This window comes from Paenibacillus suaedae, from assembly GCF_032337355.1.
Lineage (GTDB): Bacteria > Bacillota > Bacilli > Paenibacillales > Paenibacillaceae > Paenibacillus_B > Paenibacillus_B suaedae.
The window spans coordinates 1-55,360 of the sequence record NZ_JAVYAA010000012.1 but is presented as its reverse complement, the minus strand read 5'-3'; the positions used below and the strand labels follow the sequence as shown (position 1 = coordinate 55,360).

General features: G+C 46.6%; 70 protein-coding genes, 1 rRNA gene and 1 other annotated feature (1 of these 72 cut by a window edge). Of the genes, 69 read left to right on the top strand and 2 right to left on the bottom strand.

Annotated elements, in window-relative coordinates; all coding sequences use genetic code 11:
- The 65 genes from RQP50_RS28550 to RQP50_RS28230 form a co-directional block, all read left to right on the top strand.
- On the top strand, positions 1-695 hold the 3' portion of the coding sequence (locus tag RQP50_RS28550; RefSeq protein WP_315747440.1) for a PIN/TRAM domain-containing protein. 391 nt of this gene lie to the left of the window's left edge; only the last 695 of its 1,086 coding nucleotides appear in the window; the start codon falls outside the window, past its left edge; it ends in the stop codon at positions 693-695.
- Positions 696-737: 42 nt separating this feature from the next.
- Positions 738-1,445 carry a 2-C-methyl-D-erythritol 4-phosphate cytidylyltransferase gene (gene ispD, locus RQP50_RS28545; protein ID WP_315747439.1) on the top strand — a complete coding sequence of 236 codons (708 nt, stop codon included), beginning with the start codon at positions 738-740 and terminating at the stop codon, positions 1,443-1,445.
- 32 nt (positions 1,446-1,477) lie between these two features.
- Positions 1,478-1,960 (top strand): 2-C-methyl-D-erythritol 2,4-cyclodiphosphate synthase, encoded by a 483-nt coding sequence (gene ispF / locus RQP50_RS28540; RefSeq protein WP_028532528.1) that lies wholly within the window; start codon positions 1,478-1,480, stop codon positions 1,958-1,960.
- A gap of 43 nt (positions 1,961-2,003) precedes the next feature.
- Complete coding sequence (gene gltX, locus RQP50_RS28535; protein WP_028532527.1) at positions 2,004-3,452, top strand: glutamate--tRNA ligase; 1,449 nt, start codon at positions 2,004-2,006, stop codon at positions 3,450-3,452.
- 624 nt (positions 3,453-4,076) lie between these two features.
- On the top strand, positions 4,077-4,823 hold the full coding sequence (gene cysE / locus RQP50_RS28530; RefSeq protein WP_315747438.1) for a serine O-acetyltransferase: 747 nt from the start codon (positions 4,077-4,079) through the stop codon (positions 4,821-4,823).
- 30 nt (positions 4,824-4,853) lie between these two features.
- Positions 4,854-6,269 (top strand): cysteine--tRNA ligase, encoded by a 1,416-nt coding sequence (gene cysS / locus RQP50_RS28525; RefSeq protein WP_315747437.1) that lies wholly within the window; start codon positions 4,854-4,856, stop codon positions 6,267-6,269.
- Positions 6,270-6,312: 43 nt separating this feature from the next.
- Positions 6,313-6,792 carry a Mini-ribonuclease 3 gene (locus tag RQP50_RS28520; protein WP_028532525.1) on the top strand — a complete coding sequence of 160 codons (480 nt, stop codon included), beginning with the start codon at positions 6,313-6,315 and terminating at the stop codon, positions 6,790-6,792.
- 34 nt (positions 6,793-6,826) lie between these two features.
- Entirely contained in the window at positions 6,827-7,570 is a 744-nt protein-coding gene (rlmB, locus tag RQP50_RS28515; RefSeq protein WP_028532524.1) for a 23S rRNA (guanosine(2251)-2'-O)-methyltransferase RlmB, read from the top strand.
- Positions 7,571-7,581: 11 nt separating this feature from the next.
- Complete coding sequence (locus RQP50_RS28510; protein WP_021252475.1) at positions 7,582-8,121, top strand: NYN domain-containing protein; 540 nt, start codon at positions 7,582-7,584, stop codon at positions 8,119-8,121.
- Positions 8,122-8,327: 206 nt separating this feature from the next.
- Positions 8,328-8,987: an RNA polymerase sporulation sigma factor SigH gene (sigH, locus tag RQP50_RS28505; RefSeq protein ID WP_021252474.1), complete on the top strand. Its 660-nt coding sequence runs from the start codon at positions 8,328-8,330 to the stop codon at positions 8,985-8,987.
- 466 nt (positions 8,988-9,453) lie between these two features.
- A complete protein-coding gene (rpmG, locus tag RQP50_RS28500) occupies positions 9,454-9,603 on the top strand; it encodes a 50S ribosomal protein L33 (protein ID WP_019420680.1) in 150 nt (49 codons plus the stop codon).
- A 38-nt stretch (positions 9,604-9,641) separates the two neighbouring features.
- The gene (secE, locus tag RQP50_RS28495) at positions 9,642-9,833 is read left to right on the top strand and encodes a preprotein translocase subunit SecE (protein ID WP_028532522.1); all 192 of its coding nucleotides are present in this window, start codon (positions 9,642-9,644) and stop codon (positions 9,831-9,833) included.
- 23 nt (positions 9,834-9,856) lie between these two features.
- The gene (gene nusG, locus RQP50_RS28490) at positions 9,857-10,390 is read left to right on the top strand and encodes a transcription termination/antitermination protein NusG (RefSeq protein WP_021252472.1); all 534 of its coding nucleotides are present in this window, start codon (positions 9,857-9,859) and stop codon (positions 10,388-10,390) included.
- A gap of 76 nt (positions 10,391-10,466) precedes the next feature.
- A complete protein-coding gene (rplK, locus tag RQP50_RS28485) occupies positions 10,467-10,892 on the top strand; it encodes a 50S ribosomal protein L11 (protein WP_021252471.1) in 426 nt (141 codons plus the stop codon).
- 62 nt (positions 10,893-10,954) lie between these two features.
- Positions 10,955-11,647, top strand: coding sequence for a 50S ribosomal protein L1 (gene rplA / locus RQP50_RS28480; RefSeq protein WP_021252470.1), 693 nt, complete (start codon positions 10,955-10,957; stop codon positions 11,645-11,647).
- 104 nt (positions 11,648-11,751) lie between these two features.
- Positions 11,752-11,917: a sequence feature (ribosomal protein L10 leader region), on the top strand.
- A gap of 61 nt (positions 11,918-11,978) precedes the next feature.
- Entirely contained in the window at positions 11,979-12,482 is a 504-nt protein-coding gene (rplJ, locus tag RQP50_RS28475; RefSeq protein WP_021252469.1) for a 50S ribosomal protein L10, read from the top strand.
- Positions 12,483-12,528: 46 nt separating this feature from the next.
- On the top strand, positions 12,529-12,894 hold the full coding sequence (gene rplL / locus RQP50_RS28470; protein ID WP_021252468.1) for a 50S ribosomal protein L7/L12: 366 nt from the start codon (positions 12,529-12,531) through the stop codon (positions 12,892-12,894).
- 181 nt (positions 12,895-13,075) lie between these two features.
- Positions 13,076-13,690 carry a class I SAM-dependent methyltransferase gene (locus RQP50_RS28465; protein ID WP_065291720.1) on the top strand — a complete coding sequence of 205 codons (615 nt, stop codon included), beginning with the start codon at positions 13,076-13,078 and terminating at the stop codon, positions 13,688-13,690.
- Between the two features lie 366 nt (positions 13,691-14,056).
- Entirely contained in the window at positions 14,057-17,599 is a 3,543-nt protein-coding gene (gene rpoB, locus RQP50_RS28460) for a DNA-directed RNA polymerase subunit beta (protein ID WP_021252466.1), read from the top strand.
- Between the two features lie 152 nt (positions 17,600-17,751).
- On the top strand, positions 17,752-21,375 hold the full coding sequence (gene rpoC / locus RQP50_RS28455) for a DNA-directed RNA polymerase subunit beta' (RefSeq protein ID WP_021252465.1): 3,624 nt from the start codon (positions 17,752-17,754) through the stop codon (positions 21,373-21,375).
- A gap of 185 nt (positions 21,376-21,560) precedes the next feature.
- A complete protein-coding gene (locus RQP50_RS28450; protein WP_072732031.1) occupies positions 21,561-21,815 on the top strand; it encodes a ribosomal L7Ae/L30e/S12e/Gadd45 family protein in 255 nt (84 codons plus the stop codon).
- A gap of 136 nt (positions 21,816-21,951) precedes the next feature.
- Positions 21,952-22,371 carry a 30S ribosomal protein S12 gene (gene rpsL / locus RQP50_RS28445; RefSeq protein WP_005544563.1) on the top strand — a complete coding sequence of 140 codons (420 nt, stop codon included), beginning with the start codon at positions 21,952-21,954 and terminating at the stop codon, positions 22,369-22,371.
- A 32-nt stretch (positions 22,372-22,403) separates the two neighbouring features.
- Complete coding sequence (gene rpsG / locus RQP50_RS28440; protein WP_021252463.1) at positions 22,404-22,874, top strand: 30S ribosomal protein S7; 471 nt, start codon at positions 22,404-22,406, stop codon at positions 22,872-22,874.
- A gap of 62 nt (positions 22,875-22,936) precedes the next feature.
- The gene (fusA, locus tag RQP50_RS28435; protein WP_072732030.1) at positions 22,937-25,012 is read left to right on the top strand and encodes an elongation factor G; all 2,076 of its coding nucleotides are present in this window, start codon (positions 22,937-22,939) and stop codon (positions 25,010-25,012) included.
- Between the two features lie 105 nt (positions 25,013-25,117).
- On the top strand, positions 25,118-26,311 hold the full coding sequence (gene tuf / locus RQP50_RS28430) for an elongation factor Tu (RefSeq protein WP_021252461.1): 1,194 nt from the start codon (positions 25,118-25,120) through the stop codon (positions 26,309-26,311).
- A 243-nt stretch (positions 26,312-26,554) separates the two neighbouring features.
- Positions 26,555-27,889, top strand: coding sequence for a globin-coupled sensor protein (locus RQP50_RS28425; RefSeq protein WP_315747434.1), 1,335 nt, complete (start codon positions 26,555-26,557; stop codon positions 27,887-27,889).
- Positions 27,890-28,032: 143 nt separating this feature from the next.
- Entirely contained in the window at positions 28,033-29,280 is a 1,248-nt protein-coding gene (locus RQP50_RS28420; protein ID WP_072732029.1) for a hypothetical protein, read from the top strand.
- 322 nt (positions 29,281-29,602) lie between these two features.
- Positions 29,603-29,911 carry a 30S ribosomal protein S10 gene (gene rpsJ, locus RQP50_RS28415; protein WP_005544556.1) on the top strand — a complete coding sequence of 103 codons (309 nt, stop codon included), beginning with the start codon at positions 29,603-29,605 and terminating at the stop codon, positions 29,909-29,911.
- A gap of 87 nt (positions 29,912-29,998) precedes the next feature.
- Positions 29,999-30,622: a 50S ribosomal protein L3 gene (gene rplC, locus RQP50_RS28410; protein ID WP_021252458.1), complete on the top strand. Its 624-nt coding sequence runs from the start codon at positions 29,999-30,001 to the stop codon at positions 30,620-30,622.
- A 25-nt stretch (positions 30,623-30,647) separates the two neighbouring features.
- On the top strand, positions 30,648-31,271 hold the full coding sequence (gene rplD, locus RQP50_RS28405; protein WP_021252457.1) for a 50S ribosomal protein L4: 624 nt from the start codon (positions 30,648-30,650) through the stop codon (positions 31,269-31,271).
- Positions 31,271-31,561 (top strand): 50S ribosomal protein L23, encoded by a 291-nt coding sequence (gene rplW, locus RQP50_RS28400; protein ID WP_005544549.1) that lies wholly within the window; start codon positions 31,271-31,273, stop codon positions 31,559-31,561. The genes rplD and rplW overlap by 1 nt, the downstream gene beginning before the upstream one ends.
- A 31-nt stretch (positions 31,562-31,592) precedes the next feature.
- The gene (gene rplB, locus RQP50_RS28395; RefSeq protein WP_021252456.1) at positions 31,593-32,423 is read left to right on the top strand and encodes a 50S ribosomal protein L2; all 831 of its coding nucleotides are present in this window, start codon (positions 31,593-31,595) and stop codon (positions 32,421-32,423) included.
- A gap of 70 nt (positions 32,424-32,493) precedes the next feature.
- Positions 32,494-32,772, top strand: a complete 279-nt coding sequence (rpsS, locus tag RQP50_RS28390; RefSeq protein ID WP_021252455.1) for a 30S ribosomal protein S19 — start codon at positions 32,494-32,496, stop codon at positions 32,770-32,772.
- A 33-nt stretch (positions 32,773-32,805) separates the two neighbouring features.
- The gene (rplV, locus tag RQP50_RS28385) at positions 32,806-33,138 is read left to right on the top strand and encodes a 50S ribosomal protein L22 (protein ID WP_021252454.1); all 333 of its coding nucleotides are present in this window, start codon (positions 32,806-32,808) and stop codon (positions 33,136-33,138) included.
- Positions 33,139-33,151: 13 nt separating this feature from the next.
- Positions 33,152-33,817, top strand: a complete 666-nt coding sequence (rpsC, locus tag RQP50_RS28380) for a 30S ribosomal protein S3 (protein ID WP_021252453.1) — start codon at positions 33,152-33,154, stop codon at positions 33,815-33,817.
- A 2-nt stretch (positions 33,818-33,819) separates the two neighbouring features.
- A complete protein-coding gene (gene rplP / locus RQP50_RS28375) occupies positions 33,820-34,254 on the top strand; it encodes a 50S ribosomal protein L16 (protein ID WP_021252452.1) in 435 nt (144 codons plus the stop codon).
- Positions 34,244-34,444 carry a 50S ribosomal protein L29 gene (gene rpmC, locus RQP50_RS28370; RefSeq protein WP_005544540.1) on the top strand — a complete coding sequence of 67 codons (201 nt, stop codon included), beginning with the start codon at positions 34,244-34,246 and terminating at the stop codon, positions 34,442-34,444. Before rplP ends, rpmC begins: the two co-directional genes overlap by 11 nt.
- A gap of 63 nt (positions 34,445-34,507) precedes the next feature.
- Positions 34,508-34,774, top strand: coding sequence for a 30S ribosomal protein S17 (rpsQ, locus tag RQP50_RS28365; protein ID WP_005544539.1), 267 nt, complete (start codon positions 34,508-34,510; stop codon positions 34,772-34,774).
- A gap of 35 nt (positions 34,775-34,809) precedes the next feature.
- Positions 34,810-35,178 (top strand): 50S ribosomal protein L14, encoded by a 369-nt coding sequence (rplN, locus tag RQP50_RS28360; protein WP_021252451.1) that lies wholly within the window; start codon positions 34,810-34,812, stop codon positions 35,176-35,178.
- Positions 35,179-35,217: 39 nt separating this feature from the next.
- Positions 35,218-35,568, top strand: a complete 351-nt coding sequence (gene rplX / locus RQP50_RS28355; protein ID WP_005544537.1) for a 50S ribosomal protein L24 — start codon at positions 35,218-35,220, stop codon at positions 35,566-35,568.
- Between the two features lie 27 nt (positions 35,569-35,595).
- On the top strand, positions 35,596-36,138 hold the full coding sequence (gene rplE, locus RQP50_RS28350; protein ID WP_072732027.1) for a 50S ribosomal protein L5: 543 nt from the start codon (positions 35,596-35,598) through the stop codon (positions 36,136-36,138).
- A gap of 90 nt (positions 36,139-36,228) precedes the next feature.
- Complete coding sequence (locus tag RQP50_RS28345; RefSeq protein WP_005544535.1) at positions 36,229-36,414, top strand: type Z 30S ribosomal protein S14; 186 nt, start codon at positions 36,229-36,231, stop codon at positions 36,412-36,414.
- A 32-nt stretch (positions 36,415-36,446) separates the two neighbouring features.
- On the top strand, positions 36,447-36,845 hold the full coding sequence (gene rpsH, locus RQP50_RS28340) for a 30S ribosomal protein S8 (RefSeq protein ID WP_005544534.1): 399 nt from the start codon (positions 36,447-36,449) through the stop codon (positions 36,843-36,845).
- A 31-nt stretch (positions 36,846-36,876) separates the two neighbouring features.
- Positions 36,877-37,419, top strand: a complete 543-nt coding sequence (gene rplF, locus RQP50_RS28335; protein ID WP_021252448.1) for a 50S ribosomal protein L6 — start codon at positions 36,877-36,879, stop codon at positions 37,417-37,419.
- Positions 37,420-37,483: 64 nt separating this feature from the next.
- Positions 37,484-37,852 (top strand): 50S ribosomal protein L18, encoded by a 369-nt coding sequence (gene rplR / locus RQP50_RS28330; protein ID WP_021252447.1) that lies wholly within the window; start codon positions 37,484-37,486, stop codon positions 37,850-37,852.
- A gap of 25 nt (positions 37,853-37,877) precedes the next feature.
- Positions 37,878-38,375, top strand: a complete 498-nt coding sequence (gene rpsE / locus RQP50_RS28325; protein ID WP_021252446.1) for a 30S ribosomal protein S5 — start codon at positions 37,878-37,880, stop codon at positions 38,373-38,375.
- A gap of 13 nt (positions 38,376-38,388) precedes the next feature.
- Positions 38,389-38,574: a 50S ribosomal protein L30 gene (gene rpmD / locus RQP50_RS28320; RefSeq protein ID WP_005544529.1), complete on the top strand. Its 186-nt coding sequence runs from the start codon at positions 38,389-38,391 to the stop codon at positions 38,572-38,574.
- 94 nt (positions 38,575-38,668) lie between these two features.
- Positions 38,669-39,109 carry a 50S ribosomal protein L15 gene (gene rplO / locus RQP50_RS28315; RefSeq protein WP_021252445.1) on the top strand — a complete coding sequence of 147 codons (441 nt, stop codon included), beginning with the start codon at positions 38,669-38,671 and terminating at the stop codon, positions 39,107-39,109.
- Positions 39,109-40,407 (top strand): preprotein translocase subunit SecY, encoded by a 1,299-nt coding sequence (gene secY, locus RQP50_RS28310; RefSeq protein ID WP_065291715.1) that lies wholly within the window; start codon positions 39,109-39,111, stop codon positions 40,405-40,407. The genes rplO and secY overlap by 1 nt, the downstream gene beginning before the upstream one ends.
- 142 nt (positions 40,408-40,549) lie before the next feature.
- The gene (locus tag RQP50_RS28305) at positions 40,550-41,194 is read left to right on the top strand and encodes an adenylate kinase (RefSeq protein WP_021252443.1); all 645 of its coding nucleotides are present in this window, start codon (positions 40,550-40,552) and stop codon (positions 41,192-41,194) included.
- Between the two features lie 3 nt (positions 41,195-41,197).
- The gene (gene map, locus RQP50_RS28300; protein ID WP_021252442.1) at positions 41,198-41,950 is read left to right on the top strand and encodes a type I methionyl aminopeptidase; all 753 of its coding nucleotides are present in this window, start codon (positions 41,198-41,200) and stop codon (positions 41,948-41,950) included.
- A 9-nt stretch (positions 41,951-41,959) separates the two neighbouring features.
- Positions 41,960-42,271 (top strand): KOW domain-containing RNA-binding protein, encoded by a 312-nt coding sequence (locus RQP50_RS28295; RefSeq protein WP_021252441.1) that lies wholly within the window; start codon positions 41,960-41,962, stop codon positions 42,269-42,271.
- Positions 42,272-42,273: 2 nt separating this feature from the next.
- Complete coding sequence (gene infA, locus RQP50_RS28290; RefSeq protein ID WP_005544522.1) at positions 42,274-42,489, top strand: translation initiation factor IF-1; 216 nt, start codon at positions 42,274-42,276, stop codon at positions 42,487-42,489.
- Positions 42,490-42,590: 101 nt separating this feature from the next.
- Entirely contained in the window at positions 42,591-42,704 is a 114-nt protein-coding gene (gene rpmJ / locus RQP50_RS28285) for a 50S ribosomal protein L36 (protein ID WP_003333770.1), read from the top strand.
- Positions 42,705-42,724: 20 nt separating this feature from the next.
- Positions 42,725-43,093, top strand: coding sequence for a 30S ribosomal protein S13 (rpsM, locus tag RQP50_RS28280; protein WP_005544507.1), 369 nt, complete (start codon positions 42,725-42,727; stop codon positions 43,091-43,093).
- A 19-nt stretch (positions 43,094-43,112) separates the two neighbouring features.
- A complete protein-coding gene (rpsK, locus tag RQP50_RS28275) occupies positions 43,113-43,508 on the top strand; it encodes a 30S ribosomal protein S11 (protein ID WP_021252440.1) in 396 nt (131 codons plus the stop codon).
- A 138-nt stretch (positions 43,509-43,646) separates the two neighbouring features.
- A complete protein-coding gene (locus tag RQP50_RS28270) occupies positions 43,647-44,591 on the top strand; it encodes a DNA-directed RNA polymerase subunit alpha (protein ID WP_021252439.1) in 945 nt (314 codons plus the stop codon).
- Between the two features lie 33 nt (positions 44,592-44,624).
- Positions 44,625-44,990, top strand: coding sequence for a 50S ribosomal protein L17 (rplQ, locus tag RQP50_RS28265; protein ID WP_021252438.1), 366 nt, complete (start codon positions 44,625-44,627; stop codon positions 44,988-44,990).
- A 272-nt stretch (positions 44,991-45,262) separates the two neighbouring features.
- Positions 45,263-46,063, top strand: a complete 801-nt coding sequence (gene truA / locus RQP50_RS28260; protein ID WP_065291713.1) for a tRNA pseudouridine(38-40) synthase TruA — start codon at positions 45,263-45,265, stop codon at positions 46,061-46,063.
- A 181-nt stretch (positions 46,064-46,244) separates the two neighbouring features.
- Positions 46,245-46,682 carry a 50S ribosomal protein L13 gene (gene rplM / locus RQP50_RS28255; RefSeq protein WP_005544500.1) on the top strand — a complete coding sequence of 146 codons (438 nt, stop codon included), beginning with the start codon at positions 46,245-46,247 and terminating at the stop codon, positions 46,680-46,682.
- A gap of 22 nt (positions 46,683-46,704) precedes the next feature.
- Positions 46,705-47,097 carry a 30S ribosomal protein S9 gene (gene rpsI, locus RQP50_RS28250; protein ID WP_005544499.1) on the top strand — a complete coding sequence of 131 codons (393 nt, stop codon included), beginning with the start codon at positions 46,705-46,707 and terminating at the stop codon, positions 47,095-47,097.
- A gap of 258 nt (positions 47,098-47,355) precedes the next feature.
- The gene (locus RQP50_RS28245) at positions 47,356-48,048 is read left to right on the top strand and encodes a phosphoadenylyl-sulfate reductase (protein ID WP_072732026.1); all 693 of its coding nucleotides are present in this window, start codon (positions 47,356-47,358) and stop codon (positions 48,046-48,048) included.
- 76 nt (positions 48,049-48,124) lie between these two features.
- A complete protein-coding gene (gene sat, locus RQP50_RS28240) occupies positions 48,125-49,300 on the top strand; it encodes a sulfate adenylyltransferase (protein ID WP_315747433.1) in 1,176 nt (391 codons plus the stop codon).
- Positions 49,301-49,399: 99 nt separating this feature from the next.
- Positions 49,400-50,182 (top strand): N-acetylmuramoyl-L-alanine amidase CwlD, encoded by a 783-nt coding sequence (cwlD, locus tag RQP50_RS28235; RefSeq protein WP_315747432.1) that lies wholly within the window; start codon positions 49,400-49,402, stop codon positions 50,180-50,182.
- Positions 50,183-50,252: 70 nt separating this feature from the next.
- On the top strand, positions 50,253-51,404 hold the full coding sequence (locus RQP50_RS28230) for an Mrp/NBP35 family ATP-binding protein (protein WP_072732024.1): 1,152 nt from the start codon (positions 50,253-50,255) through the stop codon (positions 51,402-51,404).
- 69 nt (positions 51,405-51,473) lie between these two features.
- Here the strand turns inward: RQP50_RS28230 and gerD are convergent, their stop codons facing one another.
- A complete protein-coding gene (gerD, locus tag RQP50_RS28225; protein WP_021256083.1) occupies positions 51,474-52,154 on the bottom strand; it encodes a spore germination lipoprotein GerD in 681 nt (226 codons plus the stop codon).
- A gap of 130 nt (positions 52,155-52,284) precedes the next feature.
- Between gerD and RQP50_RS28220 the strand changes: the two genes are divergently transcribed.
- Entirely contained in the window at positions 52,285-52,887 is a 603-nt protein-coding gene (locus RQP50_RS28220; RefSeq protein ID WP_072732022.1) for a KinB-signaling pathway activation protein, read from the top strand.
- A gap of 47 nt (positions 52,888-52,934) precedes the next feature.
- Here the strand turns inward: RQP50_RS28220 and pdaB are convergent, their stop codons facing one another.
- Positions 52,935-53,744 (bottom strand): polysaccharide deacetylase family sporulation protein PdaB, encoded by an 810-nt coding sequence (gene pdaB, locus RQP50_RS28215; protein WP_021256085.1) that lies wholly within the window; start codon positions 53,742-53,744, stop codon positions 52,935-52,937.
- 172 nt (positions 53,745-53,916) lie between these two features.
- On the opposite strand from pdaB, the gene RQP50_RS28210 reads away from it, so the two are divergent.
- The 3 genes from RQP50_RS28210 to RQP50_RS28200 form a co-directional block, all read left to right on the top strand.
- Positions 53,917-54,522 (top strand): stage II sporulation protein M, encoded by a 606-nt coding sequence (locus tag RQP50_RS28210; protein WP_315747430.1) that lies wholly within the window; start codon positions 53,917-53,919, stop codon positions 54,520-54,522.
- A gap of 206 nt (positions 54,523-54,728) precedes the next feature.
- Positions 54,729-54,953 (top strand): hypothetical protein, encoded by a 225-nt coding sequence (locus RQP50_RS28205; RefSeq protein WP_021256087.1) that lies wholly within the window; start codon positions 54,729-54,731, stop codon positions 54,951-54,953.
- 323 nt (positions 54,954-55,276) lie between these two features.
- Positions 55,277-55,360: ribosomal RNA gene (locus RQP50_RS28200) — 16S ribosomal RNA — on the top strand; the annotation flags it as partial.

Here is a 55,360-nt window from a genome sequence, read left to right as displayed (position 1 = left end):
CAGCACTTATGAAGCAGGATGAGATTGTAAAGTGGGTCTCCGCCTTCCGCATGCCTGAACGAGGTGAAGAGAAGAGCAGAGGAATGGAAGAACATAAGATCTTGGATACAAGCGTCATCATTGATGGTCGCATCGCAGATATATGCAAGACCGGATTCATTGAAGGGACAATCGTCATTCCTGAGTTCGTCTTAGAGGAGTTGCAGCATATCGCGGATTCGTCGGACTTGCTCAAGCGGAACCGTGGACGCAGAGGGTTGGACATTCTGAATAAAATTCAAAAAGAACTGGAAGTAAAAGTACTCATTTATGAAGGGGACTTTGACGAAATCTCGGAGGTAGACAGCAAGCTGGTTAAGCTCGCGAAGCTGCTAAAGGGGAAAGTCGTCACGAATGATTTCAACTTGAACAAGGTATGTGAGCTGCAGGGAGTATCAGTGCTCAATATTAACGATCTAGCGAACGCTGTGAAGCCAGTGGTTCTCCCAGGAGAAGAGATTGTTGTTCAAGTCATCAAGGATGGTAAGGAACATGGTCAAGGTGTAGCCTACTTGGATGATGGTACGATGATCGTCGTTGAGGGCGGCAGAGATTATATCGGCATGACGATGGAGGTTCTGGTGACCAGTGTACTTCAGACGTCAGCAGGACGAATGATATTTGCTAAGCCAAAACTGTTGGAAAAAGCCCAATAAACAGGTATGATGGGGATACTACCATCATGGGGGTTAGTAAGGATGGACAGAGGGTTTGGCGTGGTCATAGTCGCTGCTGGCAGAGGCACGCGCATGGGCACGGAAGAGAGTAAGCAGTATTTGCATTTACAGGATAAGCCAGTAATCATCCATACCGTAGAGCGGTTTCAGTCCATGGAGGAGTGCGAATCGATCGCATGGGTAACCACGGAACAGGATTATGCGCGCTGCGAAGCATGGGTGAAACAATACGGATTGCATAAGGTTCAAGACATCGTTACAGGAGGCAAGGAACGTCAGCATTCAGTATATGCTGGCTTGCAGGCTCTGAAAGCGCGTGGACTCGAATATGTGTGCATCCATGATGGTGTACGGCCCTTTGTAGAGCCGGGCAGAGTAAGCGCATGTTACGATGCGGCCCGGCAGCACAGAGCGGCCGTATTGGCCGTTCCGGTCAAGGATACCATTAAGCAGGTGGACAAGTCCGGTATTATTACGGCAACACCTGATCGCAGCAGCTTATGGGCGATTCAGACACCACAGGCTTTCCGGCTTGCTGATGTAATGGCTGCTCATAAGCTCGCGGAGCAGGAGCAATTCGTGGGAACGGATGATGCGATGCTTGTTGAGCGGATGGGAATTGCTGTTCACGTAGTGGAGGGGAGCTACACGAACATTAAGCTAACGACGCCGGATGATCTGGATTGGGCTGCATGGTGGCTGTCTCGTCATGAAGCTAAGCGAAATTGAATGTTGAGGCAGAAGGAGAGGGAGGCTTACGTATGATTAGAGTGGGACAGGGATTCGACGTGCACCAGTTAGTAGAGGGACGGCCGTGCATTATTGGTGGCGTTCATATTCCTTACGAGAAGGGATTGCTTGGGCATTCAGATGCTGATGTGCTTCTGCATACGGTAAGTGATGCAATTCTGGGCGCACTAGGATTAGGGGATATCGGCAAGCATTTTCCAGATACGGATCCTGCATTCAAGGATGCGGACAGCATGAAGCTGTTAGAGCATGTATGGCAGCTAGCTGTTGAGCGCGGTTATCGACTTGGCAACATCGATTGCACGATTATTGCACAGAAACCGAAGATGCTGCCGCATATTCCAGCGATGGTAGCGAATATCGCTCGCGCTCTCGGCGCAGAGGATTCGCAGGTGAATGTGAAGGCTACGACAACGGAACAATTAGGATTTGCTGGACGCGGTGAGGGAATTGCCGCACAGGCTGTTGTCTGCTTATTTCACAATATGGTATGATGAAATGATTAATGGAAAGACAAAGTACGGGAGTGAAGCAATCATGAATAACGATATTCGAGTTCGTTACGCACCAAGCCCTACAGGACACTTACATATTGGTAATACGCGTACGGCATTGTTTAACTATTTGTTCGCACGTCACCATGGGGGTAAGTTCATCGTTCGCATCGAGGATACGGACGTGAAGCGCAATGTGGAAGGCGGAGAAGAGAACCAATTTACGTACATGAAGTGGCTCGGCATGGATTGGGATGAGAGCATTGATGTAGGCGGGGATTTCGGCCCGTACCGTCAGACGGAGCGCTTGGATATCTATAATAAATATGTGGACGAGCTTCTAGAGCGCGGGCTTGCCTATCGCTGCTATTGTACGGAAGAAGAGCTTGCAGCGGAGCGGGAAGCACAAGTTGAACGCGGCGAAACGCCGAAGTATTCCGGCAAGTGCTGCAGCTTGTCCGCTGAGGATCATGCACACCTGGAGGCAGAAGGCCGCAAGCCTAGCATCCGCTTTCGCGTGCCGCAAGGACGCTCGTATACCTTTAATGATATGGTTAAAGGTGAAATTACGTTTGAATCCGATACAACAGGCGACTGGGTTATCGTGAAGAAGGACGGTATACCGACTTATAACTTCGCGGTTGTCATCGATGACCATTTGATGCGGATGTCTCACATTCTGCGTGGAGAAGATCATGTGACGAATACGCTTCGCCAATTGATGATCTTTGAAGCGTTTGGATGGGAAGCGCCTGTATTTGGACATATGACGCTTATCGTAAATGAGAATCACAAGAAGCTCAGCAAACGGGATGAGTCGATCATTCAATTTATTGAACAATATGAGCAGCTCGGCTACTTGCCAGAGGCAATGGTTAACTTCATCGCATTGCTTGGCTGGTCACCAAAAGGGGAAGAAGAGATCTTCTCAATGGAGGAGCTCATCTCGATCTTTGACGAGACGCGCTTGTCCAAGAGCCCTGCTGTATTTGATACGAATAAGCTGACGCATATTAATAATACGTATATGAAGAAAGCAGAACCTGATCGCATTGCGGCATTGTCGATTCCTCATCTCCAGCGTGCAGGACGCTTGCCAGAGCAGCTGAATGAAGAGCAGCAAGCTTGGGCGGCTGCTCTTGTGAAGCTGTATCAGGAGCAAATGAACTGTGCATCCGACATTGTGGAATTGTCGGAGATGTTCTTCCGTGAAGAACTTGTCATCGACGAAGAAGCTAAGGCAGTGCTCGCTGAAGAGCAGGTTCCTACCGTATTGGCAGCACTTCGTGCGAAGCTGGAAGCTGCAACGACTTGGGATGCAGATACGATCAAGGTATCCTTGAAGGAAGTTCAGAAGGAAACAGGCGCCAAGGGCAAAGGTCTGTTCATGCCGGTTCGTGTCGCAGTATCTGGGCAAATGCACGGCCGTGATTTGAATGAGACGATTGTTCTGCTTGGTAAAGAGAAGGTCCTAGCTCGCTTGAATGGATAGATCAGATTTGATGTTTTTGGATAGGATATGATTCGAATGCACATGCGGATAACTTTCATCGATTGTTATTGTCATGCAGTAGGAGCTTCGAATATACTTAACGATAGAATCCTTTTCATTATTTCGTTCTGAAGGAAAATCATGCTTCGTAAAGTATGATTGAGCATACTAATAAAAGCGTTGAACGGGAGAGTATAAGCGGGATAAAAATGAACAGAGAGAACGATCGAGATAAGGAAGACTATGGATCTGGTGTCCATCGCTCCTTACAGGCTGTGAGTCGTTCCATTTTTAAGCTTATGCGATGCACCCGGAAGCTCCGTCCTTGAGCATGTACCTGGGTACATGGGTAGGGGGTGGCGAATCATCCGCGTTAAGGATGTTCAAGAGGGGCAACAAGTATTTGGCTATGTCATGGTTTTGTATCCGGTGTAAGTGGAGGATAGATATACGATGGCAATAGCGGAGATATGATGTTGTCCAAGCAGAGTGGAACCGCGCATCGCGTCTCTGCAGCATCATGCTGCAGGGGCGTTTTTTATTGTGATGAATTTATGTATCCGCTTGTGTGTATGAGAGAGAGGAATGCTAACTCAATTCGCTGAGTTCCGGGGGGGACAGAGCATGTGGCGTGTCATTCGAAGAATGAAATCCGATGTGCAGGCGGTGTTCGATAACGACCCGGCGGCGCGCAACCGATTCGAAGTAATCTTTACCTATTCAGGCCTACATGCCATCTGGGCGCATCTCATTGCACATCGGTTCTATCGTTGGCGCTGGTTTACGACTGCGCGCATTATTTCGCAAATAAGCCGGTTCATGACGGGAATTGAAATACATCCTGGAGCGAGGATTGGCCAAAGACTGTTTATTGACCATGGCATGGGAGTTGTCATTGGTGAAACCTGTGAGATTGGCGATGATGTAGTCATTTACCAAGGCGTAACACTTGGAGGTACGGGGAAAGAGAAGGGGAAGCGGCATCCGACGATTGGGAACAATGTCGTCATTGCTTCTGGATCGAAAGTGCTTGGCTCCTTCACTATTGGAGACAATTCAAGCATTGGAGCCAATTCCGTCGTGCTCCGGGAAGTACCGCCGAACTGTACAGTCGTGGGCATTCCGGGACGTGTAGTGAAGCAGGATGGAGTGCGCATTGACCGCTTGAACCATGCCCAACTGCCTGACCCAGTGATTGATATGCTTCGAAGCATGCAGATTGAGATGGATGCATTGAAGGTTGAACTGTACCAACTTAAGAATCTCCAAGGCAGCGACGCTGATATTGCAGAGACTGAAAGTCAAGAAAGCATACCAGTAGAGGAGTCTGTCCAACAACCGAGGAAAGAACTTGAGAAAGTGAACAAATAAATGCCCGAACATCAAGGAGGAGTGACTTGCATGACTTTGCACATTTATAATACGCTGACACGTACGAAAGAGCCGTTTCAGCCGATAGATCCGGATCGCATTACGATGTATGTATGCGGGCCAACTGTGTATGACTATATCCATATCGGAAATGCGCGGCCTGCGATCTTTTTTGACGTTGTTCGCCGTTATTTAGAGACGCTGGATTACGAAGTAAACTACATCGTGAATTTCACAGATGTTGATGACAAGCTGATCCGCAAAGCAGCTGAACTTGGATCTACGGTACCTGAGGTATCGGAGCGCTTTATTCAGGCGTTCTATGAGGATAATGATGGTCTAGGTATTCGCCGTGCATCGAATAACCCGCGTGTAACGGATAATATGGAGGAAATCATCGCTTTCATCTCAGAGCTTGTGGCAAACGGTAAGGCTTATGAATCGGGCGGAGATGTGTATTTCCGTACGAGAGAATTTGCGAAGTATGGCCAGGTTTCCGGTCAGAACATTGATCAGCTGCAGCTCGGAATTCGAATCGAAGTGGATGAGCGCAAGGATGACGCAGCTGACTTCGTCTTATGGAAAGCGGCGAAGCCAGGGGAAATCTCTTGGTCAAGCCCATGGGGCGAAGGCCGTCCAGGCTGGCATATTGAATGCTCGGCTATGTCGCGCAAATATTTGGGTGAAACGATCGATATCCATGGCGGCGGCCAGGATCTTCAGTTCCCGCACCACGAATGTGAGGCTGCACAGTCCGAATCCGTGACAGGAAAACCACTTGCCAACGTGTGGATGCATAACGGATATATTAATATTGATAATGAAAAAATGTCGAAGTCGCTTGGTAATGGGGTAACGGTTCATCAATTGCTGAAGCAATATGATCCGGCTGCTCTGCGCTACTTCATGTTGTCGACACACTATCGCAACCCACTGAACTTCAATGCAGAAGCGATGGAACAGGCAGAGAAAAGCGTCAGCCGCATAGCGAATGCAGTTGCGAATGTCCGCCATGCATTGGCATCTCTGAATACAGATCCATCTGTGCAGGAAAATGCGAACGAGGCACTTCAAGTGAAGATAGCTTCCATTCTAGAGACCTTTGATGCGAAGATGCAGGATGACTTCAATACGGCAGATGCCATTACTGCTGTATTCGAATGGTCAAGTGAGGCGAATTCGTATTTGCAGCAAGCTGATTCGCTTGCAGCTGGGGACTTGGAAGCATTGCTGGATGCCTTTGAAGCGATGAACGAGGTGCTTGGACTGGTATTGGAGAAGGAAGAGGAATTGCTGGATGAGGAAATCGACCAACTTATCCAAGAACGCAACGATGCTCGCAAAGCGAAAAACTGGGCGAGAGCCGATGAAATTCGCGATCTGTTAACCGAGCAAGGGATCGTTCTGGAAGATACGCCTCAGGGTGTGCGCTGGCGCCGAAAATAGTCGCAGCGGCATTACGGTCGACGAAGGAGCTTATGCATACGCAATGAATGATAATCAACAGGAACATCAATCGACAACAATTGAAGCAAGGTCAGGGGATGCTGGAACATGGCTGTTCCCTTTCGCCCCGACCAAGCGGCCGCAGCAGCTTAATCCGATTGTACTCGCTTATATAGGCGATGCAATCTTCGAAGTTGCCATCAGACAATATCTTATATCACAGCCGAATCATCGGCCGAACCACCTGCATCGTGAAGCGACGGGGTATGTATCTGCCAAGGCGCAGGCGCGTGCGCTATCGCTTCTGATGCCGATATTAACAGATGAAGAAGCAGACGTCGTTCGTCAAGGACGCAATACGAAGTCCAGTGTGCCGAAAAGTGCGAACGTAAGTGAATATAGACAGGCTACAGCGCTTGAATCTTTATTCGGCTATTTATATCTGAATGAAAATTTTGAACGGATGCGGCAATTCGTTACTATGATTGTTCAAGCACATGGGACAGAACAGCAGCAAAAGTAAAAGGGAAACATCTAGACGGGAGGCACACTTACGCATGCATGAAGAAGAATATATTGCCGGGAAGCATTCGGTAACCGAGGCGCTCAAATCCGGGAGAACGATAAATAAAGTATGGATTGCGGAAAATGCACAAAAACATTTAACAGGGCCGATTATTGCAGAAGCCAAGAAAGCTGGCGTCGTGATTCAAATGGTCGATAAGCGCAAGCTCGATCAAATGGTCGAGGGGGTTCAGCATCAAGGAGTTGTCGCACAGGTTGCAGCTTATCATTATGTAGAAGTGGAAGATATTTTAGCTCAAGCTGAGGCTAAAGGCGAGACTCCGTTTCTGATCCTATTGGATGAAATCGAGGATCCGCACAATTTGGGTTCCATTCTTCGTACAGCGGACTGCACAGGTGCGCATGGCGTAGTTATTCCGAAGCGCCGCTCAGCTGGACTGACTGCTACGGTATCTAAGACATCTGCTGGAGCTGTCGAGTATGTGCCGGTAGCCAAGGTGACGAATTTGGTTCAGACGATGCAGCAGCTTAAAGACCGTGGAGTGTGGATCGTAGGTACAGATGTAACAGCAACGCAAGACATTTATGAAGCGGATGTATTCAATCTTCCAATCGCGCTTGTCATCGGTAACGAGAATAAAGGAATGGGCAGACTTGTTCGGGAAAATTGCGATATGTTGTATAAGCTTCCAATGGCAGGGCAAATTAACTCGCTTAATGCGTCGGTAGCTGCAGGCATCTTCATGTATGAGGTCGTGCGCCGGCGTCGCGGCTGAGGCTGCCCGGTATGGATCGGCAGGATTGGCGCGATGTGCTTCTTGTTGACGGCTACAACATGATCGGGGCGTGGCCGGAATTAAGAGAGCTGAAAGATAAAGACTTAGATGAAGCAAGAGAACGACTGTTAAATATGCTTGCAGACTATCTAGCATATTCCGGCCGAAGAGTAATTGTGGTATTTGATGCATATCGCGTTCCTGGCTTAGGCGCCAAGTACACGCAGGGTAAAGTCTCTGTACAGTTCACGAAGGAGAAAGAGACAGCGGACGAATGCATCGAGCGGCTTGCCAGGGAGCTTGGGCATCGCCGCCGTCAAATCTACGTAGCAACATCAGACATGACAGAACAGAACGTAGCTTTTGCACAAGGTGCACTTCGTATTTCGGCACGCGAGCTGAGGCTCATTATCGTACAGGCCCGGCGCGAGGTGGAGACGAAGATTCGTGAACAGGCACTGCAGCCGATCAAGCGTAACCCGATTGAAGGCAAGCTTAAGCTGGATCAGCTGCTTAAGCTTGAACGGCTGCGCCGAGGGGAAGAAGATTGAGTAGCGTAGGACAGGAGCTTGAGCGTCATTTTCAACGTTATTATTGGCGTATGCAGTCAAATGCATAGACTTATTTTGGAATAATGCTCAAATTCCGCACAGGATAAGGCTTCCTTTGGTTGACGATGATAGATAGATTCATATATACTGAATCTATCATTTGTGATGTAACGGGTGGATTGCGTTGCAGGCCGGAGGGATTGCTAGTGAGTGTTGACCTCAAAGTATTAAGCACCTCCTCATACGATCGTTCGTCGGATGAACAGCTAGTCGACGCGGTCAGGGAGGGAGATAGCGAAGCGCTCGAATACTTAATTAACAAGTACCGCAATTTCGTTCGAGCAAAAGCACGCTCATATTTTCTAATCGGCGCTGACCGTGAGGATATTGTTCAAGAGGGCATGATCGGATTATACAAGGCAATTCGTGATTTTAAGGGAGACAAGCTGGCATCATTCAAGGCATTCGCCGAACTGTGCATTACTAGACAGATTATTACTGCGATTAAGACGGCGACGCGCCAGAAGCACATACCATTGAATTCTTATGTGTCGTTGGATAAGCCGATATATGACGAAGATTCAGATCGTACCTTGCTAGATGTGATTGGTGGCTCGCGGGTGTCTGATCCAGAAGAATTGATCATTAATCAAGAAGAATTCGTTGGGCTCGAGGACAAGATGTCTGAAATTTTGAGCGATTTGGAACGGAAAGTGCTCATGTTGTATTTGGATGGGCGTTCCTATCAGGAAATTGCCGTTGATCTGGATCGCCACGTCAAATCGATAGACAATGCGCTGCAGCGAGTCAAGCGAAAGTTGGAGCGATATTTGGAGTTACGGGATGGCGGGGATAGCGGATGTTAATTAGTCGAATACAGATGTAAGAGCTTATCAACCTAGTATGGGAGATAGGCTCTTTTTCATTGTGTACATACTGTATCCGGTTGAAAGCAATTAATTTTACATCGAAAGTTTACGAGAATGAAGGTTTAGATTGCGTAATATTCCACCATACTGATAGCGACTAGGAACATTAGTGATCTTTTCCTTTGTCAAGCAGCTGTCGGATATGATAGAGTGAATGACATCGCCCCCCACGGCGTCAACATCTTATCATTGACATCATTTGCCCCTTGTGATAAAGTGTTTTAGGTAGCCCTAAATATGCGTACGTATTTACTGAATAAGAAATGATTGGTTATTAGACTGAGAGTGGATTATTCAGCGAACAAGAGACGATTTGTCCCCCTGTAGAAGGATGGTCAATCCGTTTCTGCTTGGGGAAATTCGACGCTTCTTATCATTAAGGTGTCTTCAGGAGGTGTACTACATGCGGGTAATCGTTACGATGGCTTGCACGAACTGCAAACAACGCAACTATACGACAACAAAGAACAAACGTAATCACCCAGACCGCATTGAGTTGAAGAAATTCTGCAAGTTCTGCAACGAGCATACTTCTCATCGCGAAACGAGATAAGTCTGATGGAGGTGTAGTCCGTGGCTTTCTTCGGGAAACTGAAACAAAGTTTCGGTTCGATGTTTTCCTTCTTTGCCGACAGCTGGGGTGAATTAAAAAAGGTTCGCTGGCCCAGTCGTAAAGAACTGACAAGCTATACGATCGTCGTTTTAGCCACGGTTATCTTTATGACGCTTTATTTCTGGGTCCTTGATATCGGAATTTCCGCGATAGTCGAAGCGATTATTTAATAAAGTCCCAAGGTGGCTTAGTTATGGAAAAAAGATGGTACGTTGTTCATACCTACTCAGGTTATGAGAACAAAGTTAAAGCCAATTTGGAAAAGCGCGTTGAATCCATGGGCATGGAAGACAAAATATTCCGCGTTCTTGTTCCGATGGAAGAAGAAATGGTAAACAAGGATGGCAAAAAGAAAGTTGTCATGCGTAAAGTTTACCCCGGTTATGTTTTGGTTGAAATGATTCAGACGGATGAGTCTTGGTATGTTGTTCGCAACACGCCAGGGGTTACCGGATTCGTCGGATCTACCGGCTCTGGTTCAAAGCCTATTCCACTGTTGCCTGAAGAGGTCGATCAGATCTTAAAGACAATGGGCATGGAAGATCCGAGAGCAAAAGTCGATTTCGACTTGAAGGAATCGGTTCGCATTATGGTAGGGCCTTTCGCGAACTTCGTCGGTACGGTCGAAGAGATCATTACAGACAAGCAGAAGCTTAAGGTTCATGTCAACATGTTTGGAAGAGAAACCCCTCTTGAGTTGGATTACCACCAAGTGGAGAAGATCTAATACATCTTTCTATTGGTTTCTACTGTGAGATAGGGCAACCTGAACCTCACATAACTAGCGCAAGGAGGTGTTTGAAATGGCGAAAAAGGTCATTAAAGTCGTTAAATTGCAAATTCCAGCGGGTAAGGCGAATCCAGCGCCTCCGGTAGGTCCAGCATTGGGTCAAGCGGGTGTCAACATCATGGCGTTCTGTAAGGAATTCAATGCGAAAACAGCTGATCAAGCAGGTTTGATTATTCCTGTTGAAATCTCTGTATTCGAAGATCGTTCCTTTACGTTCATCACGAAGACTCCACCGGCTGCAGTATTGTTGAAAGTAGCGGCTAAGGTCGAAAAAGGTTCCGGTGAACCGAACACGAAAAAAGTTGCAACAGTGAAACGCGACGTTGTACGTCAAATCGCTGAGCAAAAAATGCCTGACCTGAACGCAGCATCCGTTGAATCGGCTATGCGTATGGTTGAAGGTACAGCTCGCAGCATGGGCTTTGTCGTAGAAGACTAATACGTTCTTCTTTGGCGCATGTGGGAGGTTAATCCGTTAAAACCACAAAGGAGGAAATAATCATGGCAAAACGTGGCAAGAAATATGTCGAAGCTGCAAAGCTTATCGATAGAGATGCTGCTTATGAGTCGATGGAAGCCATTGAGTTGGTTAAGAAATCGGCTACAGCAAAATTCGACGAAACAGTTGAAGTTGCTGTTCGCTTGGGTGTAGACCCTCGTAAACAAGACCAAGCTGTTCGTGGGGTAGTTGTACTTCCACACGGTACTGGTAAAACAAAACGCGTTCTCGTCTTTGCAAAAGGCGAAAAAGCAAAAGAAGCAGAAGCAGCTGGTGCTGATTTTGTAGGCGATCAAGATATGATCAACAAAATTCAACAAGGCTGGTTCGACTTCGATGTCTGCGTAGCTACGCCAGACATGATGAGCGAAGTAGGTAAATTGGGACGTATCCTCGGTGGTAAAGGTCTCATGCCTAACCCTAAAGCTGGTACGGTTACATTCGACGTTACTAAAGCTGTTCAAGAGATCAAAGCTGGTAAAATCGAGTACCGTCTGGACAAAGCAGGACAAATCCACGCACCAATCGGTAAAGCTTCTTTCGATGCAGACAAGTTGCATGACAACTTCAAAGCGTTGATCGATGCATTGAACCGTGCGAAGCCAGCAGCGGCTAAAGGCGTGTATTTGAAAAACATCGCGGTTTCTTCCACGATGGGCCCTGCAGCACGTGTGAACACAGCATCTTTCCGCTAAGATTTATTCTTTAGTGGGAATCTGTTGGCAAGTTTTGTGAGTGGTTGACATGGTTCAACTGTCCATGCTATGCTAATAGAGTTGCTAACACATGATGTGCAATTAACTTTTGAATAATCGTACCGTAGACAGTAGGTGCCGAAAGGCTTAATCTCCTACCGAGGTGTTCGAAATAGACTGAGTGCTTGGAGCGTGTCGTTGACACGTCTGCGCACCAAGTGCTATCGTGATGCCTCTGTAGTAAACTGCAGAGGCTTTTCTTATGCTGAAGTAGGTAGAAGATCTCGGACAGGATGCGGTGTTAAGTAGAACCTTGTAGGAGGTGGAACGAGTGGCAAACGCAAAAGTAATCGAAGCGAAACAGCAAGCTGTACAAGATATCGCTGAGAAATTCCGTAGCAGCGCTACAACGGTTGTTGCTGACTACCGTGGATTGACAGTATCTCAAGTTACTGAACTTCGTAAGCAACTGCGCGAAGCAGGCATCGAATTCCAAGTATTGAAAAATACATTGGTACGCCGTGCGACAGCAGAAGCTGAGTTGTCTGAACTTGATGAAGTATTGTCTGGTCCGACAGCTATCGCATTCAGTCGTGAAGACGCAGTAGCACCTGCGAAAATCTTGAACGACTTTGCGAAGAAAAACGAAGCTCTTGAAATTAAGGGTGGAGTAGTTGAAGGTCGCGTCGTTGACGTGGATCAAATCAAAGCCTTGGCAGCATTGCCTTCCCGCGAAGGTTTGTTGTCCATGTTGCTCAGCGTGCTCCAAGCACCAATGCGCAACTTCGCATTGGCTGTCAAAGCCGTTGCAGAGAAGAACGAAGCGGAAGCGTAAGCTTAATCGCGTAACATACACTTTACTAAATATGGAGGTTTAACAAATGAGCAAAGAGCAAATCTTGGAAGCCATCAAAGGCATGTCCGTATTGGAATTGAACGACCTTGTTAAAGCAATTGAAGAAGAATTCGGCGTAACTGCAGCAGCTCCTGTAGCTGTAATGGGTGGCGCAGCTGGTGATGCTGGCGCAGCTGAACAAACTGAGTTTGACGTAATCTTGACTGCACCAGGCGCAGGCAAAATCAACGTTATCAAAGTTGTTCGTGAAATCACTGGTCTTGGCTTGAAAGAAGCTAAAGACTTGGTAGACAACTGCCCGAAACCATTGAAAGAAAAAGTAAGCAAAGAAGAAGCAGAAGCAGTAAAAGCGAAGCTCGAAGAAGCTGGCGCATCTGTAGAAGTGAAGTAATCTCTGCTTGCAAAGTGCGAACCCCTTGGAACTTGTTTTCAAGGGGTTCGTTGTCTAAGATACGACTTACCGATTTAGCTTAGGTGTCATCGAATACGAAGTGTAAATAGGGAACTCGACGCGCATCTTAGCCAATGAACGATAGCACTTTTTATTTTTACCATGACAGGAAGGGATCAAGATGGCAGGGCATTATTACAGCAAGCGTCCAGATGTAGAGCATAATCGCAAGAAATGGACGGTATCCTTGCGAGGTATGCAGCTAGCATTCGTGTCGGATGCCGGTGTATTTTCCAAAGGTGGTGTCGATTACGGCAGTCGAGTGCTGATTGATTGCATGGACATTCCTGAAGACGCCACCGTTCTTGATGTCGGCTGTGGTTATGGGCCGATTGGATTAACAGCTGCAAAACTGGCTAAGCGCGGACGAGTAACGATGGTAGATGTGAATGAGCGAGCCTTAGATTTAGCGAGAGAGAACGCTCTTCTAAATGGAGTCCATAACGTCACGATTCAAGAGAGTGATGGCCTCAATGCGCTAGGTAGTGAGCATTATTCTGTTATTCTCACCAATCCGCCGATTCGTGCAGGCAAAGAGGTTGTTCATCGCATCTTTGAACAATCCTATGAGCATTTAGCAGACGGAGGTTCTCTATGGATTGTCATTCAGAAGAAACAGGGAGCGCCATCAGCGGAAGCGAAGCTGCAGCAGTTGTTTGGAGAAGATAACGTAGAGTTAGTTGTGAAGGACAAAGGGTATCGGATCTATCAAGCGAAGAAATCATTTCCAAGTTGACTCTGAGTTCCCAATATGGTATTATTATAAAATGTCAGTATTAGGATGGACTCCATGTCTACACATGGCCCAAATGTCAAGCCTTTTTTTGAAAGGATGCATACATTTTTGCGAAATGACGTATAATGTTTACATTTTGGGCAAGTCTATCGGATATGTAGTTGTATCGACAACAGGAAACGGCGACACGGGGGAAAACGGCGTCCATCGCATTTGCGTTTTGCCGTGAACGTGCGTTTTTCTTTTTTCTGACATTTTGTACTATATCATTTGTTTTTAGAGTCTCTTTCGTGGACTTTATTATAAAGGATACCGAAAAGGATTCGCAATCCATTTTTGTGAGTAGACATGAGGGGTGAGTTAAAGTTGGCAGGACATCTTGTTCAATATGGACGACGCACTCGGCGCAGTTATGCGCGCATCAAAGAGGTACTCGAAGTTCCGAACTTGATTGAAATCCAACAGAAATCGTATCAATGGTTTTTGGACGAAGGATTGCGCGAAATGTTCCAAGATATTTCGCCGATTCAGGATTTCACAGGTAATTTGGTTTTGGAATTTATCGATTACAGCTTGGGTGAACCCAAATATACAGTCGATGATTCGAAAGAACGCGATGTAACTTATGCGGCGCCGCTCCGCGTTAAAGTGCGCCTTCTTAACAAAGAGACCGGAGAGGTCAAAGAGCAGGAAGTGTTTATGGGTGATTTCCCGCTCATGACGGAAACGGGCACGTTCGTCATTAATGGTGCTGAACGTGTAATTGTCAGCCAGTTGGTTCGCTCTCCGAGTGTCTATTTCAGTACTAAAGTTGACAAGAACGGGAAGAAAACTTACACGGCGACAGTTATTCCGAATCGTGGTGCATGGCTGGAACTTGAGATGGATGCGAAGGACATTATCTATGTTCGTATCGACCGTACTCGTAAAATTCCTGTTACGGTATTGCTGAGAGCACTTGGATTCGGTACAGACGAGCAAATCTTAGATTTGCTTGGCCATGATGAGTATATCCGCAATACGCTGGACAAAGATAATACGGATTCAACAGAGAAGGCTCTGATTGAAATCTACGAGCGTCTGCGTCCGGGCGAGCCTCCTACACTCGAGAATGCAAGAAGCTTGCTGATTGCACGTTTCTTCGATCCGAAGCGCTATGATCTAGCGAATGTAGGTCGTTACAAGATTAATAAGAAGCTTCACATTAAGAACCGTTTGTTCAATCAACGCTTGGCGGAATCGCTTGTTGATACAGAAACAGGCGAAATCATTGCTGAAGCAGGTCAAGTTGTTGACCGTCGTCTCTTGGACGAAATTCTGCCTCGTCTTGAAAGCAATGTAGGTTTCAAAACCTATCATGTGGCAGGCGGAGTTATGGAGTCAGAAGATATTCCGGTGCAAGTCATCGACGTGTTCTCGCCAATTGAGGACGGTAAAGTTACTAAAATTATTGCAAACCGCAATATCGACAAGTCCGTGAAGAACATTACTCCTGCGGATATCATTTCGTCGATCAACTATTTTATTAACTTGCTGCACGGAATTGGTAGCACAGATGATATCGACCACTTGGGTAACCGTCGTCTGCGTTCCGTTGGTGAATTGCTGCAGAACCAGTTCCGTATCGGTTTGTCCCGTATGGAGCGCGTTGTGCGCGAACGGATGTCCATTCAGGATGCGAACGTGATTACGCCACAGGCGCTCATTAACATTCGCCCTGTTATTGCATCCATTAAGGAGTTCTTTGGTAGCTCCCAGTTGTCTCAGTTCATGGATCAGACGAACCCACTTGCGGAACTTACGCATAAGCGTCGTCTGTCTGCACTCGGACCTGGTGGTTTGACGCGTGAGCGCGCGGGCTTTGAAGTTCGTGACGTCCATCCATCCCACTATGGCCGTATGTGTCCGATCGAGACTCCAGAGGGTCCGAACATCGGTTTGATCAACTCCTTGTCTACGTTTGCTCGAGTGAACGAGTATGGCTTCATTGAAGCACCATATCGTTGGGTCGATCCGAAGACAGGGCAGGTTACAGAACAAATCGATTACATGACTGCTGACGAAGAAGATAACTATGTAGTCGCACAGGCGAATGCACCGCTGAATGAAGACGGCACATTCCGTGACGAAACAGCTATCGTTCGTTACAACAAGCAATCAGATAACATCTTGACGATGCCTACGGATCGTGTTGACTACATGGACGTATCGCCGAAGCAGGTTGTGTCGGTAGCGACAGCGCTCATTCCGTTCTTGGAGAACGATGACTCCAACCGTGCGCTCATGGGATCGAACATGCAGCGGCAAGCGGTGCCTTTGCTCATACCAGAAGCTCCGTTTGTTGGTACAGGAATGGAATACAAGTCTGCAAAAGACTCTGGTGTATGTATCGTCTCCAAAGTAGACGGTGTCATCGAGCGTGTTACAGCGAATGAAGTTCAAGTTCGCAAGGTTGAAGTGATTGATGGTAAAGAGGTCAGAGGTGACCTCGTCAAATATAAATTGCAGAAGTTTATGCGTTCCAACCAAGGAACATGCATTAACCAACGTCCACTTGCCAAGAAAGGCGATATCGTTAAGAAAGGCGACATCTTGGCGGACGGCCCTTCCACAGAGGTCGGCGAATTGGCCCTTGGACGCAACGTTGTTGTCGCGTTCATGACATGGGAAGGTTACAACTACGAGGATGCGATCTTGCTCTCCGAGAAGATGGTGAAAGAGGATGTATACACGTCCATTCACATCGAAGAGTACGAGTCCGAAGCTCGTGATACGAAACTTGGACCAGAAGAGATTACTCGTGATATTCCGAACGTCGGCGAAGAAGCGCTCAAGAACTTGGATGAGCGCGGAATCATTCGCGTCGGTGCGGAAATTAAAGACGGTGACATTCTCGTTGGTAAAGTAACACCTAAAGGGGTTACGGAACTGACAGCAGAAGAACGCCTCTTGCATGCAATCTTCGGCGAGAAGGCGCGTGAAGTACGTGATACTTCCTTGCGTGTGCCTCACGGTACTGACGGTATCGTCGTTGATGTTAAAGTATTTACACGTGAGAACGGGGACGAACTCCCTCCAGGTGTGAATCAACTCGTTCGTGTTTATATTGCCCAAAAACGTAAAATTTCCGAGGGCGATAAGATGGCGGGACGCCACGGTAACAAGGGTGTCATCGCACGTATCTTGCCTGAAGAAGATATGCCGTTCCTTCCGGACGGTACGCCTGTTCAAGTCGTCTTGAACCCACTAGGGGTACCATCGCGGATGAACATCGGTCAGGTACTCGAGGTTCACTTGGGTATGGCGGCACGTTATCTTGGTATGCACATGGCTACTCCGGTATTCGACGGTGCTACAGAGTATGACGTGTTCGATACGATGGAAGAAGCAGGCATGCAGCGCAACGGTAAGACAATTTTGTACGACGGTCGTACAGGTGACCCGTTCGAGCGCGAAGTTACGGTTGGTGTCATGTACATGATCAAGCTCGCACACATGGTTGATGATAAGATCCATGCTCGTTCTACTGGACCATACTCTCTCGTTACGCAGCAGCCGCTTGGTGGTAAAGCACAGTTCGGTGGTCAGCGCTTCGGGGAGATGGAGGTATGGGCACTCGAAGCCTATGGTGCAGCTTATACATTGCAAGAGATTCTTACAGTCAAGTCCGATGATGTCGTCGGTCGCGTGAAGACGTATGAATCGATTGTGAAGGGCGAAAATGTTCCTGAGCCAGGTGTTCCTGAATCGTTCAAGGTTCTTATCAAAGAGCTGCAAAGCTTGGGTATGGATGTCAAGATCTTGACAGAGAACGAAGAAGAAATTGAGATGCGTGAAATCGATGAAGATGACGATATTCCGCAGGATAAGTTGAATCTCGGCATGGATGACGAGTACGTCACCGAGTAAGCTGCCGAAGTCGTATAACGTTGGATCGGACGGTGGCCGTTAGCGAATTGCTATACGGCCACCGCCAGCCCATATATGGTTCGAACACAGAATTCCGCTCCTGTGTACTGACAGAGCGGTACACTCAAGTACAGATTAAGGAGGGTCGCTCCTTGATGGACGTCAACAATTTTGAATTTATGAAAATCGGGCTTGCCTCTCCCGAAAAGATTCGTTCTTGGTCCCGTGGCGAAGTCAAGAAGCCGGAAACGATTAACTATCGTACGCTCAAACCGGAGAAAGAAGGTTTGTTCTGCGAGAAGATTTTCGGACCGACGAAGGACTGGGAGTGTCATTGCGGTAAATACAAGCGTGTACGTTACAAAGGCGTTGTCTGTGATCGATGCGGCGTTGAAGTAACACGCCAGAAGGTGCGCCGTGAACGGATGGGTCATATTGAATTGGCTGCTCCTGTATCGCACATTTGGTACTTCAAGGGAATTCCAAGCCGCATGGGCTTGGCGCTGGACATGTCTCCACGCTCCTTGGAAGAGATCATTTACTTTGCTTCTTATGTTGTAACAGAGCCCGGGGATACACCTCTTGAGAAAAAGCAACTGCTTTCCGAGAAGGAATATCGCAGCTACCGTGAGAAATATGGTCATGCATTCCAAGCTGGTATGGGTGCTGAAGCAGTTAAGAAGCTGTTGCAAGACTTGGATGTTGAGAAAGAACTTGAAGTGCTGAAGGAAGAGCTTCGTACGGCACAAGGCCAACGCCGCAACCGTGCGATCAAGCGACTAGAAGTAATCGAGGCATTCCGTAACTCTGGTAACCAACCAGATTGGATGATTCTCGATGTTCTTCCGGTTATTCCTCCAGAGCTTCGTCCAATGGTACAGCTCGATGGCGGTCGCTTCGCGACGTCTGACTTGAATGACCTGTATCGCCGTGTCATCAACCGGAACAACCGCTTGAAGCGTTTGCTTGATTTGGGTGCTCCAGACATTATCGTGCAGAATGAGAAGCGCATGCTGCAAGAAGCAGTAGACGCTTTGATTGATAACGGTCGCCGTGGTCGTCCAGTAACAGGCCCTGGTAACCGTCCATTGAAATCGCTCAGCCATATGCTCAAAGGTAAGCAAGGTCGCTTCCGTCAGAACTTGCTCGGTAAACGGGTTGACTACTCTGGTCGTTCCGTTATCGTCGTAGGTCCTTACTTGAAGATGTACCAATGTGGTTTGCCGAAGGAAATGGCGCTTGAGCTGTTCAAACCTTTTGTCATGAAAGAACTCGTGAATAAAGGTTTGGCACACAACATTAAGAGCGCGAAACGTAAAGTAGAGCGCATTAGCCCGGAAGTATGGGACGTTCTCGAAGAGGTTATTCGTGAGCACCCAGTCTTGCTTAACCGTGCACCAACACTTCACCGTCTCGGTATCCAAGCATTTGAACCGATTCTGGTAGAAGGGAAAGCAATCCGTCTTCACCCACTCGTATGTACAGCCTACAACGCTGACTTCGACGGTGACCAAATGGCGGTTCACGTTCCGTTGTCTGCAGAAGCACAAGCAGAAGCTCGTCTTCTTATGCTCGCTTCCGGCAACATCTTGAACCCGAAAGACGGTAAGCCAGTTGTAACACCATCTCAGGATATGGTTCTTGGATCCTTCTACTTGACGATGGACAACAAGGAAGCTAAAGGAACAGGTATGATCTTTGGCTCCGTCAATGAGGCTGTATCTGCTTATCAACGTGGTTCAGCATCCTTGCATGCACGTGTTGCAATTCCAGTACGTGAATTGGGCAAGTCTGACTTTACTGAAAAACAACAAGATGCGTTCCTTATTACAACGGTTGGACGTATCATTTTCAACGAAATATTCCCGGCAGATTTCCCGTACATCAATGAGCCGACGAAGCGCAATTTGTTCGAGGGAACACCGGATCATTATTTCGTATATGAGAAAGGCGCGAATATTAGAGAAATAATCGAAAATATTCCGCAAACAGGTGGGGTAGGTAAAGACTATCTTGGTCAAATTATCGCCCGCTGCTTCGATGTATTCCATACAACGAAGACTTCGGTTATTTTGGATCGAATCAAGGAGATCGGCTTTACGTATTCCACAAAAGCAGGTATCTCGATTGCGGTATCCGACGTTATCGTACCGCAAGAGAAAGTGGATATCTTGAAGGAATCCGAAGAGAAGGTTCGTGTCATTACAAATCAGTATCGTCGTGGTCTGATTACGAATGAGGAACGTTACGATCGTGTTATCGAGGTATGGTCGAACACGAAAGATCGTATTACCGAGATTTTGATGAAATCGATGGAACGTTACAACTCCATCATGCTCATGGTTGACTCCAAAGCACGGGGTAACAAATCGCAGATTACTCAGTTGGGTGGTATGCGTGGTCTCATGGCCAACCCGTCCGGTCGAATCATCGAGTTGCCAATTAAATCGAACTTCCGTGAGGGCCTGACGGTCTTGGAATACTTTATTTCCACTCACGGTGCGCGTAAAGGTCTCGCGGATACGGCTCTTCGTACGGCGGATTCGGGTTACTTGACTCGTCGTCTCGTTGACGTTGCACAAGACGTTATCGTTCGTGAAGAAGATTGTGGTACGGATAAAGGCTTCTTAGTAGCCAACATCTCCGACGGTAAGGAAGTTATCGAAGGCTTGTACGACCGTATCGAAGGTCGCTATTCCGGTGAAACGGTTCGTCATCCGGAGACAAAGGAGATCCTTGTTAACCGTAACGAACTGATTGATACGGATAAGGCAGAGTTGATCGTCAATGCTGGCGTCAAGAAGATGATGATTCGTTCCGTACTCAGCTGCCGTGCTCGTCACGGTGTATGTAAGATTTGTTATGGTCGCAACCTGGCGACTGGTAAGCACGTTGAAATTGGTGAATCTGTTGGTATCATCGCGGCTCAGTCCATCGGTGAACCAGGTACACAGCTCACCATGCGTACGTTCCATACCGGTGGTGTCGCGGGTGACGATATTACTCAAGGTTTGCCGCGTATCCAGGAGTTGTTCGAGGCGCGTAATCCGAAAGGGCAAGCGATCATTTCCGAGATCGATGGTGTGGTTAAAGAAATTCGCGAAGCGAAAGATCGTCGTGAAATCGAAGTCCAAGGTGAGGCAGAGTCCAAAGTGTACTCCGTCACATACGGTTCTCGTGTCCGCGTAAGCGAAGGCATGGCAATCGAAGCCGGCGATGAGATTACAGACGGTTCTATCGACCCTAAAGAAATGCTCCGCATTAAAGGTATCCGTGGCGTTCAGAACTACATCTTGCAGGAAGTTCAACGCGTATACCGGAACCAAGGGGTAGAAATTAACGATAAGCACGTCGAAGTTATGATCAAGCAAATGCTTCGTAAAATCCGTATCATCGATGCGGGTGAAACGACATTGCTTCCAGGATCATTCGTTGACATGCATGAATATGAAGCAGCGAACAAAGAAGCGATCCTCTCTGGCAAGGAACCTGCTGTTGCGAAACCGATCTTGCTCGGTATCACGAAGGCATCCTTGGAGACAGACTCCTTCTTGTCTGCAGCATCCTTCCAGGAGACGACTCGAGTTCTTACTGATGCAGCGATCAAAGGTAAAGTCGACCAATTGCTCGGCTTGAAAGAGAACGTTATTATCGGTAAGTTGATTCCTGCAGGTACAGGTATGAACCGTTATCGCAGCGTTAAAGTGATTAATCCGCTTGACGAGGAAGTAACGGAAGAATCCCTTGATGCAGCAGGCGTTGGCGCAGCGGAGTAAGCTCTACTATAGAGGTTTCAAATGAGGTGGTTGGCGCTGTCTAGATGGCGCCAACCTCCATTTTTGTGACAAATATATCTTTTAAAAAAAGAAGTTATGAAATTGCTTGACACTGGGTAAACGAAGTGCTATTATGTCGTAGTGTGCCCAAGACAAAGACCTGTACTTTTGGAGGAACATGCATCATGTCTAATGAAAAAGGTTTACAGGATGCAACAATTCGTATTGGGACGAAGCAAACATTGAAGATGGTTGAACTTGATAAAGCCATCGAGGTGTACATTGCCGAAGACGCTGATGACCACGTTACATCGAAAGTCGTAAGCTTATGTGAGAAGAAGGGCATCAAATTGACATATGTCAGCACGATGCGCGACCTTGGCAAGGCATGCGGCATTGAAGTAGGTGCAGCAGTCGCAGCTGTCGTTGAAGAAGAATAGGGAAGCCGATTGTTTTTGTAACAGAAGAAATTCTGGGGCAAAGACATTTCATTTGTTCATTTATGAACCACCTGGATCTGTGGACTTAAATGAATGATTTATGAAGGTGTCGATAATATGGGAAGGGGGTGCCAACATGCCAACAATTAACCAATTGGTACGTAAGGGCCGCAAAGATAAAGTAACTAAATCCAAATCCCCAGCTTTGCAAAAAGGTTTCAACGCGTTGAAACGCGAAGAAACGGATTTGAGCGCGCCACAAAAACGCGGTGTCTGCACTCGTGTAGGTACAATGACTCCGAAGAAACCGAACTCCGCGCTTCGTAAATATGCTCGTGTTCGCTTGACGAACCGTGTAGAAGTTACAGCGTACATCGGTGGTATCGGCCACAACTTGCAAGAGCACAGTGTTGTTCTCGTTCGCGGTGGTCGTGTAAAAGACCTTCCGGGTGTTCGTTACCACATCGTTCGCGGTGCATTGGATACTGCAGGTGTAAACAATCGTATGCAAGCTCGTTCCAAATACGGTACGAAGCGTCCTAAAGCTAAGAAATAAGAAGTTAATGCTACTCAGAAAGGGGGATTCACATGCCACGCAAAGGTCCTGTTACTAAGCGCGACGTGTTGCCGGATCCGGTGTATAACAGCAAGCTTGTTACTCGCTTGATCAACCGCATCATGCTCGACGGTAAACGTGGTGTTGCTCAATCGATCTTGTACAACTCTTTCGAAATCATTCGTGAGCGTACAGGCAACGATCCTATGGAAGTATTTGAAGCAGCACTGAAAAACATCATGCCAGTCCTTGAAGTTAAAGCTCGCCGTGTAGGTGGTTCTAACTATCAAGTACCTATCGAAGTTAAACCTGAGCGCCGCACATCCTTGGGATTGCGCTGGTTGGTTAACTACTCCCGCAACCGCGGTGAGAAAACGATGGAAGAGCGTTTGGCAGCAGAGATTATCGATGCTTCCAACAACACTGGTGCAGCAGTTAAGAAACGCGAAGATACGCACAAAATGGCTGAAGCGAACAAAGCGTTTGCTCACTACCGTTGGTAGGATAAAGCTGTTTTGGTCTCGATATTCGAGTAACCAAACTCAATTTGAAGGGAGACCATTCCATGGCAAGAGAGTTCTCCTTAGCAAATACGCGTAACATCGGAATCATGGCTCACATCGATGCCGGTAAAACAACAACTACGGAGCGTATCTTGTTCTACACAGGCCGTACTCACAAAATCGGAGAGGTGCATGAAGGCGCCGCTACGATGGACTGGATGGAGCAAGAGCAAGAGCGTGGTATTACGATCACTTCCGCTGCGACTACAGCGCAATGGAAGGGTCATCGTGTAAATATCATCGATACTCCGGGGCACGTTGACTTTACGGTAGAGGTTGAGCGTTCCCTTCGCGTATTGGACGGAGCAGTAGGCGTGTTCTCCGCTAAAGAAGGCGTAGAACCGCAATCTGAAACGGTATGGCGTCAAGCTGACAAGTACAGCGTACCTCGTATCGCTTACGTTAACAAAATGGACATCATCGGCGCTGATTACCTCAACGTTATCGAGTCCATGAAGGATCGTTTGCAAGCGAATGCTGTTGCAATTCAGCTGCCTATCGGTGCAGAAAACGACTTCACAGGCATCATTGATTTGATGGAAGAGAAAGCTTACATCTTCAAAGATGACTTGGGTAAAGAAGTTGATGAAACAGAAGTTCCTGCTGAGTTCAAAGACAAAGTCGCTGAACTTCGTATGGAAATGATTGAGAAAATCGCAGAACTCGACGAAGAGTTGATGATGAAATACCTCGAAGGCGAAGAAATTACAGTTCCTGAACTGAAAGCAGCTCTTCGCAAAGGGGTATGCAGCGTTCAAATCTTCCCAGTAGTATGTGGTTCTTCTTACCGCAACAAAGGCGTACAGCTCATGATTGACGCTGTCGTTGACTACTTGCCATCCCCACTTGATGTACCTGACATTAAAGGTCATCTTGAAGATGGTGAAGAAGAAGTTCGTCATTCTTCGGACGAAGAGCCGTTCTCGGCACTTGCGTTCAAGATCATGACTGACCCTTATGTTGGTAAGTTGACGTTCTTCCGCGTTTACTCTGGTGTATTGAATTCCGGTTCTTACGTCTTGAACGCGACAAAAGGCAAGCGTGAACGTATTGGCCGTATCCTTCAAATGCATGCGAACAGCCGTGAAGAAATCGCTACAGTACATGCTGGCGATATCGCTGCTGCCGTTGGTTTGAAAGATACAGGTACAGGCGACACACTCTGCGATGAGAAGTCTCCGATCATCTTGGAATCCATGAACTTCCCAGATCCGGTTATCAGTATCGCAGTTGAGCCGAAGACAAAAGCAGACCAAGATAAAATGGGTACTGCTTTGTCAAAATTGACAGAAGAAGACCCAACACTCCGTGTTTACACTGATGAGGAGACAGGTCAAACGATCTTGTCCGGTATGGGTGAGCTTCACCTCGATATCATCATCGACCGTATGCGTCGTGAGTTCAAGGTTGAGACGAACGTAGGTAGCCCACAGGTTGCTTACCGTGAGACATTCCGTCAGCAGGCTAAAGTTGAAGGCAAATTCGTACGTCAGTCCGGTGGTCGTGGTCAATACGGTCACGTATGGATCGACTTCGAACCTCTCGAAGCAGGATCAGGATTCGTCTTCGAGAACAAAATCGTTGGTGGCGTAGTCCCTCGTGAATACGTACCTGCGGTTCAAGCTGGTATTGAAGAATCCATGAAGAACGGTGTCTTGGCAGGCTTCCCATTGGTTGACCTCAAGGCTACTATCTTCGATGGTTCCTACCATGATGTTGACTCCAATGAAATGGCGTTTAAAATCGCTGGTTCCATGGCGCTTAAAGCTGCTAAGGACAAGTGTAAGCCAGTATTGCTTGAGCCAATCATGAAAGTAGAAGTTACAGTACCAGAAGAGTATATGGGCGACGTTATGGGTATGTTGAACTCCCGCCGTGGTCGTATCGAAGGTATGGATACTCGTGCAGGTGCACAAATTATCCGTGCTAAGGTGCCTCTCTCCGAGATGTTCGGTTACTCCACAACATTGCGTTCCGGTACTCAAGGACGCGGTGTGTTCTCTATGGAACTCTCTCACTATGAAGAAGTTCCTAAGAATATCTCCGAAGAGATTATCGCGAAGAACAAAGGCGAATAATTTCGCTTCTGATTCATTTGCTATCGGCTGAGCGCATGACTTGTCATGTGTCTCGGCTGCTTATAACATATATCTATTCCACTTATTGAAGGAGGACTAGTTCAAATGGCAAAGGCTAAGTTTGAACGTACGAAACCGCACGTTAATATCGGTACAATTGGTCACGTTGACCATGGTAAAACAACTTTGACAGCGGCTATCACAACAGTTCTGTCTAAAAAATATGGTAACGGTGCAGCTGTAGCATTCGATCAAATCGATAAAGCTCCAGAAGAGCGCGAGCGCGGTATCACAATCTCCACGTCCCACGTAGAGTATGAGTCCGCTAACCGTCACTATGCACACGTTGACTGCCCAGGTCACGCCGACTATGTTAAAAACATGATCACTGGTGCTGCTCAAATGGATGGCGCGATTCTCGTAGTATCCGCAGCTGACGGCCCAATGCCACAAACACGCGAGCACATCTTGTTGTCTCGCCAAGTAGGCGTACCTTACATCGTCGTATTCATGAACAAATGCGACATGGTTGAAGACGAAGAGTTGTTGGAATTGGTTGAAATGGAAATTCGCGATTTGCTTAGCGAATACGAATTCCCTGGCGATGACACTCCAGTTATCCGCGGTTCCGCTCGTGAAGCTCTTCAAAACCCAGACGGAGAATGGGCTGACAAAATCGTTGAATTGTTCACACAAATCGACGAGTACATCCCAACTCCAGAACGTGACACTGACAAGCCATTCTTGATGCCAGTCGAGGACGTATTCTCCATCACTGGTCGTGGTACAGTTGCTACTGGCCGCGTAGAGCGTGGTACTGTTAAAGTCGGCGACGAGATCGAAATCGTTGGTATCCAAGAAGAGACTCGTAAGTCCGTAGTAACAGGCGTTGAAATGTTCCGTAAACTTTTGGATTCCGCTCAAGCTGGTGACAACATCGGTGCGTTGCTTCGTGGTGTAGACCGCAGCAACATCGAGCGTGGTCAAGTATTGGTTAAGCCAGGTTCGGTTAAACCACATACTGAGTTCACTGCTCAAGTTTACGTTTTGACTAAAGAAGAAGGTGGCCGTCATAAGCCATTCTTCACAGGCTACCGTCCACAGTTCTACTTCCGTACAACGGACGTAACTGGTATCATCAACTTGCCAGAAGGTACTGAAATGGTTATGCCTGGTGACAACATCACAGTTACTGTACAATTGATCGCTCCAATCGCGATCGAAGAAGGTACACGCTTCGCGATCCGCGAAGGTGGCCGTACAGTAGGTGCTGGTGCGGTTGCAACTATCATTAAATAATGATAGTACCGACAATAGTCGGTAATAAGAGCCCCTTATCCTTACGGATAAGGGGCTTTTTGCTTTACAAAAAACACAGCTTTTGTTCAATATTCTTTCAAGAAGTCCCTTCCAGATCACTGTACATGATTTCTGTTATAGCGCTATAATATGTAACAATATAAGCTTACATATAGGTATGTAGATCTAGTAATATAGGGATTTAGGCCGATAAGTGAGGCGCAGGAAGGAAGAGCGACTGAAATGAGCAAAAAGCTATTAGGATGGGCAGGAAAGTGGAATAAGGAACAAACTGTGGATAGAATTGCACCAATATCCGAAGAAGCTAAATTAATGGAGCAAGGTATGATTCATTTATCCACAACTCATCCTATACATAAACAGATCGAAGTGATCGGAATGACAACAGAAGACCTAACTTTACTGCGTCAGCTCAAGCCATATTTATTGCCGCATATGAAATCATTAACGGAGGCATTTTATTCGGTTATTTTGAGTGTAGAGCATTTAAAGCAACTCATAACAAAACATAGTACAATCGAACGATTGCAGTTAACGCTTGAACGTCATATCGAAGAAATGTTTGATGGAAAGATAAATGATGAATTTGTAGGGAAACGAATTCGGATTGCAGACGTTCATCGCCATATCGGTCTCGAAACGAAATGGTACATGGCAGCTTTTCAGAATATGCAGAACCGGCTTCTTGATCTGATTGCAGCGGAGATCCGCAATGCAGAAGATCGAATGAAGGCGATTTTGGCTGTGAATAAAATATTGAACTTGGAGCAACAGCTTGTCCTTGAGGCATATGAAGAACGAAACCGATTAGAGCGAGAAGAACAATATCAACAGGTCAAGAATGAACTGAAGGGGAGTATCGCACAACTTAGTAATCAACTTGAACTGTTAACGACGGAAACAAAGCATACAATTGAACAACTGGTCGAACGAGGCAAGAGTGTAAAAAATATCATTGAACATACAGCTTCTACTGTACGGCATGCTCAACTAGAGGCAGATGAGGGGGAGCGAATGATGCGTACGTATATCGAGCGTATTCAGGACATTGACCACAACGCTTTGCTGATGAAGGGGCATGTTGATCAGTTGAAGGACACGTCTGCTCAGATCAGGACAATTGTTAGTGCTGTAAAGGAAATTGCAGGTCAAACGAAACTGCTGTCGCTTAATTCATCTATTGAAGCAGCGCGTGCAGGTGAACATGGTGCAGGTTTCGCTGTAGTAGCCAAAGAAGTGAACAAGCTGGCTGATCATACAAAGGATACCGTAGCTCATATTGAAGAACTCGTCGGCAATTCGAATTTGGCAACGAATGCAGTTGTATATAATATTGAAGTCGTGAAATCGAGTGTAGGAACAGTTCGGGGACAAGCAGATGCTGCCGGAAACGCGTTCCAGCAAATTGTTGATCATGTTGAGCACAGTACATCGAATATGGAGCATATCCAAGGCGAGATGAGCGATTTGCTGCAAATGATCAGTCATATCCATGAGGCGACAGCTGAAGTTGCGGCATCTGCAGAGCAGCTCAATCGAACGACGAAGCATTTGTAGTCTAAATGATTTCCTATTAGATAGAAATATAGCATACAGTGGAAGAGACTGGTTTAATAACTAGTCTTTTTCTATGTTATGGCAGTTTATCATGTTATGATTGCTTTCGTATTTACTTCGTTATGATGAACAGGGGGAGACAAATGAGAAAGTGGATGAGTCACGCAATTGTTTTAACGCTAGTGAGTGTGTTGCTATTAACGTCTATGGCTGGTACCGCTTCAGCGAAATCAGAATTTTTGAAGGAAGGTACAATAGTAGGTAAAGTTTCTGAGGTACAATTAAAAGGTTCAATTAATGGAATAGCTATTACAGGGTATACGTTTCGCGATTCACTGTGGATTCCAGTTAGTCATTTATCACAATATGGGTTCGACATACAAGCCAATGGGAATTCCGGACCAATTCGAATTCTTCGAAATACAAGTAAACCTGTAAAAGGGATGGCGGCTGATAAAATAAAGAAGCCAACAAGCAAGCTCACAAACGTTCATTTCACGCAAAAAGACGTTTTGCTAGGTAATCGCAAGCTTACTACATATCAAATTGATAATTCAGCTGTTATTCGATTAAATGACTTAGCTTTGTTTGGTGAAGTACTATGGAATGGACAAAGTAAAACGCTTGAGTTAAAACTAGGCAATATGGAATATGAAAATACTCTCGGCATTTGGATTGCAGGTGATAAGGCATATAATAGAAGTGATAAACAGATAAATGAAATAAGCATTAAACACTTCTTCATGTATAGAGGGAATTTGTATGACGTAAGTGAAGTTATCGATACTGCAGGTAAGCAATTTGCAGATATTCAAGGACTCATTGATCCAGATTCAAAAGAGAAGCTTGTAGATACTTACATTGGTTCAACTGTTGAATATGTAATTACATCGACTGGAGATCGAATCGATAATCCATACTTGAAGCAAGATAGTGATTATTATAAGAGCAAGACAATGGCAGAAGACGTATTGTTTCAATTGAAAAGTGTGAAGACCTATATGGAAGCAGCGGAAAAAGAATACTACATGAAATTGAAAGAGGAACTAAAAAATAACGGAAATCGTCCTCTTAAATTCGTAACACAAAAAATTACTTACAATCGTTTTGGAAGTCCAGAAGTCAACTTATCCCTAAAAAATCTAACTGAGAAAAAAGTCGTTTCTTTTGAATTGACGATAACCGGTTATGATGGGAAAGGTCGCATCGTGAAGAACAGCATCACTGGGGAAAGCCAAGTAAAAGGACGAGCTAAAGATTTTGGGAAGTATGGATCTGGAGATGTTATTGAATTTACATGGGTAATGGATTTTTATAACGATATGGTCAAGGCGAATGCTAAACTTACATCGGTTAAGTTCTCCGACGGTACAGTATGGAGAGCGAAGTAATTCAGGCAGCTTACGGAGGCTGGAACAACATCCAGAACCTTCAACTTTCATTATATATATAAACTGTGATAGACTCTAACAAGTGCCTAATAGAATCGAGTCATGTAGTGTCCTGGCTGTCCGCAAGCAAACGTCTGAAAAGATTACGAAAAAAACTTGCAATAGTCGGGACATTTATATATAATAGTGAATGTTGTTCGTCGACGTTGCGATGAAGTGAGAGGTTACCGACACACCCGGCCCCTTTGCCATGGCGATGTGTTAGGAAAATTTTCACGGAGTATGTCCGATGCAAAATTGGGCGATAAAAGGAGGGACTAAAATGGCAAAGCAAAAAATTCGTATCCGCTTGAAAGCATACGATCACAGAATTCTTGACCAATCCGCTGAGAAAATCGTTGAAACGGCTAAACGTTCCGGTGCTGGAGTATCCGGTCCAATCCCGTTGCCAACGGAGAAGCAAATCATTACGATTCTTCGTGCGGTGCACAAGTATAAGGATTCCCGCGAGCAGTTCGAAATGCGCACTCATAAGCGCCTTATCGACATCGTGAATCCAACGCCGCAAACGGTGGACGCGCTGATGCGCTTGGACTTGCCGTCCGGTGTAGATATCGAAATTAAATTGTAAGACAGTTGAAACGGTTATCCACATGTGGATAGCGAAGCCGTTTCTACTTCATTATGAACGGACTAAGGAAAGAAAAGAGGTGTCAACATGAAAGGTATCTTAGGTAAAAAGCTCGGCATGACTCAAGTATTTACCGCTGAAGGTAATGTACTGCCGGTAACTGTTATCGAAGCTGGCCCTTGCGTCGTTCTTCAAAAGAAAGACGTTGAGAACGATGGCTACGAAGCTATTCAAATCGGCTACGCTGATAAGAAAGAAAAGCGTGCTACGAAACCAGAAATCGGTCACGCGAAAAAAGCTAACGCAACACCTAAGCGCTACGTTAAGGAACTTCGTGGTGTGGATCTTTCTCAATATGAAGTTGGCCAAGAATTGAAGGCTGATTTGTTCGCTGAGGGAGAATTCGTTGACGTTACAGGTATCTCGAAAGGTAAGGGCTTTGCCGGCGTAATTAAGCGTTGGGGACAAAGCACGGGTCCTATGTCTCACGGTTCCCGTTACCATCGTGGACCAGGTTCCATGGGTTCCATTCAAGCGAACCGCGTACCGAAGGGCAAACGCCTTCCAGGTCACATGGGTACTGACACAGTAACAATTCAAAATCTTGAAGTTGTTAAAGTGGATGCAGAACGCAATGTTATCCTCGTTAAAGGTTCTATTCCAGGCCCTAAAAACAGCTTCGTTAACGTTAAATCTGCAATTAAAAAGTAATTGGTGAGGAAAGGAGGAGCACATTATGCCTAAAGTAGCAGTTTACAACATGAGCGGTGCGCAAGTTGGCGAGATCGAATTGTCCGACAGCGTATTCGGCATTGAACCAAACAAAAACGTACTTCATGATGCAGTTGTGATGCAGCTTGCATCTATGCGTCAAGGTACTCATAAAGTTAAAGGCCGTTCCGAAGTTCGCGGCGGCGGTCGTAAACCATGGAAACAAAAAGGCACAGGTCGTGCGCGTCAAGGTTCCATTCGTTCGCCACAATGGGTTGGCGGCGGTACAGTATTTGGACCGACACCACGTAGCTATGCTTACAAGCTTCCTAAGAAAGTTCGTCGTTTGGCGATTAAATCCGCATTGTCTTCGAAAGTGTTGGCAGAGCAAATTATCGTAATCGATAGCCTTGCTTTGAACACGCCTAAAACGAAGGAATTCGCGGCAGTATTGAACAACCTAAAAGTGGATCGCAAAGCGCTTGTCGTGCTTCCTGAGTACAACGACAACGTGGCACTTTCCGCTCGCAACATTCCTTCTGTGAAGCTTGTTGCAGCTGATGGTGTTAACGTATATGATGTTCTTCGCCATGAGAAGCTCATCATCACGAAGGATGCGGTTCAGAAGGTAGAGGAGGTGTTCGCATAATGAAAGACCCTCGCGATATCATTAAGCGTCCGGTTATTACTGAGCGTACAGCAGACATGATGAATGACTTGAAATACGTATTCGAAGTTGATATGCGTGCTAACAAGACTGAAATCAAATTGGCTGTAGAGCAAATCTTCAAAGTGAAGGTAGCGAACGTGAACACGCTTCGTATGCCTGCTAAGCCAAAACGCTATGGCCGTCACTCCGGCTACACTTCCGAATGGAAGAAAGCGTTCGTCACTTTGGCAAAAGACAGCAAGCCACTCGAGTTCTTCGAGACGGTTTAATATAGACTTCTGAAGTAAGGAGGGAAAACAAGTGCCTATCAAAAAGTACAAACCGACATCCCCGGCTCGTCGTAATATGAGCGTGTCCACGTTCGAAGAAATTACAACGAATGTACCGGAGAAATCGTTGCTGGCGCCTTTGAGCAAAACTGCTGGCCGCAACAACCAAGGTAAAATTACGGTTCGTCACCACGGTGGTGGACACAAACGTAAATACCGTATCATTGATTTCAAACGTAACAAGGATGGCATTCCAGGCCGCGTTGCTACAATCGAGTACGATCCAAACCGTACTTCCAACATTGCGTTGATCAACTATGCTGATGGTGAAAAGCGTTATATCATCGCTCCTAAAGGATTGAAAGTAGGCGACGTTATCGAGTCCGGTACCGGCGCAGACATCAAGATCGGTAACGCATTGCCAATGGAAAACATTCCAGTAGGTACAGTTATCCACAACATCGAATTGCAACCTGGCAAGGGTGGTCAGTTGGTTCGCGCCGCTGGTACGGAAGCTCAATTGCTTGGTAAAGAAGAGAAGTACGTAACAGTACGTTTGTCTTCTGGCGAAGTTCGTAAATTGTTGAAAGTGTGCCGTGCTACAATCGGTTCCGTAGGTAATGGTGACCATGAGCTTATCAAAATCGGTAAAGCAGGCCGTAACCGCTGGTTGGGCAAACGTCCAGTCGTTCGTGGTGTGGTAATGAACCCGGTTGATCACCCTCACGGTGGTGGTGAAGGTAAAGCTCCAATCGGTCGTAAGTCTCCTATGTCTCCATGGGGCAAACCGACACTTGGTTACAAAACGCGTAAAAAAGGTAAACATTCCGATAAATATATCGTTCGTCGTCGCACGAAATAATATGTTTCCATTTGATTGCGCAGCAGCGTAATCACAAACGAATCAGTTCTGTCGAAGGGAGGATTCATATATGGGTCGCAGTTTGAAAAAAGGACCATTCGTTGATGGTCACCTGATGAAGAAAGTTGAAGGATTGAACGATACAAGCAAGAAAGTTGTTATCAAGACTTGGTCCCGTCGTTCTACAATTTTCCCTCAATTTATCGGTCATACGTTCGGGGTATATGACGGACGTAAACATGTACCAGTATACGTAACGGAAGATATGGTTGGGCATAAGCTTGGCGAATTCGCACCAACACGTACGTACAAAGGTCATGACGATGACAGAAAAACAGGCAAACGCTAATTATTGATATAGCATTCGAGGGGAGGTACTTCCATGCAAGCAAAAGCACATGCGAATAACATTCGCATCGCCCCACGCAAGGTTAAGCTGGTTATTGACTTGATCCGCGGCAAACAAGTGGGCGAAGCAATCGCAATTTTGCGCCACACGCCGAAGTCAGCTTCGCCAGTGGTTGAAAAATTGTTGAACTCTGCAATTGCCAATGCAGAACACAACCATCAAATGGACGTTAATAGTCTCGTTATTTCGGAAGTCTTCGTAAACCAAGGACCAACGATGAAACGTTTCCGTCCACGCGCTATGGGACGTGCGAGCCGCATTAACAAAAGAACAAGCCACATCACGCTTGTAGTATCTGAAAAATAAGGAGGGACAACGTGTGGGTCAAAAGGTAAATCCAGTCGGACTTCGAGTGGGCGTTATCCGCGATTGGGAATCCAAGTGGTATGCCGAAAAAGATTTCGGTACATTGCTCATCGAAGACGTTAAGATTCGTGAATTCCTTAAGAATAAATTGAAAGAATCCGCCGTATCCCGCATTGAGATTGAACGTGCAGCTAACCGCGTGAACGTTACAATCCACACTGCGAAACCGGGTATGGTAATCGGTAAGGGCGGTTCCGAAGTTGAAGCACTTCGTCGTGAAGTAACGAAAATTGCTAACGGCAAAAAAGTACACATCAACATCTCGGAAATCAAAACTCCAGATTTGGACGCAACTCTCGTTGCAGAGAGCATTGCACAACAACTGGAACGCCGTGTTTCTTTCCGCCGCGCTTTGAAACAATCAATTCAACGTTCCATGCGTTCTGGTGCGAAAGGAATCAAGACTGCAGTTAGCGGTCGTCTGGGCGGTGCTGAAATCGCTCGTACAGAAGGTTACAGCGAAGGGACAGTGCCACTTCATACGCTTCGCGCCGACATCGACTACGGCACAGCTGAAGCTCATACAACTTACGGCCGTATTGGCGTAAAAGTATGGATCTATCGTGGAGAGGTACTTCCTACGGCTAAGAAAAAGGCTGTTGAGGAAGGAGGCAACTAATCATGTTGGTACCTAAACGTGTAAAACACCGGAAGCAGCAAAAAGGACGCATGAAGGGTCAAGCTAAAGGTGGCACGACAGTTCACTTCGGTGAATACGGGTTGCAAGCATTGGAGCCTACATGGATTACTAACCGTCAAATCGAGGCTGCTCGTATTGCGATGACTCGTTACATCAAACGTGGCGGTAAAGTATGGATTAAAATTTTCCCAGATAAACCAGTAACGGCTAAGCCGCTTGAGGTTCGTATGGGTAGCGGTAAAGGTAACGTTGAGAAGTGGGTTGCTGTAGTTAAGCCTGGTAAAGTAATGTTCGAACTTTCCGGTGTACCTGAAGAGGTAGCTCGCGAAGCTATGCGCCTTGCTGCTCACAAACTGCCTATTAAGACTAAGTTTGTGAAACGTGAAGAAATGGGTGGTGAAGCAAATGAAAGCTAGTGAATTCCGCAACTTGACCACTGCCGAAATCGAACAAAAGATTGCCGGATTCAAGGAAGAACTTTTCAACCTCCGTTTCCAATTGGCTACCGGACAGCTTGACAACCCAACTCGCATTCGTGACGTGCGTAAAGCGATTGCTCGTGCACATACGATTCTGCGTGAAAGAGAACTTGGTATTACTAGCTAATACACCAAGATGTCAGTTTCGGAAAAATAGACATCCTGTATCCAGGAAGGAGGCAGAACACTAATGAGTGAAGTACGTAACGCTCGTAAAGTGCAAATTGGTAAAGTTGTCAGCGATAAAATGGACAAAACAATCGTAGTAGCGGTTGAGACATACAAGAAGCATGATTTGTATCACAAACGCATCAAATACACGAAGAAGTTCAAAGCGCATGACGAAAATAACGAAGCCAAAATTGGCGATACTGTAAAAATCATGGAGACGCGTCCGTTGTCGAAAGACAAGCGCTGGAGACTCGTTGAAATCGTTGAGAAAGCAGTTATCGTTTAATGAACGGATAGTTTCACCGAAAGGAGGACATTCGAATGATTCAAGCATTTTCACGTTTAAATGTAGCAGACAACTCTGGTGCGAAAGAACTGATGTGTATTCGCGTGTTGGGCGGTACTGGCCGTAAATCAGCTCACATCGGTGACTTGATCGTATGCTCTGTCAAACAAGCAACACCAGGCGGCGTTGTCAAAAAGGGTGACGTAGTCAAAGCGGTTATCGTTCGTACGAAGCGTTCTGTACGCCGTAAAGACGGTTCTTACATCGCATTTGACGAAAACGCAGCGGTTATCGTGAAAGAAGATAAGGGCCCACGTGGGACTCGTATTTTCGGACCTGTCGCTCGCGAACTTCGCGAAAAAGACTTCATGAAAATCGTTTCCCTGGCACCGGAAGTTATCTAATCAGCTTGCCCGCCAGGCAAGACTCAGGAGGTGTGACACATGCCACGATTGAAAAAAATTCTCGAGTCGCATAACAACAAATTGCACGTGAAAAAAGATGACACTGTCATCGTGATCACGGGTAAAGATAAAGGCAAAAAAGGCCGTGTTATTGCAGCATTCCCTCGTGAAAACCGCGTTATTGTGGAAGGCGTAAACATGGTGAAGAAGCATCAGAAGCCTAACGCTAAGAACCCACAAGGCGGTATCGTTGAGCAAGAAGCAGCAATTCATGCATCTAACGTTATGCACGTGGATCCAAAGTCGGGTAAAGTAACGCGCATCGGTTACAAAGTGGAAAACGGTAAAAAAGTGCGCGTAGCTAAACGCTCCGGCGAAATTATCGACTAATCGCTTCGGAAAGGAGGTCCATTCTACATGGCAGCTCGTTTGAAAGAACGTTATTTGAACGAAATTACTCCTGCGCTAGTGCAGAAGTTCAACTATACATCAGTAATGCAAGCACCAAAAGTGGAGAAAGTCGTCATCAACATTGGTATGGGTGAGGCTGTTCAAAACTCCAAAGTTTTGGATTCTGCAGTAGCTGAATTGCAACTAATCGCTGGTCAAAAGCCAGTAATCACTCGCGCGAAGAAGTCTATCGCAGGCTTTAAACTTCGTGAGGGAATGCCGATTGGTGTGAAAGTCACATTGCGTGGTGAGCGCATGTATCACTTCTTGGACAAATTGTTCAATGTCACGCTTCCTCGTGTCCGCGACTTCCGCGGTATCTCGAATAAAGCGTTTGACGGCCGCGGCAACTACACACTCGGTTTGAAGGAGCAAATTATCTTCCCTGAAATCGAGTATGATAAAATTGACAAGGTTCGTGGTATGGATATCGTCATCGTTACAACAGCGAAGACGGACGAAGAATCCCGCGAATTGTTGACGCAACTCGGCATGCCTTTCACGAAGTAATTCGTTTTAAAGGTCGGTTACGTTTGAGATACGGACTGAGCAATCAGTTCTGAATCCATCGACACAAATCTCTAGGAGGTGTCAACTCACGTGGCAAAAACTTCGATGAAAATCAAGCAACAACGCAAACCGAAGTTTGAAGTACGGGCATATACGCGCTGTGAGCGCTGCGGACGTCCGCATTCCGTATTACGTAAGTTCAAAATTTGCCGGATTTGTTTCCGCGAATTGGCATATAAAGGCCAGATTCCTGGCGTTAAAAAAGCAAGCTGGTAATCAACCCTGTTGCGGGAAGGAGGTTTACACTAATGGTTATGTCCGATCCGATTGCAGATATGCTTACACGCATTCGCAATGCTAATACAGTGCGTCATGAAACGGTGGAAATGCCTGCTTCTACTATGAAGAAGCAAATCGCAGAAATCTTGAAGCGTGAAGGCTTTATCCGTGACGCTGAATATATCGATGACAACAAACAAGGGATCATTCGCGTGTTCCTGAAGTACGGTGCAAACAACGAGCGTGTTATCACAGGCTTGAAGCGCATCAGTAAACCAGGACTGCGCGTGTACACGAAGGCTAATGAGGTTCCTCGCGTACTCGGCGGTCTCGGTATCGCAATCATCTCGACGTCCAAGGGCGTCATGACTGACAAAGAAGCTCGCCAGTCCAAATCCGGCGGCGAGGTAATCTGCTACGTTTGGTAAACCATTCGCATAAGATTGGAGGTGCAACAACATGTCCCGTATTGGTCGCAAACCAATTGAGGTACCAGGTGGCGTAACTGTCACTTTGGAAAACCACGTTATTACAGTAAAAGGACCGAAAGGAACTTTGACTCGTGAACTTCACAAAGACATGAAAGTGTCTGTAGAAGAGAACGTCATTTCCGTAGAACGTCCTTCTGAAAATAAACTTCATCGTTCGTTGCACGGTACAACACGCAGCGTAATCAACAACATGGTTAGCGGAGTAACTGATGGTTTCTCCAAAACCCTTGAGTTGGTCGGTGTAGGTTACCGTGCAAACAAATCCGGCGACAAGCTTGTCTTGAACGTTGGTTACTCCCATCCGGTTGAAATTACACCGGAAGCTGGTATTGAATTCGAAGTGCCTGCTCAAACGAAAATCATCGTTAAAGGCATTGATAAAGAGCGCGTTGGTGCTTATGCAGCGAACATTCGTGCAGTACGTGAGCCAGAACCTTACAAAGGTAAAGGTATCAAGTACGAAGGCGAACGCATCATTCGTAAAGAAGGTAAAGCAGGCAAGAAGAAGTAAGATCTTGCCTAGCTCACTTACCTTAGCAGCTTAATGGTTAAACTGAAGGGAGTGAAACAATCCGATGATTACCAAAGGCGATAAGAACAAAGCTCGGTTGAAAAGACACCTGCGTGTCCGTAAAAAAATCGAAGGTACAACGGAACGTCCTCGCTTGAACGTATTCCGTTCTTCTAAACATATTTACGCTCAACTTATCGATGACGTGAAAGGCGTAACAGTCGCTTCCGCTTCGACTATGGACAAAGAGCTTCGTGAAGATATCAAAAATGGTGGTAACGTAGAATCCGCTCGCAAAGTTGGCGAATTGATCGCAAAACGTGCGAAAGAGCAAGGATACGAGACAATCGTATTCGATCGTGGCGGTTACTTGTACCATGGACGTATTCAAGCTTTGGCTGACGCAGCACGCGAAGCTGGTCTTGAATTCTAATTTTTAATCGAAGGAGGTAAACGACTTGCGAGTTGATCCAAACACGTTAGAACTTTCTGAAAAAGTTGTTCAAATTAACCGCGTTGCTAAAGTTGTTAAAGGCGGACGTCGCTTTAGCTTTAGCGCTCTCGTGGTTGTCGGCGATGGCAAGGGCTGGGTTGGCGCTGGAATCGGTAAAGCATCCGAAGTACCAGACGCAATCCGCAAAGGTATCGAAGACGCTAAGAAAAACCTGATTCATGTTCCGTTTGTTAACACGACAATCCCTCACCAAGTAATTGGTCAGTTCGGCGCTGGTAAAGTTCTTTTGAAGCCAGCATCCGAAGGTACTGGGGTTATCGCAGGCGGTCCTGTTCGTGCCGTTCTTGAGTTGGCTGGTGTAGGCGATATCTTGACGAAATCGCTTGGTTCCTCTAACTCCATGAACATGGTTAACGCTACATTGGAAGGCTTGTCTCGTTTGAAGACAGCTGAACAAGTAGCTAAATTGCGCGGTAAAACCGTTGAAGAACTGTTAGGTTAAGGAGGGGACGAAGATGGCGAAATTGCAAATTACCCTCGTTCGCAGTCTGATCGGTCGCCCGGAAACTCATCGCCAAACGGTGAACACTTTGGGTTTGCGCAAGTTGAATCAGACGGTTGTTCATAACGACAACGTTGCGATCCGCGGAATGGTAAACCAAGTTAAACACTTGGTTGAAGTCAAAGAGATCGAAGCGTAAGGGTAAAACCATACGACTTCTGTAATCAGTTATAGATTACATGATACAATACAAAAGATTAGAGTCATAAATATTAAAGGAGGTGCGACGAACGATGAAGTTGAATGAACTTTCTCCGGCACCTGGTTCCCGCCAAACACGTAACCGTGTAGGCCGTGGTATCGCGACAGGAAACGGTAAAACATCTGGCCGTGGTCACAAGGGTCAAAATTCCCGTTCCGGCGGTGGTGTTCGTCCGGGCTTCGAAGGTGGACAAAACCCACTTTACCGTCGTCTGCCAAAACGCGGCTTTGTAAATCCAACTCGTAAAGAGTATGCGGTAGTTAACGTAACGGATTTGAACCGCTTTGAGGCTGGTACGGAAGTAACTCCGGAATTGTTGATGGAACAAGGCATCGTGAACAACCCAATGAGCGGAATCAAAGTATTGGGCAATGGCGATTTGTCCGTCAAATTGACGGTCAAAGCTAACAAGTTCTCTCAATCTGCGGTAGAGAAGATCGAGGCTGCCGGCGGTAAATCCGAGGTGATCTAATGTTCAAGACCGTATCGAATATATGGCGAGTCGAGGACTTGAGACGTAAGATTTTATTTACCCTCATGGTTCTGATCGTTTATCGCGTCGGGTCCTTTATACCGGTTCCCGGCGTCGATACGTCGGTCTTTGCTACAGCAAGCCAAAACACGGATTTGTTCAGCATGCTGAACACTTTCTCTGGTGGTGCGCTGTTTAAATTCTCTATCTTTGCTCTAGGAATTATGCCGTACATTACGGCCTCGATCATCGTACAGCTTCTGTCGATGGACGTTATTCCGAAATTTACACAATGGGCAAAAGAAGGAGAAGTCGGCAAACGTAAGCTTTCCCAAATTACGCGCTACGGCACAGTAGTATTGGGATTGATTCAAGCTTTCGGTACGGCGATTGGGTTTAATCGCATGTACGGTGCGCAGCTGGTTCCAGGTGCAACATATGCGGATTATATCCTAATCGCGATTGTCTTGACTGCTGGTACGGCGTTCTTGATGTGGATCGGTGAACAAATCACGGAAAAGGGTATCGGCAACGGTATTTCGATTCTGATCTTCGCAGGTATCGTCGCAGCTATCCCGATTCATATTGGGGAAATTTATCGTAGTCAATTTGCCGATGCAAGCGGACAATTGTTCCTCAACATCGTCAAAATGATCGTTATCGTATTGGTTATCGTGCTGATTGTGATCGGTGTTATCTACATTCAGCAAGGGAACCGTAAAATCCCGGTACAATACGCTAAACGTGTTGTGGGTAACAAAATGTATGGTGGACAGAACACACACATTCCGCTTAAAGTAAATGGTGCAGGCGTTATTCCGGTCATCTTTGCATCTTCGCTCTTGATGTTCCCGGCTACAATTGCTCAATTCTGGGCGGATAAGCCGTGGGCTCGTTGGATCATTGAACATATGGGATTGAACAAGCCGCTTGGCATGTTCTTATACGTTCTTCTGATTATCGGGTTTACGTTCTTCTACACGTTCGTACAGTTGAATCCACAACAAATGGCAGATCAAATGAAAAAGAATGGCGGATATATCCCAGGAATTCGTCCGGGGAAAGCAACAGCAACGTACTTGACTCGAGTTATGTCTCGTATCACACTTGCAGGTGCTATCTTCCTCGCTGGCGTATCCATCTTGCCAGTGTTCTTCGGAGCACTAGCTGGATTGCCGCAATCTGTTCAAATTGGCGGTACTTCGATTCTGATCGTTGTCGGCGTTGCGCTTGACACAATGAAGCAAATCGAAAGCCAGTTGATCAAACGTCATTACAAAGGTTTCATTAATAAATAGGCAATAGGTTCCGGTGAGACCATCTAGGCTCATTGGCACCTATTGTGCTGTTCTTGTAGAGCAGAGGCTTAACGAATGGCATCGAAGCACCCCACTTCCGACGAAGTTAAGCCTGTGCTTACCATAAAGGGAGTGACATTCGATGAACATTCTATTCATGGGGCCTCCTGGGGCAGGAAAAGGAACACAGGCCGAGCGCATCGTAGAACAATTCGGCGTTCCTCATATCTCGACAGGAGACGCATTCCGCAAAGCAATTGGAGAAGGCACTCCTATCGGATTGAAGGCTAAAGAGTACATTGATCAGGGTCTGCTCGTTCCAGATGACGTGACGGTAGGCATCGTGCGAGAGCGCCTTGCACAACCTGATTGCGAGAAAGGGTTCCTTCTGGATGGTTTCCCGCGCACATTGGCGCAAGCTGAAGCGTTGAATAGCATCTTGGTAGAACTGAATCGCAGTCTTGATCATGTCATCAACCTGAGCGTTGACCGCGATTTACTGCTGGCGCGTCTTACAGGACGACGCATTTGCAAGTCTTGCGGCGCGACGTACCATGTCATCTACAACCCGCCTAAACAAGAGGGCGTTTGTGATAAGTGTCAAGGCGAGCTGTACCAACGTTCGGATGATTCCGAAGAGAAAGTCGGCACACGTCTTGATGAGTACATCAACAAAACGGCACCTTTGCTCGCATACTATGAGGACAAAGGCTTGTTGCGTCAGGTTGACGGGGAGAAGGAAATTGATACGGTCACGTCAGAAATCGTATCTTTACTGCGGGGTTAAACCATGATCATTTGTAAGTCCGAAGTGGAGTTAGGCTTCATGAGGGAAGCTGGGCGAATTGTTGCGGAAACGCATCGTCTTTTAGCGAAAACGATTGAGCCAGGGATTACCACTCTCGAGCTTGATTCGATCGCGGAATCGTTTATTCGCAGCCAAGGAGCAACACCTTCTTTCAAGGGCTACAACGGTTTTTCCGGCAGCATTTGCGCGTCAGTGAACGAAGAACTGGTTCACGGCATTCCCGGAAAGCGCAAGTTAAACGAAGGCGACATCATCAGCATCGACATCGGTGCGGAATACCGCGGATATCACGGTGACTCTGCCTGGACATATGGGGTTGGGAAGATAACGGAGGCAGCTCAGCAGCTGCTTGACGTAACGGAGCAATCACTTTATGCTGGCTTAGCGCTGGTTAAACCGGATGTACGGTTGTACACGATATCGCACGCGATTCAACGCGTGATCGAGGATGCAGGTTTTTCCGTTGTACGGGAATATGTCGGACACGGAATCGGTGCGGAGCTTCATGAAGAGCCGCAAATTCCGAACTACGGCATTCCGGATCGCGGACCACGCTTGAAACCGGGCATGGCGCTCGCGATTGAGCCGATGGTCATTGCCGGTGGGCGTCACGTCAAAACGCTCACTGACAACTGGACGGTCGTGACGGTGGACAGTTCATGGTGTGCTCATTTCGAGCATACGGTGGCTGTAACGCCGGACGGATGCGAAATTTTGACGAAGCTGGTTGAGTAGGTGAGAGGCATGAATGAATATTCCACTCCGCGTCTCGGCCAATTCGTCAAGGTTCTTCAGGGTCGTGATGAAAGCAAATATGCGGTTATCATTGATATTGAGGAGTCGCGCTACGTCAAGATAGCGGACGGAGACAAACGAAAGTTTGATCAACCAAAGCGTAAAAACTTGCTTCATCTCGAATTGCAACCTGCAATTAGCCATGAAGTTGTCCATAGTTTACACGAAAGCGGACGGGTAACGAACAGCAAGCTTCGTTATGTTATAGCGAAGTATGCTGAACAACAAGCCGCTGCACATGCTGATGAGAAAGGAGAATGACGTTGGCCAAGGAAGATGTAATTGAAGTTGAAGGTGTTGTAATTGAACCGTTGCCGAATGCAACGTTCCGTGTTGAGCTGGAGAATGGTCACCAAATTCTTGCCCACGTTTCCGGAAAGCTGCGGATGCATTTCATCCGTATCCTGACGGGGGACAAAGTGGTCGTTCAACTGTCGCCATACGATTTGAGTAAAGGTCGCATCACATATCGGAAGTAGTGCTCGGATCGTTCCGAGTCGCGCTTGCATGAACTTGCAGGCCGTTCACGCGTCAGGAAGACGGTTTGACGTGCTACTTGAGAAACTGGGAGGTATTCAGCATGAAGGTAAGACCTTCTGTTAAGCCCATTTGCGAGAAATGCAAAGTCATTCGTCGCAAAGGCAATGTTATGGTAATCTGTGAAAATCCGAAACACAAACAAAAACAAGGATAATAGAAGGGGGTGTAGCGTAAATGGCTCGTATAGCTGGTGTAGACTTGCCACGGGATAAACGCGTTGAGATCGCCTTGACATACATTTTTGGTATTGGTAAAACAACTTCTAAAAAGGTAATTGCTGAGGCTGGCGTTAACCCTGATACTCGCGTTCGCGATTTGACGGAAGATGAGGTAAACAAAATTCGTGAGCTGATTGACAAAACGGTTAAGGTTGAAGGTGACCTTCGTCGTGAGATTTCTCTGAACTTGAAGCGTTTGGTTGAAATCGGATGCTATCGTGGTATCCGTCATCGCCGTGGATTGCCTGTTCGTGGACAACGCACGAAAACAAATGCTCGTACACGTAAAGGCCCTCGTCGTACTGTAGCGAACAAGAAGAAGTAATAAGGGGGGATAAGTAGCAATGGCAAAACCAAAAAAAGTCGTACGTACTAAACGTCGTGACCGTAAAAATATTGAGACTGGTGTGGCTCATATCCGTTCCACGTTCAACAACACGATCGTGACAATCACGGATCCACACGGCAACGCAATTTCTTGGGCTAGCTCCGGCGGTTTGGGCTATAAAGGCTCCCGTAAATCTACGCCATTCGCAGCTCAAATGGCTGCTGAATCCGCAGCAAAAGCTGCTATGGAACATGGCATGAAGACGGTAGAAGTTATGGTTAAAGGCCCAGGCGCAGGTCGTGAAGCTGCCATCCGTTCTCTGCAAGCTGCAGGTTTGGAAGTTAGCATGATCAAAGACGTAACGCCAATCCCGCACAACGGCTGCCGCCCACCAAAACGTCGTCGCGTATAATGACGGCAACACCGATGCGTGTAGTATTAAGCTAGCGCCTGTTGGGAAGAATGGTTGTTTAGGCATACTGCATGAATCGACCGACCGTAGGTGTTTGACGTTAATGAACGCCAGCGACGTTTTAAGGAGGGTTATATAGTGATTGAGATCGAAAAGCCGAAGATTGAAACCGTGGAAGTCAATGAGGAAGGCACATACGGCAAATTTGTCGTAGAACCTTTAGAGCGTGGATACGGTACGACGCTGGGTAACTCCCTGCGCCGTATTCTCCTCTCCTCGTTGCCCGGTGCAGCAGTGACGTCCGTTCAAATCGACGGTGTCTTGCACGAGTTCTCGACAATCCCAGGAGTCTATGAAGACGTAACTGAGATTATCTTGAACTTGAAGGCCTTGTCGCTGAAAATCCACTCTGATGAAGAGAAAATTCTCGAAATCGATGCGGAAGGCGAAGGGGTAGTAACGGCTGGCGATATTCGAGCGGATAGTGATGTGGAAATTTTGAACCCGGATCTCCGCATTGCGACATTATCACAAGGTTCCAGACTCCATATGCGCATCTATGCGAATCGTGGACGTGGTTACGTACAAGCAGATCGCAACAAACGGGAAGATCAGCCTATCGGCGTAATTCCAGTTGATTCGATCTATACACCAATCTCGCGTGTAAACTACACAGTAGAGAACACTCGTGTTGGTCAAGTAACGAACTACGACAAGCTGATGCTTGAAGTATGGAGTGACGGAAGCATTCGACCGGAAGAAGCGGTTAGCCTCGGCGCGAAGATCCTTACAGAGCATCTGATGCTCTTCGTTGGACTGACTGACGAAGCGAAAGACGCGGAAATCATGGTTGAAAAAGAGGAAGATAAGAAAGAGAAAGTTCTTGAGATGACTATCGAAGAGCTGGATCTCTCCGTTCGTTCCTATAACTGCTTGAAACGTGCCGGCATCAATACGGTTCAAGAGCTGATTACGAAAACTGAAGAAGATATGATGAAGGTTCGCAACTTGGGCCGCAAATCTTTGGAAGAAGTTCAAGAGAAGCTCGAAGAACTCGGATTGGGCTTACGCATGGAAGACTAAACGGGACTTGGCATAGAAGGAGGGGAAATAGCAATGGCATACCAAAAGTTGGGTCGTGACTCTAGCGCGCGTAAAGCTTTGTTCCGCGACATGGTTACTGACTTGTTCTTATATGAGCGCATCCAAACAACTGAAGCGAAAGCGAAAGAAGTTCGTTCCATCGCTGAGAAGTTGATCACGTTGGCGAAGCGCGGTGACTTGCATGCTCGCCGTCAGGTAGCAGCATTCGTTCGTCGCGAAACGTTGAACGGTGAACAAGATGCAATCCAAAAGCTGTTCTCGGAGCTTGCACCACGTTACGCAGAGCGTCCAGGTGGCTACACACGTATCATGAAACTGGGACCACGCCGTGGCGACTCCGCGCCTATGGTTTATTTGGAACTGGTTGACCGCGTGTAATTGCGGTTGCAGAATACGTTCAATACGTCGTGTAACAGCGTCGTAAAAAGAAGGCTCCCATGAGGAGCTTTTCTTTTTAACTGTGTTAGGATTGGAGCCAACTTCTGTTGGCTTCCTGTCTTGACTCTTGCAATGATTCCAATTATGAATTTATGTGCTATATATTTCATGTGGTGAATGAATGCAAGAATACGCAATGCAGCGACTGTCTTTATGCGAATAGAGATAGTGGCGACTGCCTGTTCACAGAGCAGTGAATGAAAGGAGACTTCATGCGTAACGTAGGAATGCTTGTAAGTTACGATGGAACAGCTTACAGCGGTTTTCAGATACAGCCGAATGAAGACACGATACAGGGTCGTATTGAGCAAGCTATCAAGATGCTGACGAATGAATCCATAAGCATTCATGCTTCGGGTCGGACAGATGCAGGGGTGCATGCTTACGGCCAAGTATTTCACTTCATGACCGAATCGGCGATTCCGATTGACCGGTGGACGATTGCGATCAATTCGCGTTTGCCGGATGACATTGTCATCCGTGAGACGTGGGAGGCGCCATTGTCATTCCATTCTCGTTACTCGTCGAAGCGGAAGACATACCGCTACTCCATCATTGCAGAGCGGAAACCGGATGTATTCCGGAGGTTAACCGAGTTCTTTTACCCGAAGCCTCTGGATGTCCGTGCAATGCAAGAAGCCATTACTCATATAGTAGGGGAACATGACTTTACTTCGTTTACTTCTCCAAAGTCAACGAAGGTGAGTAATGTCCGTACGATCTATGACGCCCACATCGAATATGAACCGAGCGTAACGGGGGAAGAAGGCCGCGGTCGCATTCATATCGTAGTGACAGGCAATGGTTTCTTATACAATATGGTTCGCATCATTGCAGGCACACTGATACGGGTGGGCCAGGGTAAGCTTGCACCGCATGACATCCCACGCATCTTGGAAGCGAAGAATCGACAAGTGGCAGGTCCATTGGCGGTTCCGCATGGATTGATGCTGTGGAGCGTGGAATACGGTGGCGAAGAGCGACTTGAGTCCATAAACAACGTATCCGAGTGAATCGAAATATTTTCTTGCAATATGCCCTAATCTATTGTAAAATAACATTTGTGTTTCTTTAGGCTTTCCCACAGCCCCCCAAAGAAATCACACTGCAGATTGCAGTTCATGAATGAAAATCAACGATTGAATGAATATACACAAGCTAGACAGGAACGAATGTTATTAAGGAGGATATTTCATGCGTACCACTTACATGGCGAAGCCAGCTGACGTTGAGCGCAAATGGTTCATTATCGACGCTGAAGGCAAGACACTTGGCCGCTTGGCGAGCGAAGCAGCTGCACTTATTCGCGGCAAACACAAACCAACTTTCACGCCACATGTTGACGGCGGTGATTTCGTTGTTATCATCAACGCTGAGAAAATCGTGTTGACAGGTAAGAAATTGACTGACAAGAAATACTATCGTCACTCCCACTATCCAGGCGGTTTGAAAGTGACATCTGCACAAGAAATGTTGAACAACAAGCCAGAGCGTATGATCGAACTTGCTGTTCAAGGGATGTTGCCTAAGACTCGCATGGGTAACAAAATGAAGCTTCGCGTTAAAGCATATGCAGGCGCTGAGCATCCACATCAAGCACAACAACCTGAAGTTTACGAACTTCGCGGATAATAAATAAAGGGAGGACAGTTTCATGGCACAAGTACAATACTATGGGACAGGTCGTCGTAAGCATTCCGTAGCGCGTGTTCGCCTTGTACCAGGCGAAGGCCGCATCGTGATCAACAAACGTGACCTTAATGAATACTTTGGTTTGGAAACATTGAAGCTTATCGTGAAGCAACCATTGAACCTTACAGAAACACTCGGTAAATACGACGTGTTGGTATTGGCTCATGGCGGCGGTATCTCCGGTCAAGCAGGCGCAATCCGTCACGGCATTTCCCGTGCATTGCTCAAGGCTGACCCTGAGCTTCGTCCAGCTTTGAAAAAAGCAGGATTCTTGACTCGCGACCCTCGTATGAAAGAGCGTAAGAAATACGGTCTTAAAGCAGCTCGTCGCGCACCTCAGTTCTCCAAACGTTAAGATTGGATTACCGAACATACAGCCCTTTCTTGGCCCTTGGCCAAGGAGGGCTTTTTTGTATGTTAAGACCTGCTCTGGAATCTGCATACACTCCACTTTTCCCGCACCTAGGACATTTAGCCGGAATAGGCTGTAATCATATGTCTATCTCTTTGTAAATTTCGAATTGACAAAGCAAAGAAACGATCTATAATTATTAATTATACAAAACATACCAAAATACTAGGAATAAAAGGTGAGTATGTGGAGGATGCGAAAATGAATTTATTGGAGAAAGAGGCTCTTGTACATGAGAAGGCGGAGCAATATGAGCAGTCCAATCCGGAAGAGGTAATCGCTTGGGCTGTTAAGGCGTTCCCGAATATTACGTTTGCTTGTAGCTTTGGTGCGGAGGATGTTGTGCTTGTAGACATGCTGCAACGGATCAGTCCTTCGACCGATATTTTTTACTTGGATACGGATTTTCATTTTCAAGAAACATACGAGACAAGAGATCGCATTACGGAGCGTTACAGTTTAAACTTTGTACGCGTCACCCCGCAACTTACCCCTGAAGAGCAATCCGAGACATACGGTGATGAATTGTGGCTTAGTAATCCCAACAAATGCTGCAATCTGCGTAAAGTCGAACCACTCACTGGCATTCTAAGCAAATATGATGCATGGATTACCGGTATTCGAAGAGATCAAGCCCCAACACGAGCCAATACACGAAAAGTAGAATACGACTCGAAATTCGGCCTCATCAAATTCAATCCATTAGCTGCTTGGACATCAGAAGATGTATGGAACTATATCCGCACTAACGATATCATTTATAACCCCCTACATGACCAAGGATATCCCAGTATAGGATGCTCCTATTGTACGCGCGCCGTTCAAGCAGGTGAAGATCCAAGGGCTGGACGTTGGTCAGGATCAGCGAAAATAGAATGTGGGCTCCACAAGTAATAAGTGCGTGGGTACCATTTGATTTGCTAATAAAGAATGGTACTATTTCTACATGCAGAGGAGAGGTGCTAAGAAGATGTCAACAATTGAGCCTCACGGAGGTACACTGATCAATCGAATGGTTCCAGAAGACGAGAAGGAGCAGAAGCGCAATGAAGCGGCAGCTCTGCCGCGCATATCGCTCGATGCACGTACATTATCGGATATCGAAATGATAGGGGTAGGTGCTTTTTCTCCTCTTGAAGGTTTTATGAATGAAGATGACTATAAAAGTGTTGTAGATCAGTTGAGATTGGCGAATGGAACGGTATGGAGCTTACCTATTACACTGGCAGTCTCGGATGAAGCAGCTAAGAAGCTCAACATAGGAAGCCCAGCTGCGCTTGTTGGGGAAGAAGACGGGGAACTGTATGGGGTTATTGAAATAGAGAGCATATACCAGGCTGATTTGCTGCATGAAGCAGAACAAGTGTACAGAACGATGGATACAGCACATCCAGGAGTGGAGAAGCTGCTAAAGCGTCCTTCTACATATGTGGGAGGCAAAGTATCTGTATTGGGGCGCAGGCAGCCGGAGCAATTTTCCCAATATTATTTTGATCCTGTGGAGACGCGGCAATTGTTTGCGGACAGAGGCTGGAGAACTGTTGTTGGTTTCCAAACACGAAATCCGGTGCATCGTGCTCATGAGTACATCCAGAAGAGTGCGATGGAGATTGTAGATGCTCTATTTCTAAATCCGCTTGTAGGGGAAACGAAGTCTGATGACGTCCCGGCTGATGTGCGTATGCGCAGTTATGAAGCGCTACTTGTGAATTATTATCCAGAGAATCGCGTGTTTCTTGGGGTATTCCCAGCTGCGATGCGTTATGCAGGGCCAAGGGAAGCTGTATTCCATGCCATTGTGAGAAAAAACTACGGTTGCACCCACTTCATTGTTGGCCGAGACCATGCAGGTGTGGGCGATTATTATGGCACGTATGACGCCCAGCATATCTTCAGCACCTTCGAACCCGAAGAATTGGGGATTCAGCCGTTATTCTTCGAGCACAGCTTCTACTGTAAGACATGTGGAGGTATGGCCTCCAGCAAGACCTGTCCTCATGATGCAACCCATCATTTGACCCTATCCGGAACGAAGGTGCGTGCGCTATTGCGTGACGGTACATGTCCACCTCCAGAATTCTCAAGACCTGAGGTGGCACGCATCCTGATCGAAGGCATGGCACACTCAACAACTGCCCAAAAGTAATTGAATATAGAGGAACCTGTGGATCGTTAACGTATATTTGTCCACCTCGTCCCATATAGATGATTAGAAGTCTTTATGGAGCGGAGGTGGGCTTTTTTTGTGAAAAAGGTAAATTGGGAACAAAGCCGTCAGAAGCGAAGACATACGTCAATCTTATGGATACCACTGCGAAATGTCCGTCGCTGGTTAATAAGTTTATGCTTGCTGCTTCTAGTCGTTATTGTGATGACGATGGAGATGCCGGTATCGAAGACATGGACCTATTGGTCCATTCCTCTATCGGGCAGAGTGATTGCTATCGACGCAGGGCATGGTGGAGTAGATGGCGGGGCTGTTGGTCGCGAGGGGTTATTAGAGAAGGACATTAACCTAACGATTGCACTACTTCTTCGTGATTACTTGCAGCAAGCTGGGGCTATTGTGGTCATGACCCGGGAAGGGGACTATGATTTGGCGGATAAGGACACTAAGGGATACTCCCGCAGGAAGGCAGAGGACTTGAAGAAGCGTGTTGGTTATATCGAGGAGAAGAAAGCGGATGTTGTCATTAGCTTGCATATGAACAGCGTACCTTCTTCTCGCTGGAGTGGAGCACAGGCTTTCTATACGAATCGCCATCCGGATAATGAACAGCTTGCGAAGTGGATTCAAGCTGAAATTCGTACGAATCTGGCCAATACGGATCGGGAGGCCAAGCCTATAGATCGGAAGCTCTATTTTATGGATCATATTTCGATCCCAGCTGTGTTGGTGGAGTCAGGCTTCTTATCGAACCCAGAAGAGTCACGGAGTCTGGCGAATGAAGAATATCAGCGGAAGCTAGCTGCATCGATCTACAAGGGAATTCTGCGATATATTGCAGGAGAAAAAACTGGAAAATGATGACCTTATGCTATAATAGAAACGGTTACATAGTGACCGATCTGAACTTCATAGGAGACGAGGTGCCATCATGACGACGAAAGAAGAAGTGCTGCAAGCACTGCAGGGCTTGCAAGAACCAGTGTCGGGACAAGACATGACAAGCCTTCATTGGATTCGCGATATGATGATTAAGGAAGATGAAGTGAAGCTGACGGCAATCGTAGCGCCACAAGCAGCAGATGCAGCCGCTAGAGAGGCGCTAGTCGGACAGATTAAGGAGCGTCTAGCAGCAATTGAGCTGCACAATGTATATGTTCGTACTCGCATCGCATCTGAAGCTGAGCTGAGTGCAGCTGGAATAGCGGTACAAAGCGGGCAATCAGCAACCGATCATGCGGGTAATGGCCGTGATCCCCAAGAAGGGAGTGCTCCTCGTGGACACGGTGCTGGATTAGAACAGCATCCTATCTTGGAACCGGCATCTGGAGTGAAATTTATCGCAATTGCCAGCGGCAAAGGTGGAGTTGGCAAATCGACAGTGACCGTGAACCTTGCGGTTGCGCTCGCTCGTCTCGGCAAACGTGTTGGCCTAATAGATGCAGACATATATGGATTCAGTGTACCTGACATGATGGGGATTGAAGACCGCCCTGTCGTTGTAGACAACTATATCATTCCACAGGAGCGCTTCGGAGTGAAGGTGATGTCCATGGGTTTCTTCGTAGAGGACAATAGTCCGGTCGTATGGCGCGGTCCAATGCTTGGCAAGATGCTGCGGAATTTCTTCCAAGAAGTGCAGTGGGGGGAGCTTGATTACATGCTTCTTGACTTGCCTCCAGGTACGGGGGATGTAGCCTTGGATATTCACCAAATGATACCGCATAGCCAAGAGATCATCGTAACGACACCACATGCGACAGCTGCCTTCGTTGCGGCTCGAGCAGGCACAATGGCCATTCATACGAAGCATGAGATTATCGGTATCGTCGAAAATATGTCCTATCTGGAATGCGGTTCTTGTGGCGAGAAGCAATATGTATTTGGACGAGGGGGCGGTGCTAAGCTGGCAGATGAGCTTCATGTTGACCTGCTTGCGCAGCTTCCGCTCGGCGCTCCAGACAATCATCCTGCAGAACCGGATTATGCTCCTTCTGTATATAAGGCGGATTCGTCAATTGGCAAGCAATTCGATGAGTTGGCGGCTGCCGTTGATGCGAAGATGCAAGTTGTGCAGGCCTAACAATGTCGGAGAGGCCTCATCATGAGTGCCTCTCCGTAAGTGAGGAATAGATGGGGAAAGAGTGGGCTCCTAGCCTTCTCCACTACCACCTTCTTCTTCCGATCCACCTTCACTCTCACCGCCTTGCTTTTCCTTTTCCCCACCTTTTTTCTTTCCTTCCTTTTCTTTTTCTTTTTCCTTCGGCTGCAATTCTTCTTTAACGACCTTCCCTAATAAGTCCATGATTTCAAGCTTAAATATAGGGCTATTCAAAGCATCCTTCATTACAGTCTGTAGCTGTTTGCGATACTCTGGTGTCTTCATCATATCCAAATAAGACTTCATCATGTCTGGAGATTTAACAATGTCACCAAAGTCCTTCTGATACTCTGGGTCTTTCATTAAAGTCTTCAGGATTTGTTTGTTTTCCTTGCTTACCGCCTTGGCGAATTCCCCGGCAAACTTCGGATCTTTCATTACTTTATCGAGGACTTTCTCATAATCGGGTGATACAAGTGTATCCTTAACTGCCGTCCGGATCTGCTCCTGCTGCTGCATATTTAATGATTGGGCTTGCATGCCGCCTCCGCCAGATGGACCGGATTGGATCGCCTTCTGCGCTTCCTCTGTCTTTAAAATATCGACAACCATCGTTTTAACTTCTTTATAATCGAGATTACTGCTTTGTGTGGGCTGCTCCATGCCGCAAGAGGTCAACAGCACGATTACGACGAAACTGACGATCGCAAGTTTGCCCAGTGGTGCCTTCATAACAGCTTCGCTCCCTTCTGTCCATGTCCTCACGCGTAGTATGTGGAGGAAATTATGAATTATGTTTGACAATGATAGTTTTTTGCTGAGAACATTGGTAAAATAATGAACATTGCGGAGGTGGAGCACCATGAATTTGAAAAAATGGTCTTATTTATTTTGGACGACTACGTGTATTGGTGGGGCAATCAGTCTCGTCATTGGCCTCGCATTACAGGTATTTCAAGGGGAAATGGGCAATTTTAGAGGGCCAGTGGATATTTTGCTTAATGTGCTTCAGTTAATCTTGAGCGGATGTATGATCAGCGTCTATTCGCAGATGGGATTCTTCGCATATCTGACGTTGAACTATATTGCTATTGGCTTGTTCAAGAAGGGATGGCCGTATGTTCAGGTATTATTGACCGTGATTGCACTACTCGATCTAATGTTCCTGCGCATGCTTCTGGGAAACAAGCCAGAAGGAGTACGTGGAGGGGGATACGAGGATATCGTGCTGGGTTTAGTTGTCCTAGTGCTTGCTGTAGCTGTTACTTATTGGAAAGTAAAGGCGACAAATGCGACAGCTCTCATTCCTACCTTATTCTTCATGATTGCAATCACCACAGTAGAGACACTGTCGGCACTTAACATTGGAAATATGGCTACCTGGTTCGTATACATACCGCTCGCAATATGCAATGCGTATCAAATCTTGATGCTGCATCGATTGGTGGGCACAGCAAAAAGCTGACGGAAATCCGTCAGCTTTTTTGTATACCTTTACATCCTTTACATCTATTACATGCCTACTGCATTTTGCAAATGTTCCATCATCGTTGCTTGATCCTGAATCGTTTTGCTCTTCATTTCCGTTTGTTGAATCAGCTCAGAGACCGTAACGAACTCATATCCCTTTGCGGACAATTGATCCAGAATGGTCGGCAAGGCGAGATGGGTTTGCTTGCATGAATCACTAGCGTGCATGAGAATAATGTCTCCAGGATGTGCTTTACTAACGACGCGGTTCACGATCGTTTCAACCCCGGGATTTTTCCAATCCAATGAGTCGGTATCCCATTGTATGACCTTGTAATTCAGACTGTTAGCAATTTGCAGGACGCGCTTGTCAAAGTCACCGTTCGGCATACGAATCAGATTCGGTGCTTTCCCTGTAACTTCAGATAGAATATTGTGGGCTGCCTGAATCTGCTTACGTATCTCTTCATCGCTCATGCTGCTGTAATTGTCATGCTTGTGGCCGTGACTTCCAATCTCGTAGCCAGCAGCCTCAATTTTCTTCACGAGGTCACTATGCGTCTTGCTCCAAGGGGAGGAGAGGAAGAACGTTGCTTTTTTTACACCCTTCTCCTGCAAGATCTGCAAAATTGGCTCAACTCGCGTATCCCCCCAGCTAATATCGAACGTGAGGGCGAGCATCTTTTTATCAGTTGGGACGCTGTAGATAGCGGAAGGGCTGCTGCCTTCTGAAAATACGGTAATATTGTCACTCTCTACGTAAACGACGCCAGCGGCGAATAGCATTGCAATTGCAAGTACAAATACACGCTTTATTTTCTTGCCGCTAAATACATAAAAGTAATTATTCATACCAAGGCTGCTCCTCTCGTAACGTTTTGAATGGGGCGAATTAGGGTGGTACGTTGCTGCCTAATACTAATGCCCGTCGACAAGCTGCAGCTTGTCATGCTTGTTTACTACACTGTATGCTGAGTGTATGGAATTATGTCTGCAAGTCAGTCTGAAAGGAGGAGTGTACAATATGCTTCGATTCTCATCGTGGTGGAATACGCTGAAGCAGTTGCGTTGGTATCTCATTGCCGCTGTGTTGCTGTTTGCTGTAGGGTATGTGCTTGGCAATCAGTGGAGCGGGTTTGAGGGCTTCATCATGGAACAGCTCAAGGGGATTCAAGGTATGCGGGATCAATTAATGCAATCTGATAATCAAGAATTGTCTTTCTTCGTATTTATTTTCTATAACAATGCGATTAAGGCTGTCATGATCATGTTTGCTGGGATCGTATTAGGGATCGTACCAGCGGGGTTCCTTATTATTAATGGAATGGTGATCGGATTGCTGCTGCGAATTATGGATTCGCAGGGTCTTGATTTAGCAAGCACGATTATTAAGGGTATACTTCCGCATGGAATACTTGAAATTCCCGCAATTCTAATTGCCGGTGCTTATGGAATGAGATTTGGTATCTTGATCTTGCAGCGTTTCTTCAGCAGACGTAAGCGCGCTGAGGGGCCAACGGTTATGGATTGGATAAAGCAGACTGGAGCAGGGGCGGTATGGGTAACCGCAATGCTGCTAGTTGCCGCTATTATTGAGAGTACTGTGACTTTCTGGTTGATGAATGGTTAACTAGATAAACGAATCCGCGCCTCCCTGTGATAAAACAGCTCAAAAATGAGCATAACAGTAAAGCGGCACCATTCTTTCTGTAATTGAACAGAAGCGGGTGCGAGTTACTTCCCTATAAGCAGACACTATAGAGTGTTAAGCAGTGGGGAAGTAAGCGTTATGTTCGAAGACAGGGGTATTGTCGTCAAGGGAGGATGCGGACAGTTATGCTAGGATTTTTGTTCAATGAGAGAGAATGTAAAGAATTGAGCTATATGCTGCGCAAGGAATTGGATGAGATGCTATTTGATTTAAGCGATAAGCGATTAGAGGCAGAAATACGGGATGCGATATCGAAGCGATACCGTACCGTATTTCGCATGTACGCGCGAATTGCATCACCTAAAGAACTGTCCAAGTATGCTAGAAATCATCGGAATGTTACTATGTAATAAAAAAGTTTTAAAAAAGTGTTGACGTGTTTTCGAATATATGATAAATTATTTTTCGTTCCCTTCTGAACGACTTCGAGATGAAGCGAGCGGGAACAACAATCATAACGAACGGTTGAAAAAAACATTTAAAAAAAGTGTTGACATCAACTAAACGAAATGATAAGATATAAAAGTCGCCGCTGACAAAGCGGTGAGAAAAAGAAAGTAACTAAGAGATTGGTTACTGACTGAGATTGTTCTTTGAAAACTGAACAACGAGCAACGTTTGTGAATGAGGTAGCAATACCTCGTCAAAAGATATGAGCAGTTCAAACTTAACTTTAACGGAGAGTTTGATCCTGGCTCAGGACGAACGCTGGCGGCGTGCCTAATACATGCAAGTCGAGCGGACTTGAAGGAGTGCT

What these genes read in the sequence shown, in the direction of transcription:
- ispD (WP_315747439.1), top strand. Translation starts at nt 738, where the DNA reads ATGGACAGAGGGTTTGGCGTGGTCATAGTCGCTGCTGGCAGAGGCACG.
- ispF (WP_028532528.1), top strand. Translation starts at nt 1,478, where the DNA reads ATGATTAGAGTGGGACAGGGATTCGACGTGCACCAGTTAGTAGAGGGA.
- gltX (WP_028532527.1), top strand. Translation starts at nt 2,004, where the DNA reads ATGAATAACGATATTCGAGTTCGTTACGCACCAAGCCCTACAGGACAC.
- cysE (WP_315747438.1), top strand. Translation starts at nt 4,077, where the DNA reads ATGTGGCGTGTCATTCGAAGAATGAAATCCGATGTGCAGGCGGTGTTC.
- cysS (WP_315747437.1), top strand. Translation starts at nt 4,854, where the DNA reads ATGACTTTGCACATTTATAATACGCTGACACGTACGAAAGAGCCGTTT.
- RQP50_RS28520 (WP_028532525.1), top strand. Translation starts at nt 6,313, where the DNA reads ATGAATGATAATCAACAGGAACATCAATCGACAACAATTGAAGCAAGG.
- rlmB (WP_028532524.1), top strand. Translation starts at nt 6,827, where the DNA reads ATGCATGAAGAAGAATATATTGCCGGGAAGCATTCGGTAACCGAGGCG.
- RQP50_RS28510 (WP_021252475.1), top strand. Translation starts at nt 7,582, where the DNA reads ATGGATCGGCAGGATTGGCGCGATGTGCTTCTTGTTGACGGCTACAAC.
- rpmG (WP_019420680.1), top strand. Translation starts at nt 9,454, where the DNA reads ATGCGGGTAATCGTTACGATGGCTTGCACGAACTGCAAACAACGCAAC.
- nusG (WP_021252472.1), top strand. Translation starts at nt 9,857, where the DNA reads ATGGAAAAAAGATGGTACGTTGTTCATACCTACTCAGGTTATGAGAAC.
- rplK (WP_021252471.1), top strand. Translation starts at nt 10,467, where the DNA reads ATGGCGAAAAAGGTCATTAAAGTCGTTAAATTGCAAATTCCAGCGGGT.
- rplA (WP_021252470.1), top strand. Translation starts at nt 10,955, where the DNA reads ATGGCAAAACGTGGCAAGAAATATGTCGAAGCTGCAAAGCTTATCGAT.
- rplL (WP_021252468.1), top strand. Translation starts at nt 12,529, where the DNA reads ATGAGCAAAGAGCAAATCTTGGAAGCCATCAAAGGCATGTCCGTATTG.
- RQP50_RS28465 (WP_065291720.1), top strand. Translation starts at nt 13,076, where the DNA reads ATGGCAGGGCATTATTACAGCAAGCGTCCAGATGTAGAGCATAATCGC.
- RQP50_RS28450 (WP_072732031.1), top strand. Translation starts at nt 21,561, where the DNA reads ATGTCTAATGAAAAAGGTTTACAGGATGCAACAATTCGTATTGGGACG.
- rpsL (WP_005544563.1), top strand. Translation starts at nt 21,952, where the DNA reads ATGCCAACAATTAACCAATTGGTACGTAAGGGCCGCAAAGATAAAGTA.
- rpsG (WP_021252463.1), top strand. Translation starts at nt 22,404, where the DNA reads ATGCCACGCAAAGGTCCTGTTACTAAGCGCGACGTGTTGCCGGATCCG.
- fusA (WP_072732030.1), top strand. Translation starts at nt 22,937, where the DNA reads ATGGCAAGAGAGTTCTCCTTAGCAAATACGCGTAACATCGGAATCATG.
- tuf (WP_021252461.1), top strand. Translation starts at nt 25,118, where the DNA reads ATGGCAAAGGCTAAGTTTGAACGTACGAAACCGCACGTTAATATCGGT.
- RQP50_RS28425 (WP_315747434.1), top strand. Translation starts at nt 26,555, where the DNA reads ATGAGCAAAAAGCTATTAGGATGGGCAGGAAAGTGGAATAAGGAACAA.
- RQP50_RS28420 (WP_072732029.1), top strand. Translation starts at nt 28,033, where the DNA reads ATGAGAAAGTGGATGAGTCACGCAATTGTTTTAACGCTAGTGAGTGTG.
- rpsJ (WP_005544556.1), top strand. Translation starts at nt 29,603, where the DNA reads ATGGCAAAGCAAAAAATTCGTATCCGCTTGAAAGCATACGATCACAGA.
- rplC (WP_021252458.1), top strand. Translation starts at nt 29,999, where the DNA reads ATGAAAGGTATCTTAGGTAAAAAGCTCGGCATGACTCAAGTATTTACC.
- rplD (WP_021252457.1), top strand. Translation starts at nt 30,648, where the DNA reads ATGCCTAAAGTAGCAGTTTACAACATGAGCGGTGCGCAAGTTGGCGAG.
- rplW (WP_005544549.1), top strand. Translation starts at nt 31,271, where the DNA reads ATGAAAGACCCTCGCGATATCATTAAGCGTCCGGTTATTACTGAGCGT.
- rpsS (WP_021252455.1), top strand. Translation starts at nt 32,494, where the DNA reads ATGGGTCGCAGTTTGAAAAAAGGACCATTCGTTGATGGTCACCTGATG.
- rplV (WP_021252454.1), top strand. Translation starts at nt 32,806, where the DNA reads ATGCAAGCAAAAGCACATGCGAATAACATTCGCATCGCCCCACGCAAG.
- rplP (WP_021252452.1), top strand. Translation starts at nt 33,820, where the DNA reads ATGTTGGTACCTAAACGTGTAAAACACCGGAAGCAGCAAAAAGGACGC.
- rpmC (WP_005544540.1), top strand. Translation starts at nt 34,244, where the DNA reads ATGAAAGCTAGTGAATTCCGCAACTTGACCACTGCCGAAATCGAACAA.
- rpsQ (WP_005544539.1), top strand. Translation starts at nt 34,508, where the DNA reads ATGAGTGAAGTACGTAACGCTCGTAAAGTGCAAATTGGTAAAGTTGTC.
- rplN (WP_021252451.1), top strand. Translation starts at nt 34,810, where the DNA reads ATGATTCAAGCATTTTCACGTTTAAATGTAGCAGACAACTCTGGTGCG.
- rplX (WP_005544537.1), top strand. Translation starts at nt 35,218, where the DNA reads ATGCCACGATTGAAAAAAATTCTCGAGTCGCATAACAACAAATTGCAC.
- rplE (WP_072732027.1), top strand. Translation starts at nt 35,596, where the DNA reads ATGGCAGCTCGTTTGAAAGAACGTTATTTGAACGAAATTACTCCTGCG.
- rpsH (WP_005544534.1), top strand. Translation starts at nt 36,447, where the DNA reads ATGGTTATGTCCGATCCGATTGCAGATATGCTTACACGCATTCGCAAT.
- rplF (WP_021252448.1), top strand. Translation starts at nt 36,877, where the DNA reads ATGTCCCGTATTGGTCGCAAACCAATTGAGGTACCAGGTGGCGTAACT.
- rplR (WP_021252447.1), top strand. Translation starts at nt 37,484, where the DNA reads ATGATTACCAAAGGCGATAAGAACAAAGCTCGGTTGAAAAGACACCTG.
- rpmD (WP_005544529.1), top strand. Translation starts at nt 38,389, where the DNA reads ATGGCGAAATTGCAAATTACCCTCGTTCGCAGTCTGATCGGTCGCCCG.
- rplO (WP_021252445.1), top strand. Translation starts at nt 38,669, where the DNA reads ATGAAGTTGAATGAACTTTCTCCGGCACCTGGTTCCCGCCAAACACGT.
- secY (WP_065291715.1), top strand. Translation starts at nt 39,109, where the DNA reads ATGTTCAAGACCGTATCGAATATATGGCGAGTCGAGGACTTGAGACGT.
- RQP50_RS28305 (WP_021252443.1), top strand. Translation starts at nt 40,550, where the DNA reads ATGAACATTCTATTCATGGGGCCTCCTGGGGCAGGAAAAGGAACACAG.
- map (WP_021252442.1), top strand. Translation starts at nt 41,198, where the DNA reads ATGATCATTTGTAAGTCCGAAGTGGAGTTAGGCTTCATGAGGGAAGCT.
- RQP50_RS28295 (WP_021252441.1), top strand. Translation starts at nt 41,960, where the DNA reads ATGAATGAATATTCCACTCCGCGTCTCGGCCAATTCGTCAAGGTTCTT.
- rpmJ (WP_003333770.1), top strand. Translation starts at nt 42,591, where the DNA reads ATGAAGGTAAGACCTTCTGTTAAGCCCATTTGCGAGAAATGCAAAGTC.
- rpsM (WP_005544507.1), top strand. Translation starts at nt 42,725, where the DNA reads ATGGCTCGTATAGCTGGTGTAGACTTGCCACGGGATAAACGCGTTGAG.
- rpsK (WP_021252440.1), top strand. Translation starts at nt 43,113, where the DNA reads ATGGCAAAACCAAAAAAAGTCGTACGTACTAAACGTCGTGACCGTAAA.
- rplQ (WP_021252438.1), top strand. Translation starts at nt 44,625, where the DNA reads ATGGCATACCAAAAGTTGGGTCGTGACTCTAGCGCGCGTAAAGCTTTG.
- truA (WP_065291713.1), top strand. Translation starts at nt 45,263, where the DNA reads ATGCGTAACGTAGGAATGCTTGTAAGTTACGATGGAACAGCTTACAGC.
- rplM (WP_005544500.1), top strand. Translation starts at nt 46,245, where the DNA reads ATGCGTACCACTTACATGGCGAAGCCAGCTGACGTTGAGCGCAAATGG.
- rpsI (WP_005544499.1), top strand. Translation starts at nt 46,705, where the DNA reads ATGGCACAAGTACAATACTATGGGACAGGTCGTCGTAAGCATTCCGTA.
- RQP50_RS28245 (WP_072732026.1), top strand. Translation starts at nt 47,356, where the DNA reads ATGAATTTATTGGAGAAAGAGGCTCTTGTACATGAGAAGGCGGAGCAA.
- sat (WP_315747433.1), top strand. Translation starts at nt 48,125, where the DNA reads ATGTCAACAATTGAGCCTCACGGAGGTACACTGATCAATCGAATGGTT.
- RQP50_RS28230 (WP_072732024.1), top strand. Translation starts at nt 50,253, where the DNA reads ATGACGACGAAAGAAGAAGTGCTGCAAGCACTGCAGGGCTTGCAAGAA.
- gerD (WP_021256083.1), bottom strand. Translation starts at nt 52,154, where the DNA reads ATGAAGGCACCACTGGGCAAACTTGCGATCGTCAGTTTCGTCGTAATC.
- RQP50_RS28220 (WP_072732022.1), top strand. Translation starts at nt 52,285, where the DNA reads ATGAATTTGAAAAAATGGTCTTATTTATTTTGGACGACTACGTGTATT.
- pdaB (WP_021256085.1), bottom strand. Translation starts at nt 53,744, where the DNA reads ATGAATAATTACTTTTATGTATTTAGCGGCAAGAAAATAAAGCGTGTA.
- RQP50_RS28210 (WP_315747430.1), top strand. Translation starts at nt 53,917, where the DNA reads ATGCTTCGATTCTCATCGTGGTGGAATACGCTGAAGCAGTTGCGTTGG.
- RQP50_RS28205 (WP_021256087.1), top strand. Translation starts at nt 54,729, where the DNA reads ATGCTAGGATTTTTGTTCAATGAGAGAGAATGTAAAGAATTGAGCTAT.